The organism is Halosimplex litoreum (assembly GCF_016065055.1).
Lineage (GTDB): Archaea > Halobacteriota > Halobacteria > Halobacteriales > Haloarculaceae > Halosimplex > Halosimplex litoreum.
Map to the genome: position 1 here is coordinate 3687354 of NZ_CP065856.1, position 56920 is coordinate 3744273.

The 56920-nt window shown below is 68.2% G+C and carries 51 protein-coding genes (2 of these 51 only partly in view); 30 read left to right on the plus strand and 21 right to left on the minus strand.

Annotated elements, in window-relative coordinates:
* Positions 1–1411, minus strand: partial view of a DNA topoisomerase VI subunit B gene (locus tag I7X12_RS18300; RefSeq protein WP_198061452.1) — the 5' portion only. The gene continues 1028 nt to the left of window position 1, outside the view; 1411 of the gene's 2439 nt are visible here — the first part of the coding sequence; the start codon lies at positions 1409–1411; the stop codon falls past the left edge of the window.
* Between the two features lie 242 nt (positions 1412–1653).
* Between I7X12_RS18300 and gyrB the strand changes: the two genes are divergently transcribed.
* From gyrB to I7X12_RS18315, 3 genes are all read left to right on the plus strand, one after another.
* Positions 1654–3570, plus strand: a complete 1917-nt coding sequence (gyrB, locus tag I7X12_RS18305) for a DNA topoisomerase (ATP-hydrolyzing) subunit B (RefSeq protein ID WP_198061453.1) — start codon at positions 1654–1656, stop codon at positions 3568–3570.
* 49 nt (positions 3571–3619) lie between these two features.
* Positions 3620–6181: a DNA gyrase subunit A gene (gene gyrA, locus I7X12_RS18310; RefSeq protein WP_198061454.1), complete on the plus strand. Its 2562-nt coding sequence runs from the start codon at positions 3620–3622 to the stop codon at positions 6179–6181.
* Between the two features lie 132 nt (positions 6182–6313).
* Positions 6314–8479, plus strand: a complete 2166-nt coding sequence (locus I7X12_RS18315; RefSeq protein WP_198061455.1) for a DUF7282 domain-containing protein — start codon at positions 6314–6316, stop codon at positions 8477–8479.
* Positions 8480–8507: 28 nt separating this feature from the next.
* Here the strand turns inward: I7X12_RS18315 and rocF are convergent, their stop codons facing one another.
* The gene (gene rocF, locus I7X12_RS18320) at positions 8508–9422 is read right to left on the minus strand and encodes an arginase (RefSeq protein ID WP_198061456.1); all 915 of its coding nucleotides are present in this window, start codon (positions 9420–9422) and stop codon (positions 8508–8510) included.
* A 274-nt stretch (positions 9423–9696) separates the two neighbouring features.
* Between rocF and I7X12_RS18325 the strand changes: the two genes are divergently transcribed.
* The 5 genes from I7X12_RS18325 to I7X12_RS18345 all read left to right on the plus strand — a co-directional run bounded on the left by I7X12_RS18325 (position 9697) and on the right by I7X12_RS18345 (position 15643).
* Positions 9697–10230, plus strand: coding sequence for an HTH domain-containing protein (locus I7X12_RS18325; protein WP_179918973.1), 534 nt, complete (start codon positions 9697–9699; stop codon positions 10228–10230).
* A 183-nt stretch (positions 10231–10413) separates the two neighbouring features.
* The gene (locus I7X12_RS18330; protein WP_198061457.1) at positions 10414–11577 is read left to right on the plus strand and encodes an NAD(P)/FAD-dependent oxidoreductase; all 1164 of its coding nucleotides are present in this window, start codon (positions 10414–10416) and stop codon (positions 11575–11577) included.
* 219 nt (positions 11578–11796) lie between these two features.
* The gene (locus I7X12_RS18335) at positions 11797–11979 is read left to right on the plus strand and encodes a hypothetical protein (RefSeq protein ID WP_198061458.1); all 183 of its coding nucleotides are present in this window, start codon (positions 11797–11799) and stop codon (positions 11977–11979) included.
* A 115-nt stretch (positions 11980–12094) separates the two neighbouring features.
* Positions 12095–14053 (plus strand): methyl-accepting chemotaxis protein, encoded by a 1959-nt coding sequence (locus I7X12_RS18340; RefSeq protein ID WP_198061459.1) that lies wholly within the window; start codon positions 12095–12097, stop codon positions 14051–14053.
* Positions 14054–14269: 216 nt separating this feature from the next.
* The gene (locus I7X12_RS18345; protein ID WP_198061460.1) at positions 14270–15643 is read left to right on the plus strand and encodes a hypothetical protein; all 1374 of its coding nucleotides are present in this window, start codon (positions 14270–14272) and stop codon (positions 15641–15643) included.
* Positions 15644–15648: 5 nt separating this feature from the next.
* Here the strand turns inward: I7X12_RS18345 and I7X12_RS18350 are convergent, their stop codons facing one another.
* Both I7X12_RS18350 and cdd read right to left on the minus strand, forming a co-directional pair.
* Positions 15649–16524 carry a nucleoside phosphorylase gene (locus tag I7X12_RS18350; protein WP_198061461.1) on the minus strand — a complete coding sequence of 292 codons (876 nt, stop codon included), beginning with the start codon at positions 16522–16524 and terminating at the stop codon, positions 15649–15651.
* Positions 16521–16910 carry a cytidine deaminase gene (gene cdd / locus I7X12_RS18355; RefSeq protein WP_198061462.1) on the minus strand — a complete coding sequence of 130 codons (390 nt, stop codon included), beginning with the start codon at positions 16908–16910 and terminating at the stop codon, positions 16521–16523. The genes I7X12_RS18350 and cdd overlap by 4 nt, the downstream gene beginning before the upstream one ends.
* Before the next feature lie 136 nt (positions 16911–17046).
* Here cdd and I7X12_RS18360 point away from each other — a divergent pair, with 136 nt between their 5' ends.
* The 4 genes from I7X12_RS18360 to I7X12_RS18375 all read left to right on the plus strand — a co-directional run bounded on the left by I7X12_RS18360 (position 17047) and on the right by I7X12_RS18375 (position 22248).
* Positions 17047–18537: a glycoside hydrolase family 43 protein gene (locus I7X12_RS18360; protein ID WP_198061463.1), complete on the plus strand. Its 1491-nt coding sequence runs from the start codon at positions 17047–17049 to the stop codon at positions 18535–18537.
* Positions 18538–18635: 98 nt separating this feature from the next.
* Positions 18636–19469 carry an alpha/beta fold hydrolase gene (locus tag I7X12_RS18365; RefSeq protein WP_198061464.1) on the plus strand — a complete coding sequence of 278 codons (834 nt, stop codon included), beginning with the start codon at positions 18636–18638 and terminating at the stop codon, positions 19467–19469.
* A 122-nt stretch (positions 19470–19591) separates the two neighbouring features.
* A complete protein-coding gene (locus I7X12_RS18370) occupies positions 19592–20980 on the plus strand; it encodes a sensor histidine kinase (protein ID WP_198061465.1) in 1389 nt (462 codons plus the stop codon).
* Between the two features lie 503 nt (positions 20981–21483).
* Positions 21484–22248 carry a DUF5673 domain-containing protein gene (locus tag I7X12_RS18375; RefSeq protein ID WP_198061466.1) on the plus strand — a complete coding sequence of 255 codons (765 nt, stop codon included), beginning with the start codon at positions 21484–21486 and terminating at the stop codon, positions 22246–22248.
* A 25-nt stretch (positions 22249–22273) separates the two neighbouring features.
* Here the strand turns inward: I7X12_RS18375 and I7X12_RS18380 are convergent, their stop codons facing one another.
* The 3 genes from I7X12_RS18380 to I7X12_RS18390 form a co-directional block, all read right to left on the minus strand.
* The gene (locus I7X12_RS18380) at positions 22274–23626 is read right to left on the minus strand and encodes a phosphohexomutase domain-containing protein (RefSeq protein ID WP_198061467.1); all 1353 of its coding nucleotides are present in this window, start codon (positions 23624–23626) and stop codon (positions 22274–22276) included.
* 126 nt (positions 23627–23752) lie between these two features.
* Entirely contained in the window at positions 23753–24484 is a 732-nt protein-coding gene (gene psmB, locus I7X12_RS18385; RefSeq protein WP_198061468.1) for an archaeal proteasome endopeptidase complex subunit beta, read from the minus strand.
* A 125-nt stretch (positions 24485–24609) separates the two neighbouring features.
* Entirely contained in the window at positions 24610–24792 is a 183-nt protein-coding gene (locus I7X12_RS18390) for a hypothetical protein (protein WP_198061469.1), read from the minus strand.
* Positions 24793–25159: 367 nt separating this feature from the next.
* Here I7X12_RS18390 and I7X12_RS18395 point away from each other — a divergent pair, with 367 nt between their 5' ends.
* Positions 25160–25516: a DUF555 domain-containing protein gene (locus I7X12_RS18395; protein WP_198061470.1), complete on the plus strand. Its 357-nt coding sequence runs from the start codon at positions 25160–25162 to the stop codon at positions 25514–25516.
* 57 nt (positions 25517–25573) lie between these two features.
* Here the strand turns inward: I7X12_RS18395 and I7X12_RS18400 are convergent, their stop codons facing one another.
* From I7X12_RS18400 to I7X12_RS18425, 6 genes are all read right to left on the minus strand, one after another.
* Positions 25574–26479 carry a hypothetical protein gene (locus I7X12_RS18400; RefSeq protein WP_198061471.1) on the minus strand — a complete coding sequence of 302 codons (906 nt, stop codon included), beginning with the start codon at positions 26477–26479 and terminating at the stop codon, positions 25574–25576.
* A 105-nt stretch (positions 26480–26584) separates the two neighbouring features.
* Positions 26585–27805, minus strand: a complete 1221-nt coding sequence (locus I7X12_RS18405) for a hypothetical protein (RefSeq protein WP_198061472.1) — start codon at positions 27803–27805, stop codon at positions 26585–26587.
* 196 nt (positions 27806–28001) lie between these two features.
* Complete coding sequence (locus tag I7X12_RS18410) at positions 28002–28835, minus strand: MBL fold metallo-hydrolase (protein ID WP_198061473.1); 834 nt, start codon at positions 28833–28835, stop codon at positions 28002–28004.
* A gap of 83 nt (positions 28836–28918) precedes the next feature.
* Positions 28919–29317 (minus strand): YlbF family regulator, encoded by a 399-nt coding sequence (locus tag I7X12_RS18415; RefSeq protein ID WP_198061474.1) that lies wholly within the window; start codon positions 29315–29317, stop codon positions 28919–28921.
* Positions 29318–29388: 71 nt separating this feature from the next.
* Entirely contained in the window at positions 29389–29820 is a 432-nt protein-coding gene (locus tag I7X12_RS18420) for a hypothetical protein (RefSeq protein WP_198061475.1), read from the minus strand.
* Positions 29821–29900: 80 nt separating this feature from the next.
* The gene (locus I7X12_RS18425; protein WP_198061476.1) at positions 29901–30179 is read right to left on the minus strand and encodes a hypothetical protein; all 279 of its coding nucleotides are present in this window, start codon (positions 30177–30179) and stop codon (positions 29901–29903) included.
* A gap of 168 nt (positions 30180–30347) precedes the next feature.
* On the opposite strand from I7X12_RS18425, the gene I7X12_RS20745 reads away from it, so the two are divergent.
* From I7X12_RS20745 to I7X12_RS18450, 6 genes are all read left to right on the plus strand, one after another.
* Positions 30348–30482: a hypothetical protein gene (locus I7X12_RS20745; protein WP_269750335.1), complete on the plus strand. Its 135-nt coding sequence runs from the start codon at positions 30348–30350 to the stop codon at positions 30480–30482.
* 133 nt (positions 30483–30615) lie between these two features.
* Positions 30616–31689: a diphthamide biosynthesis enzyme Dph2 gene (gene dph2, locus I7X12_RS18430; protein WP_198061477.1), complete on the plus strand. Its 1074-nt coding sequence runs from the start codon at positions 30616–30618 to the stop codon at positions 31687–31689.
* A 133-nt stretch (positions 31690–31822) separates the two neighbouring features.
* The gene (locus tag I7X12_RS18435; RefSeq protein WP_198061478.1) at positions 31823–34186 is read left to right on the plus strand and encodes a PAS domain S-box protein; all 2364 of its coding nucleotides are present in this window, start codon (positions 31823–31825) and stop codon (positions 34184–34186) included.
* Positions 34183–34626, plus strand: coding sequence for a response regulator (locus I7X12_RS18440; RefSeq protein ID WP_198061479.1), 444 nt, complete (start codon positions 34183–34185; stop codon positions 34624–34626). Before I7X12_RS18435 ends, I7X12_RS18440 begins: the two co-directional genes overlap by 4 nt.
* A 1-nt stretch (position 34627) precedes the next feature.
* Positions 34628–35695 carry a hybrid sensor histidine kinase/response regulator gene (locus I7X12_RS18445; RefSeq protein WP_198061480.1) on the plus strand — a complete coding sequence of 356 codons (1068 nt, stop codon included), beginning with the start codon at positions 34628–34630 and terminating at the stop codon, positions 35693–35695.
* Between the two features lie 136 nt (positions 35696–35831).
* Positions 35832–36491: an METTL5 family protein gene (locus I7X12_RS18450; RefSeq protein ID WP_198061481.1), complete on the plus strand. Its 660-nt coding sequence runs from the start codon at positions 35832–35834 to the stop codon at positions 36489–36491.
* A 27-nt stretch (positions 36492–36518) separates the two neighbouring features.
* On the opposite strand, the gene I7X12_RS18455 is transcribed toward I7X12_RS18450, so the two are convergent.
* Positions 36519–38219: a rhomboid family intramembrane serine protease gene (locus tag I7X12_RS18455; protein WP_198061482.1), complete on the minus strand. Its 1701-nt coding sequence runs from the start codon at positions 38217–38219 to the stop codon at positions 36519–36521.
* Positions 38220–38397: 178 nt separating this feature from the next.
* Between I7X12_RS18455 and I7X12_RS18460 the strand changes: the two genes are divergently transcribed.
* Positions 38398–38727 carry a DUF5789 family protein gene (locus I7X12_RS18460; protein WP_198061483.1) on the plus strand — a complete coding sequence of 110 codons (330 nt, stop codon included), beginning with the start codon at positions 38398–38400 and terminating at the stop codon, positions 38725–38727.
* 35 nt (positions 38728–38762) lie between these two features.
* Here I7X12_RS18460 and aglJ read toward each other — a convergent pair whose 3' ends face one another.
* The gene (gene aglJ, locus I7X12_RS18465) at positions 38763–39833 is read right to left on the minus strand and encodes an S-layer glycoprotein N-glycosyltransferase AglJ (RefSeq protein ID WP_198061484.1); all 1071 of its coding nucleotides are present in this window, start codon (positions 39831–39833) and stop codon (positions 38763–38765) included.
* A 135-nt stretch (positions 39834–39968) separates the two neighbouring features.
* Positions 39969–40145, minus strand: coding sequence for a hypothetical protein (locus I7X12_RS18470; protein ID WP_198063947.1), 177 nt, complete (start codon positions 40143–40145; stop codon positions 39969–39971).
* An 88-nt stretch (positions 40146–40233) separates the two neighbouring features.
* Between I7X12_RS18470 and I7X12_RS18475 the strand changes: the two genes are divergently transcribed.
* Positions 40234–41094, plus strand: coding sequence for a TrmB family transcriptional regulator (locus tag I7X12_RS18475; RefSeq protein ID WP_198061485.1), 861 nt, complete (start codon positions 40234–40236; stop codon positions 41092–41094).
* A gap of 70 nt (positions 41095–41164) precedes the next feature.
* Here the strand turns inward: I7X12_RS18475 and I7X12_RS18480 are convergent, their stop codons facing one another.
* Positions 41165–42583 carry a lipopolysaccharide biosynthesis protein gene (locus I7X12_RS18480; RefSeq protein WP_198061486.1) on the minus strand — a complete coding sequence of 473 codons (1419 nt, stop codon included), beginning with the start codon at positions 42581–42583 and terminating at the stop codon, positions 41165–41167.
* 133 nt (positions 42584–42716) lie between these two features.
* Here I7X12_RS18480 and I7X12_RS18485 point away from each other — a divergent pair, with 133 nt between their 5' ends.
* Positions 42717–43610, plus strand: coding sequence for an alkaline phosphatase family protein (locus I7X12_RS18485; protein WP_198061487.1), 894 nt, complete (start codon positions 42717–42719; stop codon positions 43608–43610).
* Here the strand turns inward: I7X12_RS18485 and I7X12_RS18490 are convergent.
* Together I7X12_RS18490 and I7X12_RS18495 are read right to left on the minus strand one after the other, a co-directional pair.
* Positions 43607–44986, minus strand: coding sequence for a sulfatase (locus I7X12_RS18490; protein WP_198061488.1), 1380 nt, complete (start codon positions 44984–44986; stop codon positions 43607–43609). The two genes, I7X12_RS18485 and I7X12_RS18490, sit on opposite strands and share 4 nt — an antisense overlap.
* A gap of 50 nt (positions 44987–45036) precedes the next feature.
* On the minus strand, positions 45037–46041 hold the full coding sequence (locus tag I7X12_RS18495) for a glycosyltransferase (protein WP_198061489.1): 1005 nt from the start codon (positions 46039–46041) through the stop codon (positions 45037–45039).
* 151 nt (positions 46042–46192) lie between these two features.
* On the opposite strand from I7X12_RS18495, the gene I7X12_RS18500 reads away from it, so the two are divergent.
* The gene (locus tag I7X12_RS18500) at positions 46193–47599 is read left to right on the plus strand and encodes a sulfatase-like hydrolase/transferase (RefSeq protein ID WP_198061490.1); all 1407 of its coding nucleotides are present in this window, start codon (positions 46193–46195) and stop codon (positions 47597–47599) included.
* Positions 47600–47667: 68 nt separating this feature from the next.
* Here the strand turns inward: I7X12_RS18500 and I7X12_RS18505 are convergent, their stop codons facing one another.
* Positions 47668–48768 (minus strand): sulfatase-like hydrolase/transferase, encoded by a 1101-nt coding sequence (locus tag I7X12_RS18505; protein ID WP_198061491.1) that lies wholly within the window; start codon positions 48766–48768, stop codon positions 47668–47670.
* An 81-nt stretch (positions 48769–48849) separates the two neighbouring features.
* On the minus strand, positions 48850–49923 hold the full coding sequence (locus I7X12_RS18510) for a DUF2304 family protein (protein WP_198061492.1): 1074 nt from the start codon (positions 49921–49923) through the stop codon (positions 48850–48852).
* 166 nt (positions 49924–50089) lie between these two features.
* Between I7X12_RS18510 and I7X12_RS18515 the strand changes: the two genes are divergently transcribed.
* The 7 genes from I7X12_RS18515 to I7X12_RS18545 all read left to right on the plus strand — a co-directional run.
* On the plus strand, positions 50090–50968 hold the full coding sequence (locus I7X12_RS18515; RefSeq protein ID WP_198061493.1) for a polysaccharide deacetylase family protein: 879 nt from the start codon (positions 50090–50092) through the stop codon (positions 50966–50968).
* Positions 50965–52029, plus strand: a complete 1065-nt coding sequence (locus tag I7X12_RS18520; protein ID WP_198061494.1) for a lysylphosphatidylglycerol synthase transmembrane domain-containing protein — start codon at positions 50965–50967, stop codon at positions 52027–52029. Before I7X12_RS18515 ends, I7X12_RS18520 begins: the two co-directional genes overlap by 4 nt.
* 110 nt (positions 52030–52139) lie before the next feature.
* Positions 52140–53687, plus strand: coding sequence for an alkaline phosphatase family protein (locus I7X12_RS18525; protein ID WP_198061495.1), 1548 nt, complete (start codon positions 52140–52142; stop codon positions 53685–53687).
* Between the two features lie 79 nt (positions 53688–53766).
* The gene (locus I7X12_RS18530; RefSeq protein WP_198061496.1) at positions 53767–55107 is read left to right on the plus strand and encodes an MFS transporter; all 1341 of its coding nucleotides are present in this window, start codon (positions 53767–53769) and stop codon (positions 55105–55107) included.
* Complete coding sequence (locus I7X12_RS18535; protein WP_198061497.1) at positions 55104–55970, plus strand: bactofilin family protein; 867 nt, start codon at positions 55104–55106, stop codon at positions 55968–55970. Before I7X12_RS18530 ends, I7X12_RS18535 begins: the two co-directional genes overlap by 4 nt.
* A 59-nt stretch (positions 55971–56029) precedes the next feature.
* Positions 56030–56812 carry a YqjF family protein gene (locus tag I7X12_RS18540; RefSeq protein WP_198061498.1) on the plus strand — a complete coding sequence of 261 codons (783 nt, stop codon included), beginning with the start codon at positions 56030–56032 and terminating at the stop codon, positions 56810–56812.
* A gap of 73 nt (positions 56813–56885) precedes the next feature.
* Positions 56886–56920, plus strand: the 5' end (the start) of a protein-coding gene (locus I7X12_RS18545; protein WP_198061499.1) for a hypothetical protein. Its footprint extends 109 nt past the window's final position; 35 of the gene's 144 nt are visible here — the first part of the coding sequence; the start codon lies at positions 56886–56888; its stop codon lies off the right edge, out of view.

Here is a 56920-nt window from a genome sequence, read left to right on the forward strand (position 1 = left end):
GGGCGGTCTCGCCGAAGGTCGCGTCGTCGTACTCCTCGGTGGCGTCGGCCGCGCGGCGGACGAACTCGCGGATCTCGTCGCGAGTGAACCGGTGACGGGCGTCGTCGGCGTCCCCGAACTTCGGGGCGAGTCGGTCGGCCAGCCCCTGGATCGTCGCGTCGTCCTTCTGGGTGGTCGTCACCTCGTCGACGACGGCGTAGAGGTCCGAACGCAGGTGTTCGTACTCCTCGGCGTCGTCGTCGACGCCGACGGCGTCGCCCGCGCCGAGGACCGCGGCCCAGCCCGCTTCGACGGCGTTCTCCCGGACCGTCGAGCCGAAGGTCACCTCGTATTTGTCCTCGATATCGTCGGCCACGTCGTCGACGAGGTCGGCGAACTCGTGGTGTGCGACGCGGTCGTAGCCGTCCAGCGCGTCGGCGACGCGGTCGGCGAACTCAGCGGTCGCCTCGGCGCCCTTGTTGGCGACGGCGGCGTCGAGCGCGCGGGCCACGTCCGCGGGTTCGTGGGCCTCGGGTGGCTCCCACGACATCTCGCGGCCGAAGTGGCGGTCGCGGAAGTTGTCGATGACCGAATCGGAGGTCTTCCCGCCGACGCGGGTGAACTCGTTCTGGAGGAAACCCGACACCGAGTAGGAGTCGGTGGCGTCGAGCATCTTGATCAGGGTGCCGAGCTCCACCCCGTGGGGGTGGGGGCGGATCTCCTCGGTCTCGGCGGGGAGCTGGTCGGTCACCCGCTCGTATTTCATGTGCTCGCTCGGTTCCCGGAGCTCGATGCGAGCGTGGGGGTTGACGACCGCGGTGTCTTTGATGTAGTCGTGGAGCTGGTTGCGAGCCCGCATGTTCGCCTCCATCTCCAGTTCGATACGCGTCCCGTGGGGCCGCTCCCAGGTCGTCGTCTCCTCGACGTCGATCTCGGGCTCGTTCGTGTCGGTGTCGATGATGAGCTCGAAGTACTCCGCCTCGGTGCCGCCCTTGGTCCGGGAGGTGATCTTCGCGGGCTTGCCCGACGTGAGCTGGGAGTAGAGAACCGCCGCGGAGATCCCTATCCCCTGTTGGCCGCGGCTCTGCTCTCGTGAGTGAAACCGCGACCCGTAGAGCAGCTTCCCGAAGACCTTGGGGATCTGCGCTTTGGTGATCCCGGGGCCGTTGTCCTCGACGATGAGGCGGTAGTAGTCGCCGGCCTCCTGGATCTCGACGTAGATGTCGGGGGCGATGCCCGCCTCTTCGCAGGCGTCCAGCGCGTTGTCGACCGCCTCTTTCACGGCGGTCACGAGTCCCCGGGCCCCGCTGTCGAACCCGAGCATGTGCTTGTTCTTCTCGAAGAACTCGGCGATGGAGATCGACCGCTGGCTCTCGGCCAGCTCCTCGGCGATCCCCTCTCCCTCGCCGAGTTGCGACTGATACGATGTCATCCGTGGAACCCCCTACTGTCGGACGGCTTAAAAGGCGTTCGCCGGCGGGGTGAAAGTGAAACCGGCCACCGGAGCCCGTGGGGTGCGACCGGCGGGGGATCAGGTCGATGCGGTCGGAGCGGCCGGGTGGGGAAAAGCTGACCGTGATATCACGGGCGAGCGGATCGCTGCACGGCGAGTCTCGCGCGAGCGCGCGTGCGAGAGCTTTAAGGGAGCCGGTCTACTACGGGGAGACAGATTCTATGTCACGGGAGCCTGAAGAGTACGGCGCACAGCAGATCCAGGCCCTGGAGGGGCTGGAGGCCGTGCGCAAACGCCCGGCGATGTACATCGGGTCCACGGACGACAGGGGCTTGCACCACCTCGTGTACGAGGTCGTGGACAACTCTATCGACGAGGCGTTGGCCGGGTACTGCGACAGCATCTCGGTCACCATCCACGACGACGGGTCCGTCTCTGTCTCCGACGACGGCCGGGGGATCCCGGTCGACACCCACGAGAAGTACGACAAGCCCGCCGTCGAGGTGGTGATGACGATCCTCCACGCGGGCGGGAAGTTCGACAACAAGTCCTACCAGGTCTCCGGGGGGCTCCACGGCGTCGGCGTCTCCGTCGTCAACGCCCTCTCCGAGCGGCTGGAAGTCGAGGTCAAGCGCGACGGCGCCGTCCACCGCGAGTCGTTCGAGCAGGGTGCCCCACAGGGGGGACTCGAACGTGTCCGCGACATGGATACCGACGAGGGAACGGGCACCACCATCCGCTTCTGGCCTGACGCCGAGATCTTCGAGGCCGACGAGTACGACTACTCCACGCTCGAATCCCGCCTGCGCGAACTGGCCTTCCTCAACTCCGGCGTCGAGATCACGCTGGCCGACGAGCGCGACGACACCGAGGACACCTTCCGGTACGACGGCGGCATCCGCGAGTTCGTCGAGTATCTCAACGAGACGAAAGAGCCGCTCCACGAGGAGGTCGTCTACTTCGAGGACGAGGACCAGGACATCCACGTCGAGGTAGCGATGCAAGGCACCAGCGAACTGCAGGGCTCTATCCACGCCTTCGCGAACAACATCAACACCCGCGAGGGCGGTACACACCTCACCGGGTTCAAGACCGCGTTGACCCGTATCGTCAACGACTACGCCGAGGACAACGGCCTGCTCGGCGAGATCGACGGCACTCTGAAGGGCGACGACATCCGCGAGGGATTGACCGCCGTCATCTCCGTCAAACACCCCGACCCGCAGTTCGAGGGCCAGACCAAGACGAAACTCGGCAACAGCGAGGTCCGGGGTATCGTCGAGTCGGCCGTCCACGACGGGCTCGGCACCTACTTCGAGGAGCACCCCGACACAGCCGAGGTCATCGTCCAGAAGGCCGTCGAGGCCGCCAAGGCGCGCAAGGCCGCCAAGAAGGCCAAGGAGCTGACTCGCCGCAAATCCGCGCTCGATTCGACGGCGCTGCCCGGCAAGCTGTCGGACTGTCAGACACGCGACCCCGAGGACGCCGAGCTGTTCATCACCGAGGGCGACTCCGCCGGCGGCTCGGCCAAGCAGGGACGCAATCCCGAGTTCCAGGCCATCCTCCCCATCCGCGGGAAGATCCTGAACGTCGAGAAACACCGGCTGGACCGCATCCTCGAGAACAACGAGATCCGTGCGATGATCACGGCCATCGGCACGGGCATCGGCGACGAGTTCGACATCGAGGACGCTCGCTACGAGAAGATCGTGCTGATGACAGACGCCGACGTCGACGGCGCCCACATCCGGACGCTCCTGTTGACCTTCTTCTACCGGCACATGCGACCGCTGCTCGAAGCGGGGTACGTCTACGCCGCCCAGCCCCCGTTGTACCGGGTTCGCTATCGTGGCAACACCTACGACGCGATGAGCGACGAGGAACGCGACCGCATCGTCGAAGAGAAGTGCGACGGCAACCCGACCCAGGTCCAACGGTTCAAGGGCCTCGGCGAGATGAACCCCCAGCAGCTGTGGGACACGACGATGGACCCCGAACAGCGGATCCTCAAACAGATCACTATCGAGGACGCCGCCGCGGCGGACAAGATGTTCTCGGTGCTGATGGGCGACGCCGTCGAACCGCGCAAACAGTTCATCAAGGACCACGCGCCCGAGGCGGAGTGGGTGGATATATGACCCGGAGCGGAGCGAGCGCTGACGACGCCGACCGACGGGAGGAGCGACGATGAGTTCCGACGTCCCCGACTCCGACGCGACGCCGGCCGCGCAGGTCGACCGCGTCCGCGTCGAGAACGAGATGGAGCAGAGCTACATCGACTACGCGATGAGCGTCATCGCGGGCCGAGCGCTCCCGGACGTGCGCGACGGGCTCAAACCAGTCCACCGGCGCATCCTCTACGCGATGCACGAGATGGGCGTGTCGAGCAACACCTCTCACCGGAAGTGTTCCTCGATCGTCGGCGAGACGATGGGTGACTACCACCCCCACGGCGACAGCCCCATCTACGACACGCTCGTCCGGATGGCCCAGGACTTCTCGATGCGCTATCCCCTCGTGGACGGCCAGGGGAACTTCGGCTCGATGGACGGCGACCCCGCCGCGGCCATGCGGTACACCGAGGCGCGGATGGCCCCCATCGCCGAGGAGATGCTCGCGGACATCGAGAAGGACACCGTCGACTTCCAGTCGAACTACGACGACCGGCTGACCGAGCCGGGGGTCCTGCCCGCGAAGGTGCCGAACCTGTTGATCAACGGCTCGTCGGGCATCGCGGTCGGCATGTCGACGAACATCCCGCCGCACAACTTCGGCGAGGTCGTCGACGCCGTCGTCAAGCTCATCGACGAGCCCGACTGCGAGGTCGACGATCTGGTCGACACTCGCGACAGCCGCGGCAACGGCACGCCGGGCCCGATCAAGGGCCCGGACTTCCCGACCGGCGGCACGATCGTCGGCCGCGAGGCCGTCTACTCGGCCTACGCGACGGGACGCGGCCGCGTGACGGTCCGCGCGAAGTACGAACTCCAGCGCGAGGCGGGGCGGATCGTCCTGACGGAGATCCCCTTCCAGGAGAACAAGGCGCGGATGGTCGAGCGCATCGCCGAGGACGTCAACGAGGGGAAGATCGAGGGCGTCTCGGACCTGCGCGACGAGTCCGACCGCAACGGCGTCCGCGTCGTCATCGAGCTCAAGCGCGGGGCCAACATCGACGTCGTCGAGAACCAGCTGAAGAAACACCACTTCGAGTCGACCTTCGGCGTCATCAACCTCGCCTTGGTCGACGGCCAGCCTCAGGTCCTGACGCTCAAGGAGACCCTCGAGGAGTATCTGTCTCATCGCAAGGAGGTCGTCCGTCGGCGCTCGCAGTACGAACTCGCCGAGGCCGAGGATCGCGCGCACATCCTCGACGGCCGGCTGAAAGCGCTGGACCAGGTCGACGCGGTCGTCGACCTCATCCGTAACTCCGAGGACCGCGACGCGGCCAAGGCCGCCCTGCAGGGCGAACTCGACCTCGAAGAGCTCGACGCGGAGTTCGAGCACCTCGACGCCCAGACCGCCTTCGACTTCTCCGGCGACCAGGCCGACCACATCGTCCGGATGCAGCTCGGCTCGCTCACCTCGATGGAGGCAGCGGAGATCGAGAGCGAGTACGAGGACCTTCAGGCCGAGATCGAACGCCTGGAGACGATCCTCGAGGACGAGAGCGAGCTCCTGGCCGTGATCAAAGAGGAGCTGGAGGAGATGAAAGCCGAGTACGACGACGAGCGCCGGACGAACTTCGTCGAGAGCGACGAGATCACCAACGAGGATCTGATCCCCGAGGAGGACGTGGTCGTCGTCATCACCGAGGACGACTACATCAAGCGGATGCCCGTCGACCGCTTCGACCCCCAGGGTCGCGGCGGCAAGGGCATCATCGGCGCCGACCCCAAAGAGGGAGACCGGGTCTCGAAGGTGTTCCGGGCCAACACCCACGACTACCTGCTCTCCTTTACCAACCAGGGGCAGGTGTACAAACTCAAGACCTACGAGATCCCGGAGATGAGTCGGACGGCCCGCGGGAAGTCGGCGGTCAACCTCATCGACCTCGACGACGGCGAGGAGATCACCGCCGTCGTCAACACGGACGACTTCGAGCCCGAGGAGTCGATCGCGATGGTCACTCGCGACGGCTACGTCAAGCGGACCAACGCCGAGGAGTTCGAGAACATCCTCTCGACGGGGATCATCGCCGCCGACCTCGAGGAGGGCGACGAACTCGTCGACGTGGAGGTCACCGACCACACGAAGGATCTCGTCATCGCCACCGAACGGGGCATGACGATCCGCTTCGACGAGAGCGAGGCCCGCGAGATGGGCCGCAACGCCCGTGGCGTCGGCGGGATCGACCTTCAGGGCGACGACAAGGTTGCGGGTATGGTCGCCACCGACGAGGACGACGACCGCTGTCTCCTGACGGTCACTCGCAACGGTTTCGGCAAGCGGACCACCCTCTCGGAGTATCGCCGCCAGTCACGCTACGGCAAGGGGCTCATCGACATCAAGACCGACGAGCGCAACGGCCTCGTCAGTACCGTCAAGGCCGTCAGCGAGGACGACCACCTGATGATCATGAGCGAGCGCGGCCAGATCATGCGCATCCGCGCCGGTGACGTGAGCGAGGTCGGGCGCAATACGAAGGGCGTCGTCGTGATGAAACTGGAAGAGGGCGACAGCGTCGCCAGCGTCGACGTCGTCCCGGCGTCCGTCGAAGTGGCCGGTGACGACGAAGGCGAAGCCGAGTAGTAACGCTCACGATATCGACCTCTTTCGGCCGATCGCACCGTCCAGCGCGTCGCTTCCCCGTGACAGGTCACAAGAACTTTGCCGGAGTCGGGCGGACCTCCGACAGCGACGGGGGAACCCGACGACTCAGCTATGTTCGATAGACGTGCAGGTTCGGCGGTCGGCGTACTGTTCGTCCTCGCGGTCGCGGTCGCCGGTACAGCGGTGCTACCGGCGGTCGCGGTCGCCGGGTCGGAAACACGGCCAGCGGGAGCCTCGGTCGGCGCCGCTGGGTCGGGGTGTCCAGCGGCTGGCGTCGCGGCGGGCCCGGCCGCCGATCTGGACGCGGATAGCGGTCCGGCCGCGTCCGGGACGGCGAGCGGCCACTCACTCGCCAGCTATCCGGAGGCGCCGCAGATGGACGTGGCCCGGGGCGACGTCGCGGCCATCGAGACGGGGATCCCGAACGGTCGAACGGGGACCGTCCGGATCGAGTCGGTCGACGGGGAGTTCGACGTCTCGCTGACGTTCGCGAACAACGACGGCCGCAAACCCGCGACCCTGTACGTCAACACCTACCTCGCGGGCAACGAGACGGCGGTCGCGAACCGCGCGTACACCGCCGGCGACAGCGACCGCGTGGCGGTCGCCGGCAGGGAGTCGGTCACCGGGACGCCGATGCCGGTCGGCGCCTACGACGTGACCGTCGAGACCGAGTCCGGGACGACCACCCAGCGGCTGACCATCGACGAACCCGAAGTCGGAGACGTGACCCTCCTGCGCGCGCCCGGCGACCGTTTCGAGGAACTGGACACCGACGAGGACGTCGTCGCGGCCCGCGAGACGGGGCTGATAACCGAGCTACCGATGACCGACGATGGCCCGGCGGTCGCGCTGGGTGACACGATGGTCTACCGGCTGAACGCCAGCGGCTTCTACGGCCTGTTGGCCGCCCAGGGCGGCGCGACGAGCGAGTCGAACTTCCTCGCGGCGACCGGCGACGACGGTGTGTTCGACCTGTCGATCACGTCCTCGGGCGACTGCGAGTCGGCCGTCGACGTGGCGGGTAGCGTCGACGACGGTACCGCTCGCGTGATTCCGGACCCGTCCAACGAGACGCTGTACGTGACCGCCGACCTGCGCCGCGTGGCCGTTCCGGAGGGCATCGAACGCGGATTCCTCGGCCCGGGCCGAGCGACGTACGTGTTCGCCGGCGACACACACGTCACCGAGTCGGACACGACGACCGCGGTGGACTACGCGGTCGCCGAGCGGACCTACGGCTACGATTCCGACGGCGGTATCATCGTCCGGTCGGCCGAACCCGGGCAGCGGGTCGCCGGCGAGACGAACCTGGCCCCGGGGACGAACCTGACGGTCGAGGTCGCCGGACTCGACGGCGACTACGACGCGAGCGCGCGGACGACCGTCGACGACGACGGGACCTTCGGCGTCGACGTCGACCTGAGCGACGCACCGAACGAGAGCCGGTTCACCGTCTCGATCGCTCAGATCGAGAACTCGCAGACGCTGCTGACGACTGGGTCGGCCGAGGCGACGGCCGTCCTGTTCGAGCAGTACGAGTCGGCGAGTTCGAGCGAGGCCGACCGGGTAGAGAGTGCCCGCGTCGCGCTCGAGGACGGCGGCTTCCTGGCTGTGTATCTCGTCCCGCCGGACGAGCAGGTGACCCGCGAGAATCTGATCGGGCGCTCGGGATACCTCCAGCCCGGCGTGCACGACCCGACGGTCTCGCTCGACCGGCCGCTGACCGACAGCGCGAACGTCGTCCTCGTGGCACACCGCGACGACGACGGGGACGGTCGCTTCGACTACCCGGCCGACGACAGCCCCTATCGGATCGGCGGTGGCGCCGTCTACGGCGTGGGTCGAGTGCTGCTCGCCGGAGACGGTTCGACCCCGCCCAGAGACCCGCAGTACCTCGGCGTGACGCTCCCGCCGGCCGACGATATCACGGGAACGCCGGTCCCGACGGCGACGCCGACCGAGGACCCGACGGCGACCGCGACGCCGTCGCCGACGCCGACCGCGACGGACGCGGACGGCTCGGTCGGGACGACCGAACTCCCGCCACCGACGCTACGCGGAACGGACGCGCCGACGGTGACGGCCGTTCCGAACGGCACCGCCGTCGGCACGACCGGCCCGAACGGCACCGTCGGGCCGAACGGAACGGTCGCGAACGGGACCGTGACGGTCACGGACGGGGCGACCGACGGGTTCGGCCCCGGGTTCGGGGTGACCGTCGTGGTGGTCGCCGTCGTCCTGTTCGGCGCGGTCGCGCTCTCGCACCGCGAGTGAACGCCGTGGGCCGGTCGCAGTACGGACGCTAGAGGATCCGTTTGCCGAGCGCGCTCGCGGCGAGTTCGACGGCGAGTTCTGCAGTCCTATTGTGGTCGTCGAGGATGGGGTTGACTTCCACGATCTCCAGGGAGGTCAACGCCGAGCCGGCGGTTCGTGAGACGAGCTCCATCGCGGTGTGGCCCTCGCGATAGGAGGCCCCGCCGCGGACCGGTGTACCGACCCCCGGGGCCTCGGTCGGGTCGAGGAAGTCCATGTCGAGGCTGACGTGGACGCCGTCGGTCCCGTCGGTGGCGACGTCGACGGCCTCACGCGTCACCTCGGGGAGCCCGCGTTGGTCGATGTCGGTCATCGAGAACGTCGTCACGTCGCTCTCCCGCAAGGCGTCGCGTTCCCGGTCGTCGAGGTCCCGGAGGCCGACCATGGCGACGTTCTCGGGGTCGACGGTTCGGGCCTGCGCCCAGTCGCTGTCGGCGAACGAACCGCGGCCGAGGATCGCGGCCACGGACATCCCGTGGACGTTCCCGCTGGGGGAGGTGGTCGGCGTGTTGAAGTCGCCGTGGGCGTCGAACCAGACGATCCCCAGGTCGCGGTCGCGGGCGGCGCCGCCGACGGTTCCGATGGCGATGGAGTGGTCACCGCCGAGGACGAGCGGCACTGCGCCGCCGTCGACGGCTCCGGCGACTTCGTCGGCGAGGTCCCGACACACTCGCTCGGTCGCGCCGAGGTACTTCGCGCGCCCCTCTCGCGGGCGGCCGGCGTCCGGTTCGGTCCGCTCGGGGCTCGGGACGGCGACGTCCCCGCCGTCCTCGTAGTCGATCCCCAGCGAGGGCAACTCCTCCGCGAGGCCGGCGTAGCGGATTGCCGAGGGTCCCATGTCAACGCCGCGCCGGTCCGCGCCCAGGTCCATCGGCGCGCCGAAGACGCGCACTGGTCGGTTCATACGCTCGCAAGGAGGGCGAGCGGCAAAACCGTCGGGGGACGACGACGCTACGACCGTCCCGACGTCTCCCCCAACCTCCCACTGGACTTGCTCGCACCCCGTACGACAGTTGACAAATGGATCTGAGTTATCGCCCGCGTACCGTCGGACCGCGAGCGGATCCGCTGTGTGAGGGACTGACTGTCGCGACATCGGAGTCGGGAGACGGCGAAATTCGCCGCTCGCACGGACGGCCACCGCCGGCTTTAATAAAATCTATGACCAAAACGAGAGTATGTCATCAATCGAACTGACGCCCAGCCAGAAAAACATCCTACAGGAGCTCGTCAATCTCTATCGGGAGTCCGAGAGCGCGGTGAAAGGGGAGGACATCGCGGAGAAGGTCGACCGGAACCCGGGGACGATCCGCAACCAGATGCAGAGTCTCAAAGCCCTCCAGCTGGTCGAGGGCGTCCCCGGTCCGAAAGGCGGGTACAAGCCGACGGCGACGGCCTACGACGCCCTCCAGATCCAGGACATGGACCAGGCGGCGGACGTGCCGCTCGCTCACAACGGCTCCGATATCGAGGACGCCAACGTCGAGGAGATCGACCTCACCAGCGTCCACCACCCCGAGGAGTGTCGCGCCGAGATCAAGCTCCAGGGATCGATCGCGGACTTCCACGAGGGCGACACCATCACCGTCGGCCCGACGCCGCTCTCGAAGCTCCAGATCATCGGCTCGCTCGAAGGCAAGGACGACACGAACAACAAGCTCATCCTCACGATCGACGACATGCGCGCACCGGCCGGCGAGCCCGAGCACTGACTCGCCCCCCGGCGACACTTCGACACCATCGAGACGCTCACCCCCGGTGACGCCCGCTCGTTCTCCCGTGTTGACGCTAACTCGGTGGTCGATCCCCGACGTTCGTGATAGAACGTGGTCGAACCGTCGGATCCTCGGGCCGGATTCGCAGGCTTTGTATCACCCCGCCACAGAGTGGGCCGCATGAGCGACAACGTCGTCGTGCTCGGGTCCGGTTACGCGGGCGCGGGTGCGGTCAAGAGTCTCGAATCCCATCTCGACGGTCGAGCCAACGTCACCTGGATCTCGGACGTGGACTATCACCTCGTCCTGCACGAGTCACACCGCTGTATCCGTGATCCCAGCGTCCGCGAGAAGGTCACGATCCCCGTCGAGGAGGTCAAATCGCCGTCGACGACCTTCCGTCAGGCAACCGTCGAGGGTGTCGACACCGACGAGCGCGTCGTCGAACTCGAAGACGGGTCGGACGTCTCCTACGACTACCTGCTCGTCGGCATCGGCTCGCGCACCGCCTTCTTCGGTATCGACGGCCTGCGCGAACACGCGCTCACGCTCAAGAGTCTCGACGACGCGCTCGACATCCACGACGCGGTCTCGGAAGCCGCCGCGGCCGCGACCCGGGACGATCCCGCGACGGTCGTCGTCGGTGGCGCCGGCCTCTCGGGCATCCAGACCGCCGGGGAGATCGCCGGGTATCGCGACGACTACGGTGCCAGTATCGACATCGAACTCGTCGAGGGCCTCGACCGGGTCCTCCCCAACAGCGACCCCGAACTGCAGGGCGCGCTCCGCAAGCGCCTGGAGGCCGCCGACGTGAACATCCACACCGGCGAGTTCATCGGCGAGGTCGACGAAGAGACCGTCTACGTCGGCGACGACACCGAGATGGACTACGACGTGCTGATCTGGACGGGTGGCATCACCGGTCGCGAGGCCGTCGCCGAGGCGAACGTCGACAAAGACGAGCGCTCGAACCGCATCTTCTCCGGGATGACCTTCGAGACCGACGACGACCGCGTGTTCGCCATCGGCGACGCCGCCATCGTCGACCAGCCCGGTGACGACCCCGCGCCGCCGACCGCCCAGGCCGCCTGGCAGGCCGCCGAGGTCGCCGGCGAGAACCTCGCCCGACGCGTCAAGGGCCAGCCGCTCACCGAGTGGACCTTCGACGACAAGGGGACCGTCGTCTCCGTCGGCGAGGAGGCGGTCGCCCACGACGTGAAACTGCTCCCCATCTCCACCTTCGGCGGCCTCCCCGCCGAGCTCCTCAAGAAGGGCATCGCCGCCCGCTGGATCGCCGACGTGTCCTCCGTCGGCAACGCCATCGACGCCTGGCCCGACATGTGACATCCTCCGCGCGGTAAACGGAGAGGGGGCAAAGCTCCCTCAGGCAGTCGGGCGTAGCCCGACGGCGGCGCGGTTTCCCCCGTGAAAGTCTCAGCCGGTTAAGACGCTCCGGAGACAATATTCCCGTCACGGTGGACACCCGTCCCCCCCACGCCTCCCGGTCGGTCGAACGCCCTCGTCCGCAACGAATATATCCCGGCCGAGTGACGGTTCGGTTCGATGTCACAGAACCCCCTGGCCAACCCCGCCATCAGATACGGTATCGGCGCCTCCGGCGCGCTCGTGATCGCCGTCGTCGCGTACCTCTTCCTCGACGGGACCACCCAGCTCGTCGCCTACGCGGTGGCCGTGCTCGATCTGCTCGTCACGCCGCAGATCCTCAAGCGAGCCGCGACCGCCTGACCGGCGACGAGCGACCGGGCGGTGATGTCGGTTCGTGAGGACGTTACGCTCGGAGATTTCAGCAGTTGATACTGACGCCGGTGTGTTTTTGTCCGAATAGTCCACTGAGCATGGTATGCCAACCGACGGAGTCGCCGGGGCGGCCTCACCGGGTGGGGGACTGCGGGCCAAGTTCGAATCGTTCGTGGAGTTCACGCCGAGCGGGGACACGATCCCCGACGAGTCGTGGCGGCGTCGGCACCGAAACATCCTGCTGGTCGTGCTCGCCCACGTCCCGTTCCTGTTCCTGTTGGGGACCTTCGAGGGGACCGAGACGACGTTCTCGGGGGCGACTATCCCGTCGATCCCGCTGCCGACCGTCCTGCTCGAACTCGGCCTGCTGGTCGCGCTGGTCGGCGCGGCGAGCCTCCCGCGGCTCCCCCGGCGGGCGCGCACCGCGCTGGGGACGGTCAGCATGTTGACGGCCTCTATCCTCCTCGTCCAGTTCTCCGGCGGCTTCATCGAGGCGCACTTCCACTTCTTCGTCGCGATGGCGGTGGTCGCGGTCTACGAGGACTGGTTCCCGTTCGCGCTGGGGATCGGGAAGGTGGTCCTCACACACGGCGTCTTCGGGATGATCAACCCGAGCCGGGTGTACAACCACGAGGCCGCGATTTCCAACCCCTGGGCCTGGGGGCTGATCCACGGCGTGTTCGTCCTCGCACTGGCCGTCGCGCTGATGTCGCACTGGTACTCGACGGAGCGCTCCCGGGCGGAGGCGAGAGCGCGCCTTCGGGAAGCCGAAGAGAAGACCCAGCAGGTCACCGACCTGGAGGAGCAGCGGGCGGAGATCGAGGAGGCGAAGGCGGAGGCCGAGTCGGCTCAGGAGCGGGCCCAACAGCGTCGGCGGGAGGTCGAGCGGCTGAACGACCACCTCGAAGCCAAGGCCGACGACTACAGCGCGACGATGTCACGGGCCGCGGACGGGGCGCTCCACGTCCGCCTGGACGCCGAGAGCGAGAGTGAGGCGATGACGCGGATCGCCGAGGCGTTCAACGAGATGATCGGCGAGACGGAGTCGGCGATGGCGGAGATCCAGAGCTTCGCCGCCGAGGTCGCCGAGGCGAGCGCCGAGGCCGACGACGGCGCCGCCGCCGTCGAGCGGGCCAGCGAGGAGGTCAGCGAGTCGATCGACGAGATCTCGACGGGCGCGAACGACCAGTCGGCGAAGCTCGACGCCGTCTCCGCGGAGATGAGCGACCTCTCGGCGACGGTCGAGGAGGTGGCGGCCTCGGCCCGGACGGTCGCGGAGACCTCGCGGGAGACCGCGGAGATAGCCGACGAGGGCGAGGCGACCGCGCGGACGGCCATCGAGAACACCCGAGAGAGCCGCGCGGTGATCGACGAGACGACCGACCGCGTCGAGGCGCTCGACGACCGGATGGCCGAGATCGGCGAGATCGTCGACGTCATCGGCGACGTGGCCGAACAGACGAACATGCTCGCACTCAACGCCAACATCGAGGCCGCACGGGCGAGCGGTGGCGGCGGTGCGGGCGGCGACGGGTTCGCGGTGGTCGCAGACGAGGTCAAACAGCTCGCCGAGGAGACGCGGGCGTCGGCGACGGAGATCGAGAACCTGATCGAGGAGACCCAGGAGCAGACGACGGCGACGGTCGAAGAGGCGCGTCGGGCGGAGCGACACATGGCCGAAAGCGTCGAGGTGGTCGAGGCGGTCGTCGAGGCGTTCGAACAGGTCGCCGAGAACGCCGAGGAGACCGACCGGGGGATCCGGGAGATCAGCGCGACGACGGACGACCAGGCCGCGAGTACCGAGGCGGCGGTCTCGACGGTCGAGGAGGTCGCGGCGATCAGCCGGTCGACCGCCGAAGAGAGCGAACGGGCGGCAGCGGCCGCCGGGGAGCAGGCGACCGCAATCTCGGAGGTCAGCGCGAGCGTGGGGTCGCTGAGCGACCGGGCCGAACGCCTGCAGTCCCTGCTGCGGAGCTTCGAGGTCGACGAAGCGGGGGCGGGTCGGCGGACGAGCGGGGCGGCGACGGCGACCGTGGTCGAGGACGGCGGACGGCCGGAGTAGCCCGGCGAGAGCGCGGACGGGCCGACAGCGCGCTCGCTACCGAAGCCGGTGGTCGCCACAGGTCCTGTCCCGGCCGAACACCGTGCGGAAGCCGGTGGCGAGATCCGATCCGTGGCGTCCTCCGCCCGAATCCATAATATAGATATAATATAAATATATATACGTACGGCTGACCGAACTGTCTCTGTAGCAGATCAATCGCACCGGAGACCCCGAATGCACGCCGAGAACGTCGCCAATCAGGTGCTGAATCGGATCTACGAGCCGGCGAAGCGAGCGGTTTCGATGGCGTTCACCGTCGCGCTACTACCCGGAACGATCGTTCACGCTTCCTCGCGTCGCCTCGCCGCCGCACTGCTTGGTCTCGCCGTACGGCGGTTCGCGTGGTTCGGACTTCCGGGGTCCGACGTGTCGTTCGGTCGCTCGTTTCACGGAGACGTGCGGGTGCCCCTCGACGGTCGGCCGTGGAGGAGCCTCGCGGTAACGGTCGCACCGACGGTCCTCGGGCTGCCCCTCGCACTCGCGACGTTCCGGTCGCTCCGGCGATCACTGGCGCTTCCCGCTATCGACACCGGAATGAGCGTCTTCGCGGTCGTTGGAGCGTACGGCTCGTCGATCCTGGGCCTCCCGCCACTCGAAGGAGTCGTCTCGGTCGTCGGTCTGTGGGTCGGTTGTTCGGTGGCTCTCAGGTCGCTGCCGGATCGAACTGACGGCATTCGGTCGCTGGAAACGGTTCGATCCGGAGAGAACGGATCGATAGCGACGCGTCTCTGTGGTGACGCCCTGTTCGCCGTGGGCACGATACTGGGCGTGCGGTTCACACTGCAGGTCGCCGTACTCGCCGTGTTGGTATCGGGCGTCGAGTTCGCCGTCTCGATGTGGCCGTACTATCTGGCGGGGCTCGCGTCCGTCTGGTACTTCGAACGGGACCTCGTCGACGCCTGGAGAGACGACCGCCCCATCGAAGAATCCACCCCTGCGCTTCGCGTGCTGCTCCGGGGCAGGAAGCGGCGCGCGACCTACGGCGTAGCGCCGACGAAAGCCGAGCTCGACCGCTCGGTCGACCGTCTCGACCACGCCGACGAACAGGTCCGTCGTCTGGCCGCGCAGTTCCTGGGAGCCGCCGCCGCGGACGATCCGGAGCGGCTCGCGGCGCACGCTCCCCCGGCGTGTGAGCGCGTCGTCGAGGAGTGGGACTTCCTCACCGAGTCCGCCCTGGTACGATACCTGATCGAGGTGACTCCGCACGTCGACGCGTACGATCCGATGGCAGAGGCGGCGGTCGCGTTACTCGCGGACGATTCCGACGCGATCCAGCAGTTGGCGACGGAACTCGTCGGACGGCTCTCCGAGCAGAACGCCGACGCCTTTCGCTCACGCGTCTCCGAGCTGGTCGAACGGCTGGAACGGGAGTCCGACCGGGCGGCCCGACAGAACCTCGCGGTCGCGATCCGAAACGTGGCACGTGATTCACCGGGCGCGGTTGCGCCGTACGAGTCACCCCTCCGTCAGTTCGCGGAATCGAAGGACGGGGCGGATGCCCGGGCGCTCGACAGCGCGATGGAGGAACTGCAGACCGACGGGGTCTGACCGTCTCACTCCCCGAGCCCGAGCCCGGGATGCCATCGGTCGACCCCGGCCGCGTCGGCCGCCGCGTCCATCTCGGCGAGGATCGAGACGGCCTCGCTGGCCACCTTTGCGGCCTTGCGCTCGCCCTCGGTTCGGAACTCGCCGGTGACGCGGTTGGCGTAGACCGTACAGACCGCGCCCGCACGGAGCCCGTAGAGGTTGGCGAGCGTCAGGATCGCCGCGGCCTCCATCTCGAAGTTGAGGACGTTCGCTTCCCGAAGGTTCTCGACGATTTCGTCGGCGCCCGCCGCCTCGAAGCCACGGAATCCGGGGCGGCCCTGGCCGGCGTAGAAACTGTCCGTGCTGGCCGTGATCCCGACGTGGTAGTCGTAGTCCAGCCGCTCGGCGGCGGTGACGAGCGCGCCCACGACGCGGTCGTCGGCGCTGGCGGGGTAGTCCTCGCGGACGTACTCGTCGCTGGTACCCTCCTGGCGGACGGCGCCCGCGCTGATGACCAGATCCCCGACGGACGCCTCCTCGCGGATTGCGCCACAGGACCCGACTCGCAGGAGCGTATCGACGCCGACCCGGGCGAGTTCCTCGACGGCGATGGCCGCCGACGGCGATCCGATCCCCGTCGACGTGACCGAGATCGGGGTCCCGTCGTGGGTCCCCGTAGCGGTGCGGTACTCGCGGTGTTCGGCGACGGTCTCCGAGGCGTCCCAGCCGTCGGTGATCTTCTCGACGCGCTCGGGGTTTCCGGGTAGGAGGACGCTGTCGGCCACCTCGCCCGCCGAGACTTCGAGGTGGTACTGCTCGTCCTCGTTGGGGTCCTCGCTGGCGGGAGTCTCGCCGCCGTCCGTTACCGGTTCGCGCTCGCCGAGTTCGTCGTCCTCACTCATCGCTCGACCATCTCCCGGGAGATCGCCTCGGGCAGCAACTCGCCGAGTTCGTACTCGACGCGGCCGTCGGGGCCCTCGCAGACCACGACGAACGACTCGTCGCAGAACTCGGCGAGCGACTGACGGCACATCCCGCAGGGAGTCACGCCGTCCTCCGCGGCCGAGGAGACGGCGAGACGCTCGAACTCGCGGTGGCCGTCGCGGACCGCCGTCCCGAGCGCGACCTCCTCGGCGTGGAGGCTGTTGCTGTAGTTGGCGTTCTCGATATTACAGCCGGTGTAGACGCGGCCGTCGGCGGCCCGCAGCGCCGCGCCGACGGCGTACTCGGAGTAGGGCGCGTAGGCGGCCTCGCGGGCTTCGCGCGCCTGGTCGAGCAAGTCGGTCATGGACCTACAGAGCGGTGGATCCCACTTAAGCCGTCGCCCCGCGATCCCCTCGCGGCGAGTCGACGCGAACGGTCGGAGGTGGCGAGGGGTCGGACGAATCGATAGAATAAATACCATTTTTCGAGAAGGACGGCCCATGCGATACGAGAACCCGATACTACCGGGATTCCACCCGGATCCGACTATCTGCCGGGTCGACGGTACCTTCTACCTCGCGACGAGTTCCTTCGAGTACTTCCCGGGCGTCCCGCTCTACCGGAGCGAGACCCTCGTCGACTGGGAGCCCATCGGCCACGCCCTCACACGCGATTCCCAGCTTCCGCTGGGAGGTGTCGGTCCCTCCGGCGGCATCTTCGCACCGACGCTCCGGCACCACGACGGGACCTTCTACCTCGTCACGACGAACGTCAACGACGACGGGCACGTGCTCGTCAGCGCCGACGACCCGACCGGCGAGTGGTCCGACCCGACGCTGATCGACGCGCCCGGGTTCGACCCCGACCTGTTCTTCGAGGACGACACCTGCTATTTCACCTACCACGAGGAGGACACCGAGAACCCGATCCGACAGGCCGAGATCGACGTCGAAACGGGCGAAATCGGCGAATCTAGGACGATCTGGACGGGATTCCGCGATCCGCACGTCGAGGCCCCGCACATCTACGAACGTGACGGAACGTACCACCTGATCCTCGCGGAAGGAGGGACCCACGCGGGGCACATGGTCGTCTCGGCGCGCGCCGACGACCCGACGGGTCCCTACGAGGGGTGCCCGGACAATCCCGTGCTCACCCACTGGGGCCGGCCACGAGCCGATATCCGCGCGGTCGGCCACGCCGACCTCGTCGCGGACGGGAGCGGGAACTGGTGGCTCGTCTGTCTCGGCATCCGCCAGCGCGGGCCGTGGCCGCGGTACCACCACCTCGGCCGCGAGACGTTCCTCGCTCCCGTCACCTGGGAAGACGGGTGGCCGGTGGTCAACGACGGGAACCCGATCCGAGCCGAGATGGACGGGCCGCTGCCCGGCGAGCGCCGGACGGGAACGGACCCGGTCGAACACACCGAGACCGAGTTCGCGGACGGACTGGGCGTCGAGTGGCAGTTCCGCCGCAATCCCGACCACGAGCGCTATCGGACGGATGCGGACGGACTCCGCCTCCGCGGCGGTCCGGAGCGCCTCGACGAAGCCGGGGCCACCTTCGTCGGCCGCCGACAGACCGCCTTCGACTGCCGTGCCGACCTGTCGCTGTCGTTCGACCCCGCCGACGGTGAGGAGGCCGGACTCGCGGTGCTCGCCAACGAACGACACCACTATCAGCTCGGCGTGACCCGTCGGGACGGGCGGCGAGAAGCCGTCGTCCGTCTCCGGATCGGGGACGCGACGGACGTGGTCGGTCGCACGCTGGTCGGGCCGTCGACCGACCTGGCCGTGGTGGCCGACACCGACGACTACCGCTTTCTCGTCGACGGCGAGGCACTCGCGTCGGCGGCGACTCGCTACCTCTCGACGGAGGTCGCCACCGGGTTCACGGGCGTGTTCCTCGGTCCTTACGCGACCGGGCACGGAACCACGTGCGAGTCGGACGCGCTGGTCGAGCGTTTCGCCTACGAGTCCCGAACGCGGTGAAGTCACGGACGGCCGCCCGACCACGGGGCGACGGCGCGTCTCCACGCCACCGGGAAATCTCGTGTGATTTTTGTTCTCCGGACGAAACGTCCCCTCAGATGAGTTTCCAGACGCAGATTCCGGACGACTGGGAGCGCAGGTCCGTCGAGGCGAACGGTATCCAGTTGCACTACTGTCGATCCGGTGGTTCGGGGCCGACGGTCGTCGTCTCTCACGGCTTCACCGACGACGGGTACTGTCGGCTCGATCTCGCCCGCGAACTCGCGACCGACTTCGACGTCGTGCTGTACGACGCTCGCGGCCACGGCCGTTCGGACGCTCCCGACGGGGAATACGGCCCGCCCGAGCGGGCGGGCGACCTGCTCGGGCTGCTCGACGCGCTCGCGCTCGAAGACCCGATCCTGTTCGGCCACTCCATGGGCGCCGACACGGTCACGATGGCCGCGGCCCGCAGTCCGGACCGGCCGCGAGCGGTCGTCCTCGAAGACCCCGTCTGGGTACTCGACGGAGTCAACGACGACCTGATCGAGGGGGACCCGGGCGCCGGGATCGAGGAGCAGATCGCGTGGTGGCGGGACCACAGCGTCGAGGAACTCCTCGAAGCCGACACGATGTTTCGGGACCTCGCAGAGCGCGGACAACCCGACCTCGCGCGTCGAGTGGCCGAAGCCAGACGTCGGCTCCGTCCGGAGGTCGGTCGCGTGTCCGATGCCGAGTTCGTCGACCCCATCGAGACGTACGGCGATATCGAGGCACCGACGCTGATCCTGAAAGCCGACGCCGACGAGGCCGAGCGCGAGCGCGAACGGGAGGTCGCTGCCTCGCTCCCGAACGGACGACTCGTGCACGTCGAGGGCGCCGGACACTGCGTCTTCTGGGACGAACGCGAGCGCGCGACCGAGGAACTCCGGTCGTTTCTCGCGACGGTCTGACGGTGGCCCGACCGCCACCGGACAGCTGAAGTCGGGCAGTCGATCGAACGGCGGGTCGTTATCAACAGCGAGACTGTTCACGAAACGCTAACGGTAGCAGCGGAGGTATCGCAGACGACGGAATGGACCCCACTCTCGCGTCGTACACGACAGGAACGGCAGGTGTCCCGGTAACCGACCTCGTGATCGGGAGCCGATGGCTGGTTCGATGGGACGTGAGCGGTGCACCGCTGGGAGCACTGCTCGTGATCGTGCTCGGTGGCCCACTCCTGCTGTCTGTCAGACAGTTCCGCCGCCGCATCGATCGGGAGGTTCTGGCGACGGTGGTGGTGTGGGGTGTCGGCGGGGCACTCGGCGGCGCTGGGCTGGGGCTGTGGATCGTCGGTGACGGCACCGACCTGCCGGTCGCCGTCGCACGAGCGGCCATCGGGGGCGCGATAGGAGGTGGGTTCGCCGGCGCGAAGATCGGAAGGGCCAGACAGGCCGCGGCACGCACCGAACGCGACCGACGGCGGTGGCGGTCGCTGTTCGCGAGGGCGCCGACGGCGGCCGCAGACCTGTCCGTCCGTGAGAACGCGTTCTCCATCGTCGCGGTCAACGACGAGTTTCGGAGCGCCTTCCCGACCGACGGAGACTACGAGGGACGACGGCTCAGATCCGTCGTCGATCTCGAACGGGTCGACGACGATCTCCACGGCACCGTCGCGACGGGGACTGCGACGACGACCGACTTCTCCGTTCAGTCGTCCGACGACACCCGGTACTACCGTCTCCGACTGATACCGTACCGGCTCGACGATACGCGACGCGCGTTCGCGATCATCACCGACGGGACGAACCTGCGCAAAACCGAGCACGACCTCCAGACCGCCGTCTCCGAGCTATCCGAAAAGAACGACCGACTGGAACAGTTCGCAGGCGTCGTCAGTCACGACCTCCGGAACCCGCTCAACGTCGCGCTCGGGCGTCTCGAGCTCGTGGACGCTCCGGGCGACGAGCAGCATCTGGAGAAGATCGCCACCGCACTCGCCCGGATCGAGGATCTGATCAGCGATCTCCTCGCGCTCGCCCGGGCGGGCAACTCCGTCGGCGACCGCCGCCCGACCGCCCTCGGTTCGACCGCCGATCGGGCGTGGGAGACCGTCGAGCAGCGGAACATGGAACTCTGTGTGGACACCGACGCGGTCGTACTGGCCGACGAAGACCGCCTCCAGCAGCTGTTCGAGAACCTCTTTCGGAACGCTCGCGAACACGCCGGTACCGACGGTACCGTCACCGTCGGCGATATCGACGACGAGGTCGGATTCTTCGTCGCCGACGACGGGCCGGGTATCGCTCCCGACGAACGCGAGACCGTCTTCGAGCCGGGGTACTCGTCGAAATCCACCGGTACCGGTCTCGGCCTCGACATCGTCCGTGCGATCGCTCGTGGCCACGACTGGCGGGTCGACGTGACGGAGTCGTCCGAGGGCGGCGCACGGTTCGAATTCCGGGACGTTCGGCACCCTTGACCGGTCGCCACCGGACAACGAGCGCCGCCGCTGTACGGCGAGAGACTCCCGCCACCGTCGCCGGTCGCCGCGCGAACGGAACGCGATCCAGCTTCGGGTCACAGTGTCCGGTTCGTGACAGCACGATCGAGACGACCGAGACGGGCGAGGAACCCGGTCCCGGACGGGCCGTCGCCAGCTCGCGCGGTGCTCCCGACCCCTGGATCGCCGCGGGCGAGCGCGACGCCGGCTGGGGACAGACTCGTCCCGCTGTCGCCGTGCGGTCCGCAGCTCGGAACCCCCGAGCGGTGGGCCCAGCGACCCGCTCGCGGCCGACTCGACCCACGGCCAGTCGGCCTCCGAGGCGACACACACGGCGGACGGTCGATCTCCCGACCCCCTGTTCGCGGATCTCCCGCCCGCAGGTCCCGAAGCGACCCGGACGGTTCTCGAACGGACCGTCGAGTGACGGGCCACCGGATCGAACGTAACCGATTTGGTTTTTGGGCTACACGTCTCGGACGATGCGACGTTTGCTCCGCGTCTCGCTGACCGCCTACGCTGCAGTGCTCGTCGCGCCGGTTGCGACACTGGCTCCGGCGCCGACCCGACCCGCCTTCGCCGCAGGCGCGGTCCTCGGTGGCGCCCTGGGATTCGGAGCGACCGCGACGCTCGACGGTCCGGACGGAGTGGTGACGCTCCCGCGGGTCGTCGTCGGTTTCGCGCTCCCGCTGGGATGGCTCTGGCCAGCCTGGCACGGCGCCACGTCGATCCCTTCGTTCCTGTTCACGCCCTGGACGGCGGGCGCGCTGGCCGTAGTCCCGTGGGTCGTCGCCGTTCTCGTCGCCTCGGACTGGCAGACCCGCGAGCGGATCGACGCGCTGACCGAGCGGGTCGTCTTCGAGGCTCGCGACCCCCCAAAGACGCGTCGGCAGACGCGGATCGCCGCCGCGGCGGTCCTGGGAATCGGGGTCGTCGTCGCCGTCGTCGTCTTCGCACTCGGGGACGCCAGTGCGTCGATGTACTGGCTCTTCCCGACGCTGCTCCCGGTCTGGATCCCGCTCCTCACCGACTCCGACGGCAATGAAGTCGCCGTCGCAGACGGCGGTCTCCGTGTCGAACGGCAGGTCTACGGCTGGGACACCGTCGACGACTACGAACTGACCGACGACGCGCTGACGCTCACGCGGCCCAAGTGGTACCGCGCCGACCTCTCGTTCGACCGCGAGGATATCGACGACGTAGCCGCCGTGACTGCGGCTCTGGACGACCTGTTGACGCGGAACTGATCCGCCACGCAATCGCGGTCCGCATTCAGGCGTCGGTGACGGCCCCACGGACGACAGTCGTGACGGTGTCGACCAACTCCGAGACGTCCCCGCTCTCGGCGTAGACGCGGACGTACGGCTCGGTCCCGCTCGGGCGGACGAGCGCCCACGAGCCGTCCGGGAGTTCCAGGCGCACGCCGTACTCCGTATCGACGCTCGCGTCGGGCACCTCGCCAGGGAGCCGTTGCTCGACCAGCGCCATCGCGTCGGCCTTCGCCTCGTCCGGGCACTCGACGCTGACCTTCCGGTAGGGCCGTTCGGTCACCGGGTCGCGCAACACGGCGAGACCGGGGCCAGCGACGAGGCGGGCGAGCACCGCCGCGCTCGCGACGCCGTCGATCCAGCCGCCGAAGTCGGTGTGGACGTGTTTCCACGGTTCGGCCGCGAAGACGACCTCGGTGTCCGCGTCGCCGGCCGCGCGGGCGGCGGCGATCCCCTCGTGGAGCGCTCCCAGACGCACGCGCTCGACGCGTCCGCCGCCGGCGCGGACCCGCTCGTCGATGCGGGCGGAGGCGTTGGGCGTCGTGACGACGACCGGGTCGGCGGCGTCGCTCTCGACGGTGTAGTGCTCGGCCAGGACGGCGACGATGGTGTCCTCGTGGACGACCTCACCGCTCGCGTCGACGACGACGATACGGTCGGCGTCGCCGTCGTGGCCGATCCCCAGGTCCGCCTCACCCTCCGCGAGATACGAGCGCAAGTCGCGCAGGCTCTCGGGCGTCGGCTTGCTTTCGCGGCCGGGGAAGTGGCCGTCGACGTTGGCGTGGATCGCCGTCACGTCGGCGCCCAGGTCGCGGAGGACCTGCGGGGTCGCGACGCTCGCCATCCCGTTCCCGCAGTCGACCGCGACGGAGAGCCCGTCGAGCGGTTCGCCGTGGCCGCGAGCGAACTCGGCGACGGCGTCGCGGTACGCGCCGAGCACGTCGGCGCGGTCGCTCGACCCCCACTCGTCCCACGCGACGGGGTCGAGGTCGTCGGCGACCCGGCGCTCGACCCGCGCCTCGGCGTCGTCGCCGTACTCCTCCCCGTCGGCGAAGAGTTTGAGTCCGTTGTCCGTCGGCGGGTTGTGACTGGCCGTGACCATCACGCCGCGGCTCCGCTGGGCGGCGTAGGCCAGCGCCGGCGTCGGCACCTGCCCCACCCTTGTCACGTCGGCCCCGCTGCTGAGGAGTCCGGCTTCGACGGCCGCGACCAGTCCCTCGCCCGTGGTTCGCCCGTCGCGGCCGACGACGAACGAGTCGCCGTCCGCACCGGCGGCGCGCCCGACCGCGCGCGCCAACGCCGGCGTCACCCGAGACTGCACGTCGCCGCGGATGCCCGCGGTCCCGAACAGATCCATACCGGGCTCACGAGCGGGCGCCCATTAACCGTAGCGGCACGCGGTCGGGCGGCGGCGAGCGCGGTCGAGCCGTCGCCGCGGCCCAGTCGCTGGCCGTCCACGAAAGAGCGAGAGAAGGGGGCGGCGTTACTCGACGCCGTCGAAGTCCGGGTAGTCTTCGATGTCGACGCCCTCGTCGGTGACCTCGGCGACGTAGACGCCGTTGCCGGAGCCGGTGTCGCGCTCGGCGGCGGCGCGGACGCCGGCGACGGCGGCGCTGCGGGCCTCGTCCATGCTCATGCCGTCCTCGTAGCGGTCCTCCAGGGTACCGTAGGCGACGGTGAGCCCGGAGCCGGTGACGGTGTAGTCGTCTTCCATGACGCCGCCGGCGGGGTCGATGGAGTAGACGTGACTCCCTTCCTCGTCGATGCCGCCGAGGATGGGGTTGATGGCAAAGAACGGACCGCCGCGAGCGAAGTTACCGGCGAGCGTCGAGAGGGCGGTCATGCTCATGTCCTCGCCCTTGCGGGCCTCGTAGAGGTCGACCTCCGCGCGCAGCGAGCGGATGAACGACTGGGCACCACCCACGGAACCGACGAGCGTCAGCGCGGCCGTCGGGTGGATCTGCTCGACCTTCTGGACGCGCTTGTTCGAGACGAACCGCCCGCCCAGGGAGGCGCGCATGTCCGTCGCGACGACGACGCCTTCGTCGGCGGTGATGCCGATGGTCGTCGTCCCGGTCTCGGCGACCTTGCTCTGGTCGCCCTGCGGGGACTCGTCGGGGAACGAACCGATCTCCGGCTCCGTCGGGTCGGGAATCCCGGCGTCGCGGCGCTGCAGATCGTTCGAGAACTCCGGGCCTGCGGATGGGTCGCGCATGATAAGCTGGTATCAGTCCTGTGCTGATAAAACCACCTTTTCGATCCCCCGTCCGGCCCGGACGCGACCCACCGTGGTCACTGGACGGTGGCGGCCTCGGCGACCCGACGGCCGGGCAAAAAGCGTTATCGCGCGGTGTCCGTCTCCACTTCCTCGTAGGTCTCGTTGACGCGGCTGACGGCCCGGTGGACCGGCAGGGAGATCCCCGCCTTCCGCATCACGAGTGCCAGCGGCAGCAGCAGGATGCCGGCGAACAGAGTCAACTGGTACAGTGCGAATACGATTGCACGGTTCAGGGTGGTACGCATCGTGGTATGATCTCTTCTCCACCGGTTAGAGTATATAAACCTTCTCCCCCGACGTCGGGTATTCGATAATGGATCGTGAGGGTATACCCCGTCGCGGTCTTGCGATTAAACTCAGATTGTCTCTGGGACAAACCGATCGGTACTCCCTCACGTTTTCGGGTAAGGGGCCGCTTGGTGAGTGCGGGAATCCTCATAAGTTATGGCCACCTTCGCGGTTACGTGCGCGGGGCGCCGAGCGGGCCGGGCGACCGGATTCGCGGGTCACGAGGGCTGGTCGCTGGGATGGGGCAGGACGTGTGGTCACCGGTGCCCGCGGCGTCGCGACGGGATCAAAAACAGGATTACGGAGAAAGGCGGAGTAGCGTGTATGAACTACATCGTAGTGATGGAAGCTGCCTGGTTGGTTCACGACGTGGACAACATCGACGACGCCATCGGCGTCGCCATCAGCGAGGCGGGCAAACGGCTCAACCAGAAGGACATGGACTACGTCGAGGTGGGCGTGGGATCGACGAACTGTCCGGCCTGCGCCGAGCCGTTCGACTCGGCGTACATCGCCGCCGACACCGCACTGGTGGGCCTGGTGCTGGAGATGGAAGTGTTCAACGCCGAGAGCGAGGAACACGCCCAGCGCATCGCCAAGAGCGACGTCGGCGGCGCCCTGCGCGACGTGCCCCTCGACGTCATCGAGACCATCGAGACCGAGAGCGACGAGGAGAACTGACCTCGTCGGGGCCGGCGACCGCCGGCCGCCGCTCGGCGCGCCCCAGTCGACCTCTTCTCACCGCGCAGCCAGTCGCGTCCCCGTCTCGGCGCTGACCAGCAAGTCCGCCACTCGGTCGGCGGCGTCGGTCACTTCCGGCTCGCTCTTCAACAGCACCGTCTCGCTCGGGAACAAGTGGTCGCCCACTTCGAGGCCGTGTTCGCGCGCGGTCCCGCCGGAGACGGTCAGGTAGACGCCGATGCCCGTGTCCCCGATCGCGGCTTCCTCTTCGTCGTGGTCGGTCGTCGGATAGGTGAACTCGACGCCCTCGATCGCGGCAGTGCCGAGGACGCCCTCGACGAGGCGCTCGTAGCGCGGCGAGATGCAGAAGTCGCCCTCGTAGGCGTCGACGAGTTCCCGCGTCGGCTCGGCGTCGTACTCGGCGGCGAGTTCGGGCGTGACCAGCAGCGAGTGCCAGACGGTGTCGCCGAGCCCCGCGACCAGACGCACGTCGGTGTCTCGCGGGTCGACGCGCTCGTTGACGTCGCCGAGTTCGGTCAGCGGTTCCTCGCGGAGTTCGACCACCTCTTCGAGGAAGAGATCGGCGCTGTCGAACCCGAGCGGCATCTCGTGTTTCCGGAGCGCGCGGAACGGCTCCTCGCGACCGACGAGTCGCAACTGCAGGTCCTCGTCGACGGGGACGATCACGCTGTCGAAGACGATCCGGCGGGGCATCCCCGAGCGGTCGTCGCGGACGAGCGTGTACTCCGGTGCCGTCGGGTCGTCGCCGTCGCTGTAGGCGGCGAGCCGTTCGTACACGTCGCCGGTCGCCGACTGGTCGCCCTTGGTGACAGCCTTCTCGTAGCGCAGGGTCGAGATCACGTCGTCGGCCAGGCCGGCGACGCCCGTTTCCTCGGCGAGCCTGTCGAGGACCGCTTCGAGCGGGCGTCCCTTCCGCGGCACCGCGACGCTGACGGTCGTCATTGCCAAGGGGCACGCAAGCGGCGCGTAAAACGAGTCCGATCTCCGTGGCGTTCGCCGGCACGGGACCGTCCATCCCGACGAGTCCCCGGCCGGCGGTCTGGCGGCTCAGTTCCCGCCGATGACCGAGGAGAGCTGCTCGCGCCACTCCTTGAGCTCCTCGATCTCCTCGTCGATATCTTCGATGTCCGCGCGCACGTCCTCGACGTCGATGTCGCCGACCTGCGATTCGAGCTCGTCGAGGTCGCTCTCGACCTCGTCGACGGATCCTTCGACGGAGTCGACCTCGTCCTGCACCGAGTCCACGTCGCTCTGGACTGCTTCGACGTCCTCGAGGACCTCGTCCATGTCGGACTGGAGCGCGTCCATCGACGATTCGACGGAGGCGACGGTCTCCTCGACTTCGGAGATCGACTGTTCGTGACCCGAGGCCATCTCGCGGACCTGCTCCAGTTCGGACTCGAAGGACTCGACCTGCTCGCGGAACTCTTCGATCATCTCGTCGCCCGTCCCGTTCTCGTCGAGGAACTCCTCCAGCGCACCCGTGTACGCGAGCAGGTCCGACACCTCGGTCTGGAGGTGCTGGATGCGCGCGTCGACGCTCCCATTGTCGTCCTCGGCCAGGTCGAACGCCTTGCGCAGCAGCTTCACGTCCTCGGCGTCGACGTTCTGGTTGCGGATCTCGGCGGCCAGCGCACCGACCAGCGAGTCCACGTCGGCGTCCTCGACGGCGACCGTCCCCCCCGAAGAGTCGCCGGAGGAGTCGCCGTCGCCGCCACCGCTACCGTTGGATCCGGCGTCCGCGGGCTCGTTCGGGTCCTTGAGGTTCAGCGTCTCCACGTCTTCGTCGCTCCCGTCGGGGTCCTCGTCGTCTTCGAGCCCCGGCACGTCGCCGTCGCCGGAGATCACGTCGCGTACCACGTCGCTACTACCCTCGTCGACGACGGAACCGTCCCCGTCCTCCAGCGGCGGGTCGACCGTCTCGATGGTCGGCGTCGTGAGGAACTGTTCGACGTTGTCGGTCCCGGTCGCCCGGATCCCGTAGACGGTCGTGTACTCCGCACCCGCCTCCAGTTCACGTTCGAAGGTGATCTGCTCCTCGTCGATGGTCCAGTACTCCGAGCCGTACTCCGGGTGAAAGCCCAGGTCCTCGACGGCCACGTCCTCGGGTACCCGGTCGACCAGCGTCACCGTCACCGTCTCCGAGCGCGCCGACTGGATCTCGAAGGCGATCGCCGGCACCGGAAACTCGTCCTCCTCGAACCGCTTGTCCACCGCCACCCCGTCCGACGAGACCGACACTTTTTCGTACTGCTGTGAGTCGCTCATGTGTTCCCTCTCGTTTTGGGACCAACTTAATGATACTTATTGTCCGGAATATTTCATCTCGGGCCAGCGGGAGGTACGCGCGGAATTTCGGGTGTTCGGCGATCGAACTCGGCGATCGAACGGCCGACGGTGGCGACGGCCCCGAGACGCTCGTCACTCGCGGTGGTCCACGTTCGACGGGGATCGACCGGCCGCCTCAGAGGTCGAATCGGTCGCCGATCTCGACGATCCGGAGGTTCTCGGGGTACTCGAAGCTGGCGGCGTGGTTGTGCAGCACCGTCGGCTCGGTCGTCATGCCCTTCCACATGTCCCAGTGGCTCGGCACCAGCGTGTCGAGCTGGAGCTCGTTGGCAGCTTCGATAATCATGTTCTCGTCGCTGTACCACCGGGTGCGCACGTCCTCGCCGGTCTCCTTGTCCGGGATGTTGCCGACGGCACCGAACGCCAGCACGCCGACGTCGATGTCGTACTCCTCGCCGACCGCCTCGAACTCGCCGGGCCGGGCGTCGCCACCGTGGAAGAACGTGCCGGCCTCGTGTTCGAAGACCAGCGAGACCGGGTGGACGGCGTCGGGGTCGTTGGCGGGCTCGACGTGGACGGTCAGCTCGCCGAGCTCGACCGTGTCGCCCTCCTCGATTTCGTGGAGCTGGTCGTCGTTCACGTCCCAGTTGCCGGTCCAGTCCTCCTCTTCGATCACGTCGTGGCCCGCGTCGGCCGTGTAGTAGTCGGCGCCGGTGTTTTCGAGGATCGGCGCCTGGCTCGGGCCGTGGACGTGGTCGACGTGTTCGTGGGTGCCGAACATCGCGTCGGCCTCGGACACGTCCTCGGGGTCGAACGGCACGGGGATCATCCGCAGCGTCCGCGGCGGGTCCCCGAGGCCGAGATAGGGGTCGACGTACACCGTCGTGTCGTCGCTCGCCTTGAGGATGAAGCCGTTACAACCGAGATACCAGATCGCGAGGGTGTCCGGCGACGCCGATTCCACTGCACGGGGGAGCCAGTCGCCCCAGTCGCTGCTGCCAACAGTCATGACTCACCCTGCACGTACCAGCGGCTAAGGTATTGCGTTTTCGCGCACGGGAGACGGGCGGCCGACCGCGCCGCGACCGACGGTCAATCCTCGCAGCAGCCGCCGGCCTTGCCGCCGAAGTCGACCGTCAGCGGCTCGGAGATGATCTCGTTGAGCTCCTGCAGGCGCAGTTCGAGTTCGCTCTGCAGTTCGAGGTACTCCGACATCTTCGGGTGGTCGTGCAGGTCCTCCTGGGCGTCCTGCAGCGTCCGGAGGCCCTCTTGCGTGGCCTCGTTGGTCTGGCGGGCGAGCATGAACTCCTCGCGGATCTGCTCGAACTCGCGGATCTGCTCCTGGAGGTCCTCGTCGGCCTCGACCTCGGCCTTGGCCTCGCGGTAGCGCTCGTAGATCGGCATGTCCGCGATCCGATCGCCGAGTTCGCGCGCGAGCGCGTCGACCTCCTCGCCGCCCTCCGCGTTCGCCGCGTCGGTCTCGATGCTCATTCTACTTCCAGTTGGGACTTCGCGGCTTTCAAACTGCCGACTCCGGGTTCCGGTCGGCACCGCGACCGCCCTCACGGACCCGTGAGGTCGTCGGCGTCGAGCGGCCGGAACCCGAGTCGGCGGCGGACGCGGTCGCGGAACGCCGCCCCCGTGGCGACCGGATACGCCACCGCGAGCGCGCCGGCGCGCGCCAGGACCGTCGAGGGAAGCGTCACGTCCATCGACTGCAACAGCGCGAGTCCGACCAGCCCCGCGGCGCCGCTGGCGACGTACAGCGCGACGACGAAGACGGCCAGCCGCCGGTACGACCAGTCGCCGGCGACGAACGGGTAGCTCCCGCCGACGGCGACGACGACCGCCGCGGTCTGGGGCGGCTGCGCGAACAGCGTGGCGTCGGCGACGAGCGCGTAGCCGACGGTGAACGCGGGGACGACCGCGAGGTAGAGCCCGAGCGTCGCGAGGCCGAAATCGACCGTCGCGGACGCCCACGAGCGGAGAGACATACCCGGTCCTCGGGCCGCCGGCGTCATAGCTCCGACGGACGCGCCGCGACGCTGCCAGTCGTGCCGGCCGACGGGGGCAGTCACCCCGGCAGCGGCCCGTCCAGCGCGATCACCGCTCCCGTGAACGCGATCCAGAACGTCACGAACGCGAGGACGAACGGGTTTAGCCCGTCGCGGTCGGCTCGCTCGGAGCCGCCTCTCGGACGACCGTGCCAGGTGTCGGGCTCCCACGCCGGGATCGAGAAGTAACGCGTCCGGGTCGCCAGCCGGGTAACGGCGGCGGCACAGCCGACCGCGACCCCGAACGCGAGGAGCCAGACGACGCCGTCACGGAAGAGCGCGAGGACCGAGCGTTCCATCGACCGAACCTACGCGCGGGCACGAAATAAGCAAGACGGTCGACAGGACCGACGGGGCGGCCACCGCGAGAGCGCGAGCGACGGGTCGCAACTCACCCACGCGGAGCACGACCGGAGACGGTCGCACGCTCCCCGAGCCCTTTTCCGACGGGGGCCCGAAGCGGGGGTATGGTCTCAGAACTCGTCGTCGGCGGGCTGCTCGCGACGCTCGTGTTCGGCTTCCTCCGATTCCAGGACCGGATCGTCTCGGCGCTGACTCGCGCCCGCGGCGGCGACGAGCGCGTCGTTATCGAGGACCCCTAGACCGGGGGCCGGATTCTCGCGACCGCACGACGGCTGATCACTGGTCCGCACTCGCCGGTGGGACCGTGGGCTTCGTCGCCGATGCGGCGTCGGACCGCGGAGGTTTTACCGCCACGGCCGATACGACTGCCCAATGAGCCAGGATTCGCGCGGCGAGGCCGACGACCCGGCCCGTACCGAGGGCGACCTCACAAAGACGGGGATGTCGCTACGCCACGACCGCGAGTGGGACTACGAACTCGACCGCATCGTCGACGCCGTTTCAGAACGCGACGCCGAGACCGTCGGCCTGCAGTTCCCCGAAGGACTCAAACGCCGCGGCCCGCGCGTCGCCGACGACCTCCGATCAGAGCTGCCCGACGACGTGAGCGTCATGATCTCCGGCCAGCCCTGCTACGGCGCCTGCGACCTGGATACCTACCTCATGCGCCGCACCGACGTGTTCGTCCACTTCGGCCACTCCCCGATGAAGGAGTCGGACAAGATCATCTACGTCCCGCTGTTCTCGAACGTCGACGTCTTCCCGATCATGGAGCGGGCCGTCGACGAGGAGCTCGCCGCCGCCGACGAGGACGCCGACGTGGGCCTCGTGACGACCGCCCAGCACATGAACAAGTTCGACGAGATGCGCTCGTGGCTCGAAGAGCGCGGCTACACCGTCCACACCAGGAAAGGCGACGAGCGGCTCACCCACGAGGGGCAGGTGCTGGGCTGTAACTACGCCAGCGCGGACGTCGACGCCGACCAGATGCTGTACGTCGGCGGCGGGAAGTTCCATCCGCTCGGGCTCGCGATGGAGCACCCCGACAAGAACGTCGTCATCGCCGACCCCGTCAACAACGCCGTCTCGGTCGCCGACACGGAGAAGTTCATGAAACAGCGCTACGGCGCGGTTCACCGCGCGATGGACGCCGAGGAGTGGGGCGTCATCTTCTGCACGAAGATCGGTCAGGGCCGCTGGGACCAGGCACAGGAGATCGTCGAGAACAACGAGAACGCCTACCTCATCACGATGGACGAGGTCACGCCCGACCGGCTGACCAACTTCGGGATGGACGCCTACGTCAACACGGGCTGTCCGCGCATCACCACCGACGACGGCCCGCAGTTCAAACAGCCGATGCTCACGCCCCAGGAGTACCGGATCGCCGTCGGCGAGGAACCGCTCGAGGACCTCGCGTTCGACACCTTCCACGGCACCTGGTAGCTCGCGGTGCGGCCGCGCGGTGGCCGAGACCGCGCCCGACCGTCGAGACGGCGATCGCGATTGGGTCGCATTCCGTTCTCATACCTGGTAATCGGACGGCTAGTTCCTTGTGGCCGGACGTGGACGAGCGGGTATGGGTGAGCAGGTGTTCGACGACGCGCTCTATCGGGACGTGTTCGAGGCGGCTCCGGGCCCGATATTTCTGCACGACGTCGACACGGGCGAGATCCTCGACGCGAACGAGGCGGCGGCCGCCCTGGTCGGGGCCGACCGGGAGGCGGTGGTCGGCGCGGAGATCGGGACGTTCAGTCCCGACAGCTACACGAACGAGGAAGCCGCACGCCTCGTCGAGAGCGCCCGTCGAACCGGCCAGGAGTCGATCTCGTGGACGCTCGACGACGGGAGCGGCGGGACCCGCTCGGTCGACGTGTTGTTGGAGCGAGTGACGCTCGACGGAGCGGAGTACGTGCTCGCCTTCGTCCGTGACGTGACCGAACACCGCGCGATCCAGGAGCGCTATCGGACGGAACGGGACATGCTCGACCGGCTGCTCGACGTCAGTCCGGTCGGGATCGTCATCCACGGCGCCGAGGGTACCATCCTGAAGACGAACGAGCAGGCCGAGGCGATCCTCGGCGTCGACCGCGGGGAACTCGTCGGCGGGCCCGCGAACCCCGAGGAGATCGAGATCCTCTCGGTCGATGGCGACCCCCTCGAGACCTCTCGCGTGCCGTTTCGGTCCGTCGCCGACGGCGGCGAGCGTATCGAGGGGCGCGAACTCACGGTCGAGCGCCCGGACGGCGAACGAGTCGTCGTCTCCGTCAGCGGCTCCCCGCTGTTCGACGAGGACGGCGACCTGAAGCGCGTCGTCGTCAGTATCGCGGATATCACCGAACGACGCGAGCGCGAGCGCGAGCGGAAACAGCGCAACGAACAGCTGCGGACGCTGATCTCGAACCTGCCAGTCGTCGTGTTCACGCTGGACTCCGAGGGGGTCTTCCAGCATTCGGCGGGCAAGGGTCTGGACGCCCTCGGGCTCGAACCCGGCGAACTCGAGGGAAAATCGGTGTTCGACGCCTACGCCGACCAACCCGATATCGTCGGCTCGGCCGAGCGTGCGCTCGCCGGCGAGGAAGTACGGGCGACGCAGACTATCGGCGACCTCACTTTCGAGACCTGGTACCGACCGGTTCGCGACGACGACGGGGAGATCGAACTCGTCGTGGGCGTCGGCCGCGACGTGTCGGCACTCAAAGACCGTGAGAATCGGATGCAGGACCTGGCCCAGGCGTCCCAGGAGCTCCCGCACGCCCGGACAGAGCGAGAAGCGGCGAGCGTCGTCGTGGACATCGCCGACGCTATCGTCGGCTACCCGGTCACCGTCTACTGGTCCCACGACGCCGAGGACGACCGGCTCGAACCGCTGGTCGCCTCCGACCGCGCGCTGGAACTCGTCGAGGCGTCCGAGGCCACCGGGATCCCCGATATCGGCCACGATTCCGACGAGATGGGCCGGTTCGAGGCGGGCGACCTCGCGATCGTCGAAAACTACAACGACCTGGCGAACCCCGCGGCGCCGGAGGCCGACTTCGGCACCGTCGTTCTGGTCCCCATCGGTGATCACGGGCTGTTGAGCGTCGGCGCGCTCGAAGAGACCGTCTTCGACGAGTACGACAGGAATCTCACGGAGATCCTGGCGCGGTCGGCCGTCGACGCGCTCGACAGGATCGAACGTGAGCGCGAGCTTGAAGCCAGCAAGCGCGAGCTCGAACGCTCGAACGAGAGCCTCCAGCAGTTCGCCTACGTCGCCTCACACGATTTGCAGGAACCCCTGCGGATGGTGTCGAGCTACGTCTCGCTGCTGGAGGCGGAGTACGGCGAGCACTTCGACGAAGAGGCAGAGGAGTACATGGACTTCGCCGTCGACGGCGCGACGCGAATGCAGGAGATGATCGACGCGCTCCTGCAGTACTCACGGGTCCACACCCAGGGCGAGGAGTTCGTCGAGGTCGACACCGAGGCGGTGGTGGCGGAGACGCGCAAGAGCCTCGAACTGCTGGTCGACGACCACTCGGCGACCGTCGAGGTCGGCGAGCTGCCGCCGGTGCGGGCCGACCGGAGCCAGCTGGGACAGATATTCCAGAACCTCCTCAAGAACGCGGTCCAGCACGGCGGGGCCGAGCCGACCGTCGCGGTCGACGGGGCCCGCGAGGACGACCGGGTGCGCTTCGCGGTGTCCGACGACGGCGAGGGGATCCCCGAGTCCCAGCACGAGCGCATCTTCGAGATCTTCAAACAGAGCAGCGACAGGGACGACAGCACCGGGATCGGGCTGGCGATGTGCGAGCGCATCGCCCACCGTCACGACGGGGAGATCTGGGTCGAATCGGCGCCGGGCGAGGGCGCGACGTTTCACTTCACGATGCCGGCGGTCGGCGAGGAGAACGCCGACGACGACGTATCACGAGTCACCACGACCGGCGGAGCAAACCAATGAGCGACCAACAGGGACAGCCGGTCGAGATCCTCCTCGCGGAGGACAACCCCGGCGACGCCAAACTCACGCGCAAAGCACTCGAACAGGGCAACGTGATCAACAACCTCCACGTCGTCACCGACGGCGTCGAGGCCGTCGAGTATCTCCGACAGGAAGGCGAGCACGCCGAGAAGCCGCGGCCGGACCTGATACTACTCGACCTGAACATGCCCCGTAAAGACGGCCGGGAGGTCCTCGCCGAGATCAAAGACGACGAGGACCTCAGACGGATCCCGGTGGTCGTGATGACGAGTTCCGAGGCCGAAGAGGACATCGTCCAGTCCTACGACCTCCACGCCAACGCCTACCTGACGAAGCCCATCGACTTCGACGGGTTCATCGACGTGGTCCAGCGCATCGAGGACTTCTGGTTGACCGTCGTCAAGATGCCGCCCGAGTGAGATGGCCGGAGCAGTCGACACCCTCCTGATCGAGGACAACCCGGGCGACGCGAAGCTGGTCGAACACTACCTCGACAACCCATCGGTCGCCGCGTTCTTCGACGAGATCAGCCTGACGCACGTCGAGACGCTGACCGACGGGCGAGACCGCCTCCGGTCGGCCCAGTACGACGTGGTCCTGCTCGACCTGGGCCTGCCCGAGTCCGACGGTATCGAGACGCTCCACGCGGTGACCGACATGGACCCCGAGGTGCCGATAATCGTGCTGACGGGCCTGGAGAAGACCGAGATCGCCGTCGAAGCGATCCAGTCGGGCGCGCAGGACTACCTCGAGAAAGGCGACATCGACGCCGACAGACTGGTCCGGTCGCTGCGCTACGCCATCGAGCGTCACGAACACGAGCGGGCGCTCGCCCGGCGCAACGAGCAACTGGACTTTTTCAACAGCCTGCTCCGGCACGACCTGATGAACGCGCTGAACGTCATGATGGCGCGGGCAGACATGCTCGAATCGGAGGTCGACGACCCCGAACTGACCGACTACGCGCACAGTATCGGCGAGTGGGGTCGCAACATCGTCGATCTCACCGACAAGATCCGGTCGATCCTCGACACCGTGACCGACGACGGCGACGACTCGCTGGAACCGACCTCGATCTCGCGGGTGGTCGACGAGGAGGTGGCCCGCGTCAGCTCGCTCAGCGACCGCGTCGATATCGTCGTGGACGTGCCTAACGCTGAGGTGCTGGCGAACGACCTGCTGTCGGACGTGGTCGGGAATCTCCTCACCAACGCCGTCGAGCACACCGACGGTCGGACGACCGTCAGGGTCGACGGCGAAGTCACGGGGCCCCACGCCACGCTGACCGTCGCCGACGACGGCACCGGCGTGCCCGAACCGCGCCGCGACGACCTCTTCGAACGCGGCCAGAAAGGGACCGCCTCCTCGGGGACCGGCTTCGGCCTCTTTTTCGTCTCCTCGATGGTCGAGTCCTACGGCGGGTCCGTCTGCGCCGAGGAGAGCGAGCGCGGCGGCGCCGCCTTCGTTCTCGAACTGCCGCGGGCCTGACGCCGCCGCGAGTGCGACTCGACCGGATATTACTTTCGGGCATTCACAAACGTTTTTGCATACGCCCGAGAAATTTAGGAGGGATGACCGACACGGCGCGGCGCGCGGACGATCGGGAGCATCGCGAGGTGAGAGCGTGAGTACGAAGACCCGTCTCGCACAGCAGCTCGGGGTCGTCGCGGGCTTCGAGGACCCGCGGGTGGACCTGGAGCAGTACCGGACGCCGCCGGAGATCGCGGCGCACCTGATCCACACCGCGGACCTGCAAGGCGACATCGAGGACCGGACGGTCGTGGACCTGGGCACCGGGACGGGGATGCTGGCGCTCGGTGCCGTGTTGCGCGGGCCGAACCGTGTCGTCGGCGTCGACCTGGACCCCGGGCCGCTGGCGACCGCGCGGGCCAACGAACGGCGCGTCGCGGCCGCCGCGGACGTCGAGTGGGTGCGGGCCGACGCGACCGCGCTCCCGCTCGCCCCGGACGGACCGACGACCGTGGTCATGAACCCGCCGTTCGGCGCCCAGTCGGGCAACGAACACGCCGACCGGGGCTTCCTCGCGACGGCCGCCGCGGTCGGCGACGTGTCCTATTCCGTCCACAACGCCGGCAGCGAGGCGTTCGTCGAGTCGTTCGCCGCCGACAACGGCGGCCGCGTCACCCACGCCTTCGCCGCGGAACTCGACTTGCCCCACCAGTTCGACTTCCACGAGGACGAATCGCGGACGGTCGACGTCGAGGTCTTCCGGATCGCGTGGGACGCCGAAGACGCCCACGACGTTGAGGCCGACACGGAGTGACCACGGAGGCGTCGCAGCCGCCGCCGTTCAGCCCCGTTGTGCCTGCGGGACGGACTTGCTCGCGACCTGCACTCTCGTCCGGTTGCTCGTGGCGATCAGGTCGCGACCGGTCCGGTTCAGCGTCAGCCCGCCGACGGTCGTCGCGTTGGAGCGCGCGGGCAGCGGTGCCCGACCGAGGACCGACCCGTTCGTCGAGACGACCGCCTCGAACCCGCCGTCGACGGGCGCGATCGAGACGTTGCGGCCGTCGATGGTCGGTCGGGCGCGCCGCGCGTCGCTCACGTAGGCGAGCCGCGCCCGTTCGCCGGCCTCGCGGAGCGACACCTTGTACACCGAGCCGTTCCCGACCAGTGACCACCCCTCGCGGTCGGCGTACACCGTCTCGCGCCAGCCCAGTCCGCCGACGCGGACGCGCCCCCAGCCTCGGAACGCCAGTCGACTCTTCGAGACCGCTTCGAGCCAGATCCGCCGGTCCTCGCTGAAGACGACCACGCCGCTGGAGCGGATCGTCGCCGCGTCGCCGTAGAGGTACTCGTTGACCAGCGAGACGTACTGGTTGGGCTCGTCCTCGACGTACGTGACCGTGTAGTCGCGGACCTCCACGGTCGCCGTGTCGGCCGGCAACTCCCCGGAGACGGTCGAGAAGCCGAACGGCACCGCGAACGACGAGAGCACGACCAGCGCGACCGCGAGGACGGCGACCGACCCGTCGGGCCCGGGCACGCGGAGCGACCGCCCGTCCAGTTTCGGGACGAGCGACCGGTCCGACGACGAGACGGCGACCGCGATGAGCGCCGCGGCGAGGAAGATCGTACCGACGCCGATCGCGCGAAAGAGGGCGTAGCTGTTGGCCCCCAGCGGCGCGTAGATCGCCCACAGCGACTGTCGGATACCGAGCACCAGCGCCGCGAACCACAGGTACAGCGGGTTCGGATACTCCTCGCGGACGGCGAGGACGGCGATCCCGACGAGCACGCCGGCGAGGATCCCGATCGCGTGACCCTGGATAGCGATGTCGGCCCACCACGGGGAGGTAAATCCCGGACCGGGCTCACGGGTGATGTAGGGGTTGCGCAGGCTCCGGTAGACCAGGTCGACGACCCGTTCCGAGACCAGCACGAGCACCGCCAGCATCGGCCGGGTCACCATCGCGAAGCCGACGTAGGCGTAGACGACGCCCGAGAAGCCGATGACCGGCCCCATCGAGAAGGCGCCGGTGAACACGCCGATCGCGACGGATCCGGCGGGGACGGCGAGCAGGCGGACGAACGGGTTCGTGCGCAGCGAGGCGAACGACTCCGACCCGCGGTCGGTAGGGTAGTGGCTGAGGTAGTACTCGACGACCGGGGCGAACACGACCGTGGCCAACAAGTTCCCGGTGATGTGGCCGACGCCGTTGTGGGCGAAGCCGGCGACGAGCACACCGAGCGGGTAGAAGTACGACCACGACCGGAACGGGATCACCAGCGGACTGTTGGGCCGTGCCCACCCGCCCTGGACGACCCAGTAGACGAGCAGGACGCCGAAGACGGTCAGCAGCGTCCCCCAGGGCACCCCGAGGACGAACCGGGCGCGCAGGCGGTCGCCCCAGCGCTCGCCGGGGACGAGCCGGCGGAGGACGGCGAAGGAGGTCGCCACGGCGACGACGAGGAAGAGCTGTTGCCAGGGGGCGAGCGCGCGGACGACCTCCACGACTCCGGCGACCGTCGCGGGCGACGACTGCGACATGACCGCCACAAAGGGGGCCGGTTAGTTATCCTTGGTGGCGAGGCGGTCCCGTCGGGCGGTCACGCGGACCGAAGCCCGCACCCGGTCGTGTCGCGGGCCCGCTGCCATCCACGAACGGGCTGCTCGCGGAGGGGGCGAGCCGCAGGATTTTCGGAGGTCGATGCCGATGTGTCGGGTGATGGGAGTTCGGCCACCGTCGAACGACGTGGACGAGGAACCGGACGTCGTCGAGTTCGGGATCGCGGCACTCGACGCGCGACTGGCCGACGCGGACGCGAGGTTCCCCGCGACAGCGGCGGAGCTACGCGAGTACTTCGGCGACGCGACCGTCCCGTACGACGCCGCCGGCAACGAGATGCCCGTCGCCGAAGCGCTGGCCGAGACGGACCGGGAGTCGTTCGACTCCGAAGACGACCTGCTCAACGCCTTACACCCCGTCTTCGAGCGCAAGCGCCAGGCCGCGTCGACGAGCATCTTCAAACAACTGCGCGGGCTCGTCCCCTTCTGAGGCGGGCCGTCCGCTGCGGTCTGTTCCGCCCGCGTTCACCCTCGGCGCTCGGGAGCCGACGCCTCCTGCCCGGCCGGGGATTCCTGGGGACGGTCACCCGTGGCCCCGTCGGCACCGTTCGCGCTCTCGGCTGCGTTGGCGCTCTCGGACCCGTCGACGCGGGCCCTGGCACGGGCGTCGTCAGCGGTCAGCCGCTCGGTGAGGTCTTCGAGCTGGCGAGTCTGCTCGCGGTTGACCGTGACGATCATGTCCGAGAGCACGCCGAACATCAGCAGCTGTACGCCGAAGATGATCGCCAGGCCGCCGAGGAAGGCGATCACCTCGTGGGAGGTGTTGGCCGTGATCCACTCGACGGCGACGTACGTGCCGAGGACGAGGCCGACGACCAGGCTGACGGTGCCGACGCTCCCGAAGTAAAATAGGGGGTTGTTCGTCTTCGCCATCTTGTACAGCGTCAGGATGATGTCGGCGCCGTCGCGGAACGGTCGGAGGTTCGTCTCCGAGTCGTCCGGACGAGCGAGATAACGGATCGGAACGACCTCCGTCCGGACGTTGTGTTTGACGCACTCGACGGCCATCTCCGTCTCGACGCCGAAGTAGTCCTCGGTCAGCGAGATGCGACTGATGCTCTCGCGAGTCAGCGCTCGGTAGCCGCTGAGGATGTCCTGGTAATCCCGGCCGTGGATGATCGAGAACGCCCGGTTGATGACGCCGTTGCCGAACTCGTTGAGTCGGGTCATCGCACCCTCCTCCATGTCGGCGAAGCGGTCACCGATGACGTGGTCTGCCCGCCCCTCGAAGATCGGTTCGAGCATCGCCGCGGCGTCCTCGGCGCGATACGTCTGGTCGCCGTCGAGCATGAGGACGACCGGCGCGTCGGTCCGCTCGAAGCCTTCCTGCAGCGCCTGGCCTTTCCCCTTCGAACCGCGTTGCTGGACGACGCGCGCACCTTTCTCCTCGGCGATCGACTGCGTGCCGTCGGTCGACCCCCCGTCGATTACGAGAATGTCGTCGAACCCCTCGGCTGCGAACGACTCGACGACCGGCCCGATCGTCTCGGACTCGTTCAGCGTGGGAACCAGCACGCAGACGTCGTCGTACTCCATCGTCCCCGCTTTGACGCTGCGGGAGAAAAAGGTTCCCCGTTGGGCTCGCCGGGACCGCGGGACGATCCCGTCACCACGACAGGGCGGTCGGTTCGAGCCGACCGGCGCCCCCGGGGACGGCCAGCCGCCGGACGGTCAGTCGTCGGCCCGCTCCTCGCTGAGGTGCTCCCAGATCTCGGTGCAGCCACAGCCGTCGGCCACGTCGTCGAGGTGGGCGTCAGCGCGGGCAGCCCCGTCGGCCGGTTCCTCTTCGGCCCGGTCGCCGTCCGTCACATCGGCCGCGTCGCCGTCCGCGTTGTCGAGTTCGACCATAGTTACTCAGCTTGTGAGTAACTCACGACAGCGACAGGTAAGTACCTTTCGGGGCCGTTTTAAGCCCGCGCGGCGAACGAGGGGGTGAATGAGTGGCGACGGGAGCGCGGTCTTCGATCGACTGGGGCTGACCGAGTACGAGGAGACGGCGTTGCGGGAGTTGCTCTCGCTCGGGAAGACGACGGCGCCGAACCTCGCGGAGGCGACCGATATCCCGAAGGCCCGCATCTACGGCGTCCTCGAGTCGCTGTCGGACCGGGGGTTCGTCGAGGTCATCCCCGGACGTCCCAAGGAGTACCAGCCCAAACCCCCCGAGGCGATCCTCGACCGCGCCGTCGAGAACCACCGTCAGGACTACGAGACCTTCGCCGCCGCGATCGACGACCTGCGCGAGGAGTTCCTCGCCGAGTTTCGGCCCCGGTACGAGCGGGCGAGCGAGGACGTGACTCCCACAGAAGAGCTGTTCCACGTCGTCGACGTGGGCGAACCCAGCGAGCGCGAGACGCGCCGGCTCTACCACGAGGCGGTCGACGAGGTACACGTCGTCACCAAGAGCTTCGAATACTTCGATTCGGTCGAGCCCGCGTTCGCCGACGCCCTGGACCGGGGCGTCGACATCTCCGTCCTGCTGCTCGTCCCCGAGTTCCTCTCGACGGACCCGCGCGACGAGCCCGCCATCCAGCGGGCGATCGTCGAGCGGATCCGCGAGGACTACCCTTCGGTCGAGATCCGCTTTTCCACCGGGAAGCTCCCCTTCCGCGGCCACGTCGCGGATCCGAGCCCCGACTACGAGACCGGTTCGGCGATCCTCCTCGTCGAGGAGGAAGACGTGCCCAACCACATGCGCCAGGCCGCCATCACCGACAACGGCGCGTTCGTCGCCGGGCTAAAGCGGTACTTCGACCTCATCTGGGAGCACGAGAGCGTCGCGACCTACCCCGAGGAGTGAGCCGGGCCGCCCGCGTGCAACTCGCTTGAGGCGGTCGGCAGGTACCACGACGGCCCGCCAGGCCACCCCGTCACCCCGGCGACCGGCCCACGAGCGAGGCGGCCTTTGTCCGAATACGCTCGGAGACGACGAACAGTGCGGCCGTGTAGACGACACTCGCGCTCACGACGAGCGCGAGCGTAGCGACTGGCCCGCCGGGAGCGTACTTCAGAACCGCTGCGAGGTACCCGACCATCACGAGCGTGGCGAGTGACTGCGCTCCGAAGGCGCGCCAGGGGACCGCCGGTCGACCGATCAGGCGCGCCAGCGAGGCGTAGCCCAGCACGAGTAGGCCGACGCCCGCTAGCAGCGTCGCGACTGCCGCACCCATCCAGCCGAACTGCCAGACGAGGATGACGTTGAGCACGACGTTCACCCCGATGAACAGGCCGCTGATGCGGAACGCGACGTCCGGGCGGTCGATGGCGTTGATCGCGGAGATAAATTGCTCGCCGAACGCCGCGAACAGCCGCGCGAGGATCAACAGCAGGAGGATCTGCGCCCCTTGGCGGAATTCGGTGCTGTAGACGGCGAGCACCCGCGGTCCGACCATCGCCGCCCCCGCGAGGCCCGGGATCGAGAACACCGCCGCGAAGACGAGCCCCTCGTTGAGGTAGTGGTGGATCTGCTCGTAGTCGTCCTCAACACTGAGCTCGCTGAACTCCGGGAACAGTGTCTGCTCGATGGAGTTGCTGACCAGGATGAGCGTCGACGCCAGCGTCCAGGCGACCTCGTAGATGCCGATCAGCGACGACGAGACGAAAAATCCCAGGACGATGGTGTCGGTCCAGCCGAACGTCCGGCCCTTGAGCTTGCCCATCCAGGAGTAGCGGACGAACTCGCCGAGGTGACGGACGTGGTGAGCGTCGGGCATCCGCGGCCACGAACGGGCGACGAACAGCCCGACGAGCGAGCCGACGAACAGCGAGAGCGCGTGCCCGAGCACCAGTCCCGTGACGACGAACCCCAGCAGGAGCAGGGCGACCTGCGTGACGGTGCGGAAGATGCGTTCGAACCCCTGGACCGACCCGGAGCGCGCGACCTGCTTCTCGCCCTTGAGGACGCCCTTGACGAGCCGGAACGTGCCAGCCGCGGCCAGCAGGAGCGCGAACTCGACGGCGACGGGGGCCCCGACGTAGCGGTCAAGGTGTGGGCCGACCAGCAGCGTCACCGCGACCAGGCCGGCGATGGCGCCGCCCATGAGGACAACCCCGGCCCCGAAGTACTGCTCGGGCGCGCGCCCCTCGCTCATCCGCTTGGTCACCGCCGCCCCGATGGCCGCCGCGGGGATAATTACCATGAACAGCACCGCGACGGCCTTCGAGTACCGGCCCAGCGGCGCCGAACCGAGGACCGAGGCGATGGCGTAGGTGGCGAAGAACCCGGACAGCGAGACGACTGCCTGCGAGGCGAAGTGCAGGGCGGCTTCCTTCCCGAGCTTCGGGGCCATTCGGCGTAGGGTTGCTCGGGGGTATTTGTGTATTCTTCTATTCGCTGGAGCCGGCGCCCGTCCCGCGGGCGGGGAGCGCCGTGCGACACCGAAGGGGGTCGCTTATTACAGCCCACGACGCATGGACGGTCAAATGTATTCGCTCGATCAGGTGCGCAAGGGGCTGACCGACCCCGGGATGGCACTTCAGGAGCTGAACCGCTGGTACTACGCCGCCCGCAACGACGGCGGGTACCACGACCGGGGGGTCGACATCTTCGGCGCCGACTGGGACAACCTTGTCATCCTTGACGCCTGTCGCTACGACGAGTTCGCCGCCCGTGCGGACCTGCCGGGCACGCTCGAAAAGCGCCGCTCGCGAGCGAGTATGACTCACGAGTGGGTCCGAGCCAACTTTGAGGGCAAACAGCTCCACGACGTGGTTTACGTCTCCGCGAGCGGCCGGTTTCTCCACGCACAGCAGGATCTTAACGCCGAGGTCCACGAGTTCGTCAGCCTGATCGACCAGAGCGAGGCCTACGGCGAGGCGAAGGTCTGCCCCCCCGACGTCGTCACCGATCGCGCTCTCGAAGCCGCCCACGAGCACCCTGACAAACGGCTCATCGTTCACTACCTCCAGCCCCACATGCCGTATCTCGGCCCCTCCGGCGAGACCTTCGAGTACCACTCGTCACTCGACGAATCGGTCAGGCGCAGTAGCGTCAGCGACGAGGCGCTCCGGCGGGCCTACCGGGAGAATCTGGACATGGTGCTCGACGACGTGTCTAAACTATTCGAGCAGTTACAGGGCAAGACGGCCGTCACGTCTGACCATGGGGAGCTGCTCGGCGAACGCGAGCGACCGCTCCCGGTCAAACGTTACGGCCATCCCTCGGGCATCTATGTCCCCGAACTGGTCGAGGTGCCCTGGCATATCTACACGAACGGTGGCCGCAAGGAGGTTGTAGCCGAGCCGCCCGAGGCGGAACTGGAGTACGACGAGGAGGCGATCAAGGACCATCTCAAGGACATCGGCTACGCCGTTTAGACGTAGCCCAAGTCCTCTAGCTGGCGCTCCATCGCGTCGGTAAACTCCCCCTCTACTCCCTCGGTCACGGGCTTCGCGGTCGTGTCGAGCCACTCCTCGGCGACCGCCGCCAGGTCCCCGTCGACCTCAGGGTAGTCCTCGGCCATGTCGGTCTCCTCGTCGGGTAGCTCGAACAGCTCCGATTTCCTCTCGCTGGTCAGGTGTTTAAATTCCTGCGTTCGCACCGCCGTGAGCATCGTCTCGTGGTACCGCTCGGTGTCGAAGTCGGGGTTGTGTCCGAGGTATGGCTCGAACTGGCCGGCCTCGCGCTGGGAGAAGGCGTGGTCGCGCTCGCCGCTCCGCAGGTCGATCCCGTCGGTAGAGACGGTGTCGGCGTCAGCGATCTCCAGCAGCGTCCGCATCACGTCGATGTGCTGGATGAGATCGTCGGACTCGACGGTCGTGTCAAGCCCGTGGGTGATCATCGGGACGTTGACCAGCCCGTCGTGGAGCGCGAGGTTATGCCCCAGCAGTCCCAGTTCGCCGAACAGCTCGCCGTGGTCGGCGGTCACGACGAATATCGTCTCACCGATGTCGAGCGACCGGACGAACTCGAACAGCCGCCCGATCATCTCGTCCGTGTAGGCGATCTCGGCGTCGTACATCGCTTTCAGGACCGCGAGATCCTCGCCGGTGAAGTCACCGAAAGCGATCCTCTCTTTCTGCGAGTAGTGCAGCTCCATCGCCCGCTCGCTAGCCTCGGCTGGCGAGACGTCCAGATCGTCGGTGTATCGGTCGAGATACGGCAGCGGCGGGTAGTACGGTCGATGGGGCTCGTTGTAGTGGAGATAAAAGAACGAGGGGTCGGAGCGGTCCGCGGCCGATTGGAGCCACCGCTTGGCCACCTCGTTCATCAGGAACGGTGTGGCGTGTTTCGCGGTGTTGGTCGTCAACCCCGCCGAGTGGCGCCGCAGGTTGAAGAAATACTTCAGCAGCGTTCGTGGCCCGGCCCGGTGGATCGTCGAGGCGGCGAGCCACTGGAACTGGTCGAACCCGCGGTCGAGGTCGGTCGCGGAGCTGACGAAGGAGTTCCGGGAGAGACAGGCCGTGTGATAGCCGGCGTCGGAGAGCAGTTCGGCGACCGTGGGTATCGAGCCGGGCACCGTCTCGCCCGTGATCCCGACGGTATTGTGCGATGGCGGCGTGCAGGTGAGGATCGCACCGCTGGCCGGCAGCGTCGACTTCGAGTGGCCGATGCAGTTGCGGTAGGCCTGTCCGTCGGGTTCGTCGGCGATCCGCTGGATCCGCGGCGTCGTGTCGCGGCTGTAGCCCGCCATTGACGTGTGGTCTTGCCGGACGCTGTCCAGCGTCACCCAGACGATGTTCGGGCGATTCACACCCGAGCCCACTCCGCGGAGAATGGTATAGTTGTTGCTTCGCCGCCCGGTCAGTCACCGCTCGCCGCCCCCGAGGACCCGCCCCGGAGCGCCCGCAGCCCGGACTGCTGGACCCGCTCCAGCAGCCGGAACGCCCGCCGGTTGCCCGCCGGGAGCAGCGACAGCCCGAACAGCGCCAGCGTCTGCGCGTCGCGCTTGCCGGACCGCAACACGTCGAGGAAGACGCGGCGCGCCTCCGCGGTCCGCCCCGCCTGGAACAGGTGTTTGCCGTACCGGTAGGCGGCCATCCGCTCGCGCTCGACCCGATAGGACCGCAATTCGGGGATGCGCTCGACCAGATCGTCGATGGCCGCCAGTTCGTTCTCGTACATCATGTCGGGGTCGGCGGTCAGCGAATCCGCCCGGCGGCGCTTGAACGCCAGCGACTCCAAGATCATCGCGGGGATTCCGTTCCGGAACAGCCGCACCCACAGGTGGGGGTCCTCCCTGGCCTGAAGACGCTCGTCGAAACGCTCGTCCTCGAAGCACTCGCGGCGAGCCGCGACGGTGACCGTCGGCACGCCGTGGCCGGACCGGAAGAACGCCACGTGGTGGCGGTCGGGGTCCTCGACGGGGAGCGCCGATAGCTCCGTCCGCGAGCCGTCGGGTTCGATCACGGTGACGTTCGAGTAGACCACGTCGGCCTCGCCGTCGAGCGCGGCCACCTGCCGTTCGAGCTTCGCGGGCGCGTAGAAGTCGTCCGCGTCGAGGAAGGCGATAACCTCCCCTTCGGCCTCGTCGAGGCCTCGGTTGCGCGCCGCCGCGACGCCGTTCGGCGGCTCGTAGACGTACCGCGCCCACTCCAGCGGGTCGAGCAGGGTCTCGAGCCACTCGACCCCGGAGCTGTCGACGACGACCACTTCGAGGTTCGCGTAGGTCTGCTCGCTCAGGCTCTCCAGCGCCCGTTCGATGTACCGGGCGTCCTCGTAGGTCGGCGTGACGACCGAAACGAGCGGCCCCTCGGTCTCCTGCAGCGTCGTCGGCAGCGAGATCTCGGGTGGATCGCCGTCGTCCATGTCCGTTCGTTCAAGCGGGTCGGCTTCACTCTTGTGGTCCGTGGAAATGCGCAATTACGTCGGTTTCAGGCTCGGACGCGTCGATCGAACGCCCGACAAGGTTCGGACAGATCCAAAAGCGGTAGATAGGTGGCCCGCTTTGCCGAGCACAATGGACCGTAACGTCGTACTGCTCGTGTTGGACACGGTCCGGAAGGACTATTTCGACGAGCACGCGCCGCGACTGCGGGCGAAGTCGGACCTCTCGTTCGAGCAGTGCCGAGCCGCGAGTTCGTGGAGCACGCCCAGTCACGCGTCGATGATGACCGGGACGCTCCCGTCGGAACACGGTATCCACGCGCGCAACGTGGACTTCACCGGGCTGCGTCGGGAGGACACCTTCCTCGCGGATCTCCCCGGATACACTGCGAGCGGCGCCAGTACCAACATCTTCGCCGGGACTCCGTTTGGCTTCGACGGCGTCTTCGACTCCTTCGCCAGCATGTCCCGCCACGCCCTGTTCCCCGACGGGCTGGACATCGACAAGTTCCTCAGCGAGACCGACCGCGATAGCAGCGGACGCTACGTGGAGTTCTTGCGGGCGGTCGCCGGCCACGAACACCCCGTAAAAAGCGTCCTGAACGGCGTCTTCCTGAAGCTCAACGACGTGCTCGAACCGCTCCCACTCCCGCGGCTGTACGACTACGGCACGGCGACCGTCTCCCGCGAAGTACTCAGCCAAGTCGACGACAGCGAGGGTCCTCGGTTCGTCTTTGCCAACTACATGGAGGCACACACGCCGCTGCAGGCCACCCGCGTCTACGACGGGTCGCTGCACGGCGTGCCGACCGACTGGTCGTCGAACGAGGTCGACATCTTCGGCATCAACAACGCCGACGACATGGCGCAGTTCGACGAATATTTCAGGAACTTCCGGCAGCTGTACGGGACCGCCATCGACTACCTCGACCGACGGCTGGTCGCGCTCGTCGACGAGATACACGAACGGACCGACCGGGAGACGACCGTCGTCGTCACCGCCGACCACGGCGAGAACCTCGGGACCGAGGCCGACGACCACCTGCTCGGCCACGTCAGCACGCTTACCGACGCGACCCTCCACGTGCCCCTCGAAGTGTTCAATCCGCCCGAGGGCTACGACGAGACTGTCGACAACTACGTCTCACACCTCGACCTCCCCGAACTGCTCGTCGCGCTGGCCGAGGGAGAGGTCGCAAACATTCGGCGCGAGACCGTTCCAGCCGAGCGGATCGGACTCGGCCTCTCCCACGACCCCTCCAACTACGAATACTGGGATCGGATGATCCGCTGTGCCTACCGGGACGAGGAGAAGTTCGAATGGGACTCGCTTGGCAATCGCTACCGCCACCGCATCGATTACGATCGGGCGTCCTGGCAGGAGCGCGTTGAGACCGATGTCGAGGTGCCCTCGTGGGCGCTGTCGCCGTTCCCCGAAGACCTCGAGAGCTACGACAAGCGGGCCCGAGGCGGCGGCACTGACGCCGAGGAGATGGACGAACACACCCGCGACCAGCTCGAAGAACTCGGCTACCTCTGACCGGCGGTCGGTCGTCCCGGAAGACCGAACTCGACCGATCGCGACCTCGGCCGACCGCGCTCCGCTCGCTACTCCACGTAGCCAAGGTCGCGCAACTGCCCCTGCAGTTCTTCGGGCACCTCGTCCTCGACTTCGGTCTTGTCGCCGCGGTGTTCGAAGGTCACGTCGGCGTCGCGGCTGACGAGCCGGCGCTCGAAGTCCTGCCAGAGGACGGTCGCCTGTTCGTGCCACGGCGCGATCGTGATCGTGTAGTCGGTCTCGGTTTCCAGCAGATCGTTGCCGTCCCAGCGGTCGGCCACTTCGGCGCCGGCGCTGGCGGCGATGGTCGGCGTCAGGTCCAGCAGGCTGCACGGGCCCTCGGCGTCGATCCCGTCGAAGACGACCGGCACCTGGACCAGGCAGTCGTCGACGCGACGCAGTTGTGGCTGGTGGAAGTAGTAGCCCTCGTCGCCGAATCCCTCGCCGTGGTCGGCGGTGAAGACGAATTTGGGGTCGTCGCTGTCGATCCCGTCGAGGAGGTGGCGGACGTTCTCGTCGGCCCGTTCCAGCGAGTCGCAGTACTTGCGCTCGATCTCCGCCTCCTCGGCGTCGGTCAGTTGCTCGGGCTTGAAGAAGGCTTTCTGGTCGAGTTGCTCGGAGACGGCGTCGTCGCCGGCGCCGTAGGGCCGGTGGGTCTCCATGAGGTGGACCCACAGAAAGCGGGGCCCGTCGGCGGCGTTGAACCACTCGATGGCCTGGTCGACGACCTCGCGGTCGCGCGGTCGGTTCTCGCTTTTGGCGTGGGGCGGGTAGAACTTGTAGTAGATCCGCCGCAAGAGGTCGAAGTTAGCGAGGTACTGTCGGAGGCCGCTGCCGCGGTTGCCGGGCTCGATGAAGCTGTCGTAGCGGTCGAACCCCTCCGCGAAGCCGAACGTGGCGTCGGTGTTGGGGTTCGGAGAGCACCCCAGGCAGGTGTAGCCGGCCGCCGAGAGTGTCTCGGCGAGCGTCGGCTCGTTCACCCGCCCCGTCAGAACCGACTCGTAACTGGACGCGTGGATGCTCGCCAGACTCGGCCGCGTGTACTGGGCGGCCGTCATGCCGGTCTCGACGTCGAACGAGGAGACGAACTCCATCTCGTCGACGTAGTCGGCGCGCACCGAGTCGGCGGTGACGAAGACGATGTCGTCCATTCGTTCGCGTACTCTCCCAGCGTCGGGATGACGTTTTTGGTCGGTGGCATCGGCGCCGATGGATCCGCGGACGGTGGACGCTCAGCGGATCCAGGTGACGACGATGGTCCGCGCGAGCCCGACGGCGTAGCCCAGCCCCGGCTTCTTCGTCTCGCCGGCCTCGCGCTCGCGGATTGTGACCGGCACCTCGCGGATCCGGAACCCGTTCTTGCGGGCCTCGATGATGAGCTCCGGGGCCGAGAACCGCTCTTCGGTGAGCGTCAGTTCGTCGAGCCGCGACCCGCGGATGGCCCGGTAGCCGTTCGTGCAGTCGGTGATCTCCGCCTTGGTGAGGCGGTTGATGAGCCACGTGAACGCGCGGATGCCGCCGCGGCGCGTCATCGAGTTGCCCGAGCGGTCGCGGCCGCGGTAGCGCGACCCCATCACGTACTCGGCCTCGCCGTCGACGACCGGCGAGACGAGCGCGTCGAGCTGGCCGACGGGGTGTTGCCCATCGGCGTCCATCGTCACGACCACGTCAGCGCCGTGTTTGCGGGCGATCTCGAAGCCGGTCTTCAGGGCGCCGCCCTGGCCCTGGTTGAGCGGGTGTTCGACGACGATGGCGTCGTGGGCCTCGGCCGTCCGGCGAGTCCGGTCGTCGGAGCCGTCGGAGACGACGACGGCCCGCACGTCGTGGTCGCGGACGGCGTCGGGTAGCGACGCCAGCACGTCGCCGACGGTGTCGGCCTCGTTGTACGCCGGGATCACGACGTAGACCGTCCGACTGTCCGGGGGCTCCTCCAGCGGCGCTTGCTCGACCGCCAGCTCGCGCGTGAGTTCGTTGACGACCGACCGCGTCGCACCGATCCGCCCGATCAGGTAGAGGATCAGGAACAGAAACGCGGCGTTGGTGAAGATCTGAACGAGCAGGAAGCGACTCTCCAGATTGAACGCAGTCGCCAGCGCACCGTACAAGCCCGGTGCCAGACCGATGGTCAGCAAGCCGACCGCGAGAGCGATGGCGAGGCCGAACTCCGCCTTCGAGAAGGTCGTCCGGTAGCGGTCGAACCCCCACAGGAGCGCGACCGCCGCCAGAGCGACGAACAACAGCGTCAAGGCCTCGTTGTCCAGCCCCGGGAGGGCACCGAGAGCGAACCCGACGGGAACCACTGCCATACGTGCTAGTACTCGCGAGTGTGTGCCGTTTATATTCCTCGATCCGTGTTCATATCTCTACTGATATGTCCGCGACTCAGACGGTCGCTCGGATTATCGGACGTCGACCGCTACCCGCATCACCCAAGTGGGACGGGAGTGAAGCGGGAGGTGAGTCGAGCCGCCGATGTCCCAGCCACAGGCCGCCCTCTCGGTCGACTTCGAGCACTTCACCCACCTGCCGGCCTACCGCGGCGCGAGTGGAACGACCGACCGGCCGGCGGTGGGGCTCGGAGGCGTCACGGCCCTCCTCGACGCCCTCGACGAGGCGATCGGGGCGGCGACGTTCTTTACCGTGGGCGAGCTGGCCGACGAGCACCCGCGCGTGATCGAGCGCATCGCGGCGGCCGGTCACGAGGTCGCCTCGCACACTCACACCCACCGGCACCTCTCTGAACTCGACGAAGGTGAGCGCCGCGACGAACTCGCGCGTTCGAGAGAGCGCCTCGAAGCCGTCACCGGCGAGTCGGTCACCGGCTTCCGCGCCCCCTCGTTCGACATGGGGCCGGACCACTTCGAGGCGCTGGCCGACGCGGGCTACGACTACGACTCCAGCGTCGTCGCCTGTCGGTCGATCCCGGGCTGGTACGGCGGCGAGTTCGACGCCGAGCGCCCGACGGCCGCGAGGGCGGTCGAACCGACGGCGCCGGACGGACTCGTCGAAGTTCCCGTCTCGGTGATGCCGCGCCTGCGCCTCCCGCTGACGGGCACCTGGATCCGGTTTTTCGGCGTCTCCTACACGATACTGGGGATGCGACTGCTCGCGCGCCGGGGGATCGCGCCGGTGCTGTACGTCCACCCCTGGGAACTCGTCGACCTCCCCGCCGTCGAGGGCGTGCCCAGTCGTGTATACGTCCGGACGGGCGCGTACATGCGGCGAGCGGTCCGGCGGATCCTCGCCGAACCGTTCGAGTTCGTCACCGTTCGGGAACTGGCGGACGGGGCCGAGTCGCGTGCACGGACGACCAGTGACGGGACGCGGACAGTGCGGAGTGACCGAGCGTGAGCGATGGCGAGGGCGACCTGGACGGCGGGTCCTGGCGCCGCCGCGGGCTCTCGCTCGTCCAGTGGACCCTCGCGGTCGGCGCCTTCTGGTACGTCGCCAACGGCGTTGACTGGTCGACGACGCGCGCCGAACTGGTGACGCTCGACGCCGCCGTGATCGCGGGCGTCCTCGCGATTACCGCCGCCGAGTTCGGCTCGCGCTTCGCGATGTGGTACGCGCTGTTGAACGGGCTCGCGCCGACGGGCCTGCGGACGACCGCCAGCGTCGATCTGGTAATCAAGTTCGTCAACCACGTCGTCCCATCCAAGGCGTCGGGCCACTCCGTCGCGCCGCTGGTCGTCCGCCACTACACCGAGGCCGACTGGGCGGAGGCGGTGAGCGTCTCGGGCCTCAACACAGGCCTCTACGCCGCCCTCTACGGACTCGTGGCGCTGGCAGGGCTCGGCCTCTTCGCCCCCAGACTCGGCGACGGGTGGCTCCTCGTCATCCTCCTGTCGACGGGTGTCTACCTCGTCGCGGGTGCGCTCGTCCTGCTGGCCGGCCGTCGGATGGACGCCGCCGGCCGTCTGGCGAGTCACCTCGGGGGTCTCCTGCGTCGGGTTCCCCGCGTAGGTGCCCGACTCGCCGGTGTCGCTGGCGCGCTCCCGTCGTTCACTGCCGATTCTGCGGGCGTGTTCCGCCGACTCTCCGCGACGCCGTCGGTCGTCGGCACGTACGCGCTGGGCTGGGCGGGGACGCTGCTGGTCTTCCCCGGACTCCGGGTGTGGCTGTTGCTCACCGCCCTCGGCGGCGAGTTCTCGCCGGCCGCGCTCCTGCCGGTCGTGCTCGTCACGGCTTACAGCGTGACCGTCCTGCCGCTGACCCCTGGCGGCGTCGGCGTCGCGGAGGCCTCGGCGACTGCCGTCCTCGTCGCCCTCGGCGTCGCCCCCGAGCTCGCACCGATCGTCGTCCTGCTCGATCGGACCTTCGGCGTCTACCTCCCCGCCGTACTGGGCTGGCTCCCGGCGGCGAGCCTCGATTTCGGGGACCTGTTCGCCCGTAGCGACGGGGACAGCGAGTAGCGAGCACCGGCTCGTCCGGGTACCGCGGTCGACCCCGGAGACCGCCCTATACAGCGCCTACCGTTCGCACGAACGAAATGTATTTCCGCCCGCCTCGCGGGATTCCGACAATGACGCGGACCTTCGCCGTCGGGCTCGACGGCGCCAGCTGGCTGCTCACCGAGCCCTGGATCGAAGAGGGCGTCCTTCCCAACCTCGCCGCCCTCCGCGAGTCGGGCACGTATGCCACCAGCCGCAGCTGCCTCCCGCCGGTCACCTACCCCAACTGGAAGTGCTACGCCTCGGGGAAAAATCCAGGCAAGCACAGCGTCTACTGGTGGGAGCGAATCGACCTGGCGGACGAGCGCATCGACATCATGAGCGGGAGCGACTACGAGACCGCCGAGCTGTGGGACTACCTCGACGCCGAGGACCAGCGGGCGGCCGTCGTCAACATGCCGTCGATGTACCCGCCCCGCGAGATCGGCGGCTACGTCGTCTCGGGCGGCCCGGACGCCGTCGAGGGCGAGTACCGCTCGCTCGACACCGGCTACACCTACCCGCCCGAGTTCGAGGAGACACTCGCCGAGCGCTACGACTACCAGGTCCATCCCGACCCGTTGCTGTCCTCGAACGACGAGCGCGGCGCCGAAGTCGACGAGATCCTGCGACTGTTCGAGCTCCGATTGCAGGTCGCGAAGGACCTCTTTCTGGAGGAGGACCTGGCGTTCACCCACGTCACCCTCTTTTACCTGAACGTCCTCCACCACTTCTTCTGGGACGAGGAGCCGACCAGGCGGGCGTGGCAACTGGTCGACGAGTGGCTCGGCGAACTCGCGGCGCTGGAGGACACCAACCTCGTGGTCATGTCCGACCACGGCGCCGCGGCGACGACGACGGAGTTCTACGTCAACGAGTGGCTCGCCGAGAACGGCTATCTCACCCGTGCCGGCGGCGTCGAGGACTACTTCCAGCGCGTGGGGCTGACCCGCGAGAACGCGCTCGCTGTCGCCAAGCGGTTCGGCCTCGTCGACGTCCTCGCCGAAACGGTCCCCGAGAGCGTCCAGCAACTCGTCCCCCAGAGCGCCGGCGCCAAGCGCGAACGCAAGATGGAGCTGATCGTCCCCGAGCAGACGAAGGCACTCGCCAGCGGCCAGGGACCGGTCTACGTCAACCCGCGCTTCGACGTGGAGTCCGTGCGCGAGGAGCTCATCGCCGACCTCGAAGCGGTCACGGACGAGAACGGCGAGGCGCTGTTCACCGGCGTCTACCGGGCCGAAGAGGTGTACGACGGCCCCTACGTCGACATCGGTCCGGACGTGGTCGTCGACCAGCGGCCGGGCGTCCACGTCAACGACGGGATGGGCGGCGACGCCGTCCAGACCGAGCCCGACCGCTGGGCCGCCGAGAACACGCCGACGGGCATCTTCGTCGCCGACGGGCCGGACTTCCGAAATCGCGGCGAGATCCCCGAGATCGACATCCGCGACATCGCGCCGACGATTCTCGCCGCTCATGGCGTCGACATCCCGAGCGATATGGACGGGGAGGTGCTCGATATCTTCGCCGACGACCCCGACGTGGGCACGCAGGAGCCGATCGACCACGAAGACGCCCGCGCGGGCGGGCCGTCCGACGAGGTGGCCGACCGGCTGACCGAACTCGGCTATATGGAGTGAGTTCGCCGCGGGCTTTGACTGGCCCGGCGCTTCCGGCGGCCGGCGAAATGTTTTGAGACCGCACTGAGAACACGACCGCGTGAAGCTCTTCGAGTACGTCCGTCGGGGAGCCTGGCCCGAGGTGGTCGGCTACGGGCTGTTCGTGACTCTGCTGGCCGCGGGCTACTACTACAACATCACGTTCGTCCAGCTGGGCCTCATCGACCTGGGGACGCGACTCGTGGGGCTCCCCGCCACGACGGTCTCGGCGTGGATGGGCGCGCTCGCGCTGGTCACGTTCGCCGCCGCGGTGGGATTCGGTATCCTGATGGACCGACGGGGCTGGTCGAGGGAGCTGCGGACGAAGCTCCGCGCGCTGTTCGCCGTCCTCTGCGTGCAGTTCGTGCTGACGATGGCGGCGCCGCACGTCCGCGACCCGGCGGCGTTCGGCGCGTGGATCGTCGCCGCGTCCGTTTCGATGGGCGTCGGCTTCCCGGTGACGTTCTCGCTGACGATCGATTTCGTCCCCGTCCGCGACCGGGGGTACGTCGCCGCCGCCGCGACCGCGGTTGCCTACTTCGCCGGCAACGTCTACCCGCTGGAGTGGTCGATCGGCGCGTTCAGCCGCGTTATGGCGGTCGCGATGGTTCCCGGTCTGGTCGTCCTCGGCGCCCTCGCCCTCCGCGACCTCGGCTTCGTCGACGCCGTCGCGGACAATCACCGCGAGTTCGGCGTCGGCCGCTTCTGCCGACCGGACACAGTCCAACTCCGCAGCTTCGCCTTCCTCGGGCCGCTCGCGCTGATGTTCGGCGTCTTCTTCGTCGACAGCCTGGGCTTCCTTCGGATCGTCGAGACGCCCGCGCTCGTGCGCTCGGCCTGGCAGTCACCCGACTTCTCGGTCCACCTGCTCATCGGCGCCGTCCACGTCGTCGGCGCGGTCGCCGCGGGCGTCCTCTACACGAACTTCGACCGGAACTGGCTGTTCGCGTGGGTGTTCGGGCTGTTCGCGCTGACGCACCTGCTGTACACGTTCGACCTGCGACTCGCGTCCGCCGTCCCGGGACTGGCTGGCGGCGCGCCGCCGCTGGTGAACCCGATCTTTTACGCATTGACGGTCAGCTTCTACACGACGCTCAACTTCGCGCTGTGGCCCGACCTCTCGACGCCGGCGACGATCGGCACCCACTCGGCGGTCGGCGTCGGCTTCGCCGGCTTCCTCTCCACGTTCCTCAGCACCGCCGTCGCGCTGTACTTCGAGCACGCCGAGGTCACGCTGATCTCGCATCTCTCGCTCGTGAACGCGCTCGCGCTCCTGTTGTTCGTGGCGCTCGGGCTCTCGCTGTACGGGCGAGCAGTGTACCGACACGCGCGGGCCGGACCGGTGACGACCGGTCGGGCGGAGCGGGGCGCGCACGACGACGCGCCCGGAGGTGAGCCGTGAATCCGATCGAACTCGCGCTCTCGCTCGTGCTCGCCGTCCTGCTGATCGGGGCGTTCGGCGGCGAGCCGGCGACGCTACAGGTGGTCGCCGACGGGAGCCACGAGTTCGAGTCGGCGCCCGACGCGCTCGTGGTGGCGGGCGGGACGGCTACCGTCCCCGCGAACGAAAGCGTCGACGGGTCGGTGTACGCCGTCGGCGGGAGTCTCGCCGTGGACGGCACCGTGGAGGGCGACGTGGTCCAGGTCGGCGCCAACGTCTCGGTGGGGAGCGGCGGCGCCGTAGTCGGCACGCTCCGAGTGCTCGCAGGCGACCCGACGGTCGCCGACGGCGCGAGCGTGGAGCGGGTCGAACGACTGGAGCCGACGGCGACCGACCGCTCGCCGGTCACCGCCCTGACGGTGCGACTCGTCCAGTGGCTCTTCGTCGCGGCGCTGGCCGCCGGGTTCGCCCGTCGCCGGCCGGACCTCCTCGACAACGTGGCCGCGGCGGCGACCGACCACCCCATCGTCAGCGGCGTCGTCGGCGCGCTCACCGGCGCGACCGCCCTCGCGCTCGTCGTCTTCATGGCGTTGACGCTCGTGTTGATCCCCGTGAGCCTCCTCGGTGTCCTCGCCGGAATCGTCTGCGTCGCCTACGCCTACGCGGTGTTCGGCTACCTGCTCGGCCGCCGGCTCCCCGTCGACCGGCCGGACCTGGCCGCGGCCGCCGGGAGCGTCCTCTTCGTGGCCGCGCTCGACCTGCTCGGCCGTGTCCCTCTGCTTGGAGGGACGCTCCAGCTCGCCCTCACGGCCGTCGGCGTCGGGGCGGTTCTGGTCTCCTATCTGGGATTCAGCCGCTTCGAACCCGTCGAACTGCCGGCGTAGGGGAGTGATCCGCGCGATCCCTGGAGTAATGGGCAACCAGTCCGTAGTTTCCGATACCGATGTCCCTCCGGTCGCTGCTCGACTTGCCGGTCGAGATGGGCTGGCGCCACGTCCTGTTCGCCAACTGGCCGGTCGACCCCGCGGTCGTCCAGGCCCATCTCCCGGAGTCGCTGACCGTCGACACCCACGACGGGCAGGCCTGGCTCTCGGTCGTCCCGTTCACCAACGTCGGGGTCCGTCCGCACGGCGTTCCGGAGTGGACCGGCTTCCGACTCCCGGAGCTGAACCTGCGGACCTACGTCAGCCACGAGGGCGAACGCGAGCGAGCGGACGGCCGTGGCGGGTCGGGCGACGACACCGGCCCGACCGACGACGGCCCCGCCGCCGACCGCGGTGTCTACTTCTTCAGCCTCGACGCCGACGGGATCCTGGGGGTGACCGGTGCGCGCGTCTTCCACCACCTGCCGTACTACTTCGCGAGCATCTCGATGACGGACGACGGCTCGCGGGTCGCCTTCGAGAGCGAGCGCTGGCACCCCGGCGCCCGCCCCTGTGACTTCGACGCCCGTTACGGCCCAGCAGGCGACCAGTTCAGGTTCGAACCGGGGTCGCTCGACGAATTCCTCACCGAGCGCTACCGCTACTACACCGAGACGCCGGGCGGTGAGTTGCGCTACGCACAGATCCGTCACCGGCCGTGGCCGCTCTACGAGGCCGACGTCGATATCGATGACAACGAGGTCTTCGAGACCAACGGTTTCGCGATGCCCGAGAGCGACCCGGTCTTTCGCTACAGCCCCGGCGTCGACGTGACCGCGTCGGGGAGCCGACGGCCGGAGTAGCCGGCCCAGCGAAGCCCGGGTTTCGCTCGGATCCGTCGCCCATTCGCCCGTCGTGCCCGGAGTGTCGGGCGATATGACGTCGGAGATGACCGCCTACGTCGCCGACGA

Excerpts from the sequence above, each read along its gene's own strand:
- I7X12_RS18390 (WP_198061469.1), bottom strand. The coding sequence starts at position 24,792 with ATGCGTACCACCCTGAACCGTGCAATCGTATTCGCACTGTACCAGTTG.
- psmB (WP_198061468.1), bottom strand. The coding sequence starts at position 24,484 with ATGCGCGACCCATCCGCAGGCCCGGAGTTCTCGAACGATCTGCAGCGC.
- I7X12_RS18425 (WP_198061476.1), bottom strand. The coding sequence starts at position 30,179 with ATGGAACGCTCGGTCCTCGCGCTCTTCCGTGACGGCGTCGTCTGGCTC.
- I7X12_RS18375 (WP_198061466.1), top strand. The coding sequence starts at position 21,484 with ATGCGACGTTTGCTCCGCGTCTCGCTGACCGCCTACGCTGCAGTGCTC.
- I7X12_RS18330 (WP_198061457.1), top strand. The coding sequence starts at position 10,414 with ATGAGCGACAACGTCGTCGTGCTCGGGTCCGGTTACGCGGGCGCGGGT.
- I7X12_RS18515 (WP_198061493.1), top strand. The coding sequence starts at position 50,090 with ATGTCCCAGCCACAGGCCGCCCTCTCGGTCGACTTCGAGCACTTCACC.
- I7X12_RS18495 (WP_198061489.1), bottom strand. The coding sequence starts at position 46,041 with ATGGACGACGGCGATCCACCCGAGATCTCGCTGCCGACGACGCTGCAG.
- I7X12_RS18435 (WP_198061478.1), top strand. The coding sequence starts at position 31,823 with ATGGGTGAGCAGGTGTTCGACGACGCGCTCTATCGGGACGTGTTCGAG.
- aglJ (WP_198061484.1), bottom strand. The coding sequence starts at position 39,833 with ATGGAGTACGACGACGTCTGCGTGCTGGTTCCCACGCTGAACGAGTCC.
- I7X12_RS18335 (WP_198061458.1), top strand. The coding sequence starts at position 11,797 with ATGTCACAGAACCCCCTGGCCAACCCCGCCATCAGATACGGTATCGGC.
- I7X12_RS18475 (WP_198061485.1), top strand. The coding sequence starts at position 40,234 with ATGAGTGGCGACGGGAGCGCGGTCTTCGATCGACTGGGGCTGACCGAG.
- I7X12_RS18500 (WP_198061490.1), top strand. The coding sequence starts at position 46,193 with ATGGACCGTAACGTCGTACTGCTCGTGTTGGACACGGTCCGGAAGGAC.
- gyrB (WP_198061453.1), top strand. The coding sequence starts at position 1,654 with ATGTCACGGGAGCCTGAAGAGTACGGCGCACAGCAGATCCAGGCCCTG.
- I7X12_RS18325 (WP_179918973.1), top strand. The coding sequence starts at position 9,697 with ATGTCATCAATCGAACTGACGCCCAGCCAGAAAAACATCCTACAGGAG.
- I7X12_RS18510 (WP_198061492.1), bottom strand. The coding sequence starts at position 49,923 with ATGGCAGTGGTTCCCGTCGGGTTCGCTCTCGGTGCCCTCCCGGGGCTG.
- I7X12_RS18340 (WP_198061459.1), top strand. The coding sequence starts at position 12,095 with ATGCCAACCGACGGAGTCGCCGGGGCGGCCTCACCGGGTGGGGGACTG.
- I7X12_RS18440 (WP_198061479.1), top strand. The coding sequence starts at position 34,183 with ATGAGCGACCAACAGGGACAGCCGGTCGAGATCCTCCTCGCGGAGGAC.
- I7X12_RS18445 (WP_198061480.1), top strand. The coding sequence starts at position 34,628 with ATGGCCGGAGCAGTCGACACCCTCCTGATCGAGGACAACCCGGGCGAC.
- dph2 (WP_198061477.1), top strand. The coding sequence starts at position 30,616 with ATGAGCCAGGATTCGCGCGGCGAGGCCGACGACCCGGCCCGTACCGAG.
- I7X12_RS18405 (WP_198061472.1), bottom strand. The coding sequence starts at position 27,805 with ATGAGCGACTCACAGCAGTACGAAAAAGTGTCGGTCTCGTCGGACGGG.
- I7X12_RS18525 (WP_198061495.1), top strand. The coding sequence starts at position 52,140 with ATGACGCGGACCTTCGCCGTCGGGCTCGACGGCGCCAGCTGGCTGCTC.
- I7X12_RS18455 (WP_198061482.1), bottom strand. The coding sequence starts at position 38,219 with ATGTCGCAGTCGTCGCCCGCGACGGTCGCCGGAGTCGTGGAGGTCGTC.
- I7X12_RS18365 (WP_198061464.1), top strand. The coding sequence starts at position 18,636 with ATGAGTTTCCAGACGCAGATTCCGGACGACTGGGAGCGCAGGTCCGTC.
- I7X12_RS18395 (WP_198061470.1), top strand. The coding sequence starts at position 25,160 with ATGAACTACATCGTAGTGATGGAAGCTGCCTGGTTGGTTCACGACGTG.
- I7X12_RS18350 (WP_198061461.1), bottom strand. The coding sequence starts at position 16,524 with ATGAGTGAGGACGACGAACTCGGCGAGCGCGAACCGGTAACGGACGGC.
- rocF (WP_198061456.1), bottom strand. The coding sequence starts at position 9,422 with ATGAACCGACCAGTGCGCGTCTTCGGCGCGCCGATGGACCTGGGCGCG.
- I7X12_RS18470 (WP_198063947.1), bottom strand. The coding sequence starts at position 40,145 with ATGGTCGAACTCGACAACGCGGACGGCGACGCGGCCGATGTGACGGAC.
- I7X12_RS18480 (WP_198061486.1), bottom strand. The coding sequence starts at position 42,583 with ATGGCCCCGAAGCTCGGGAAGGAAGCCGCCCTGCACTTCGCCTCGCAG.
- I7X12_RS20745 (WP_269750335.1), top strand. The coding sequence starts at position 30,348 with ATGGTCTCAGAACTCGTCGTCGGCGGGCTGCTCGCGACGCTCGTGTTC.
- I7X12_RS18460 (WP_198061483.1), top strand. The coding sequence starts at position 38,398 with ATGGGAGTTCGGCCACCGTCGAACGACGTGGACGAGGAACCGGACGTC.
- cdd (WP_198061462.1), bottom strand. The coding sequence starts at position 16,910 with ATGACCGACTTGCTCGACCAGGCGCGCGAAGCCCGCGAGGCCGCCTAC.
- I7X12_RS18370 (WP_198061465.1), top strand. The coding sequence starts at position 19,592 with ATGGACCCCACTCTCGCGTCGTACACGACAGGAACGGCAGGTGTCCCG.
- I7X12_RS18400 (WP_198061471.1), bottom strand. The coding sequence starts at position 26,479 with ATGACGACCGTCAGCGTCGCGGTGCCGCGGAAGGGACGCCCGCTCGAA.
- I7X12_RS18345 (WP_198061460.1), top strand. The coding sequence starts at position 14,270 with ATGCACGCCGAGAACGTCGCCAATCAGGTGCTGAATCGGATCTACGAG.
- I7X12_RS18315 (WP_198061455.1), top strand. The coding sequence starts at position 6,314 with ATGTTCGATAGACGTGCAGGTTCGGCGGTCGGCGTACTGTTCGTCCTC.
- I7X12_RS18410 (WP_198061473.1), bottom strand. The coding sequence starts at position 28,835 with ATGACTGTTGGCAGCAGCGACTGGGGCGACTGGCTCCCCCGTGCAGTG.
- I7X12_RS18415 (WP_198061474.1), bottom strand. The coding sequence starts at position 29,317 with ATGAGCATCGAGACCGACGCGGCGAACGCGGAGGGCGGCGAGGAGGTC.
- I7X12_RS18485 (WP_198061487.1), top strand. The coding sequence starts at position 42,717 with ATGTATTCGCTCGATCAGGTGCGCAAGGGGCTGACCGACCCCGGGATG.
- gyrA (WP_198061454.1), top strand. The coding sequence starts at position 3,620 with ATGAGTTCCGACGTCCCCGACTCCGACGCGACGCCGGCCGCGCAGGTC.
- I7X12_RS18540 (WP_198061498.1), top strand. The coding sequence starts at position 56,030 with ATGTCCCTCCGGTCGCTGCTCGACTTGCCGGTCGAGATGGGCTGGCGC.
- I7X12_RS18380 (WP_198061467.1), bottom strand. The coding sequence starts at position 23,626 with ATGGATCTGTTCGGGACCGCGGGCATCCGCGGCGACGTGCAGTCTCGG.
- I7X12_RS18420 (WP_198061475.1), bottom strand. The coding sequence starts at position 29,820 with ATGTCTCTCCGCTCGTGGGCGTCCGCGACGGTCGATTTCGGCCTCGCG.
- I7X12_RS18360 (WP_198061463.1), top strand. The coding sequence starts at position 17,047 with ATGCGATACGAGAACCCGATACTACCGGGATTCCACCCGGATCCGACT.
- I7X12_RS18505 (WP_198061491.1), bottom strand. The coding sequence starts at position 48,768 with ATGGACGACATCGTCTTCGTCACCGCCGACTCGGTGCGCGCCGACTAC.